The sequence below is a fragment of the Amaricoccus macauensis genome (assembly GCF_049800915.1).
Lineage (GTDB): Bacteria > Pseudomonadota > Alphaproteobacteria > Rhodobacterales > Rhodobacteraceae > Amaricoccus > Amaricoccus macauensis_A.
In genome coordinates this window covers 115344-171807 of the sequence record NZ_JBNAFY010000007.1, presented here as the reverse complement: position 1 = coordinate 171807, position 56464 = coordinate 115344, and the positions used below count along the sequence as shown (strand labels likewise).

Genomic DNA, 56464 nt, shown 5'->3' with positions numbered 1-56464 from the left:
GGGGCTAGCGCAACGACAAAGAGCGATACTCCCGTGAGTAGCATGAGAGCGGGCAGCGGTTCGGTAGCCTCAGCTGCTTGTGCGACTGTTCTAGCCCCAAAAATTAACGTGGGGATGTAGAGCGGCAGCACGAGGATGGATAGCAGAAGCCCCCCGCGCCGCAACCCCACGGTAACCGCGCCACCGATCGTTCCCAGAAAACTGAGGCCGGGGGTTCCTAACGCCAAGCTTGCGATCAGCCACGGATAGGCGACGCCCGGCAGATTGAGCGTAATCGCGAGCATCGGCGCCATAAACGTGAGAGGTAAACCGGTGGTAAGCCAGTGAGCGAGCCCTTTAAGCGCAACAAGGCTCTCAAGTGGCATTGGGGAGGTCGCGAGAATGTCGAGCGTGCCATCTTCGTAGTCTGTCTGGAACAAGCGGTCCAGTGAGAGTAGACAGGCCAGAAGTGCTGCAAGCCAGAGCGTTCCAGGTGCGATGGCCATGAGCCGCTCGGGTTCCGGGCCCGCACCGAACGGGACCAACAGAACGACAATCAAAAAGAAAGCGAGACCTTGTCCGGCCCCTCCGCTCGACCTAAGCGCAAGCCTTAGTTCCCGCCCTAGCACCGCGCTATAGGCGCTCATGGCAACAGGCCTTCCAGAAACGGGTCCGCGCTCATGGCTGACCGGGGGCGGGCTTCGGATAGCGGTGTGAGCCGGAACTCGTTCACTCGGGGAAGATCAAGTGGAATATGCGTGGCGATGATCGCCGCCCCCCCTGCTTCGCAATGGATGCGGACCGCCCGAAACAGCATTGCACTTGCCGCTGTGTCGAGCGAGACCGTCGGTTCGTCGAGAAGCCAGAGCGGACGGTTGTGGGTCAGAGCGAGACGCGCCAGTCCAAGCCTGCGTTTTTGTCCAGCGGAGCAGGCGTGGGCTGGCCGGTCGGAGATGGCACCGAGTTCGAAGGCTTCCATGGCAGTTGAAGCGTCCTCTGCTCCGAACAGAGCGGCCCAGAAATGCAGGTTTTCCACGACTGTAAGCTGCGGTTTGATGGCATCTAGATGACCGGAGTATGCGACCTGTGCGGTAAAACGGTCGAAATTCCGATCGAGATCCACGCCGCACAATGTGGCCGAGCCTGCAGAATGAGGCAGAAGGCCCGTAAGAATGCGCAAGAGCGTTGATTTGCCCGAACCGTTTGGTCCCCTAAGCGCGAGAACCTCACCCCCCCGAACGGAAAATGTCACGCCATCTAGAACGGGACGTCCGGTGCGGGTACAGGCAATGTTATTGACATCGAGGTGCATGTTTTTCGCATAGCGGAACGCCTTCCCATCGGCAACGGCCCGTTCTTCTGGAACAAATCGCGGCCAATGATGTTTGAAAGGGGTAAGTCATTCGTCGATCCGTCGACGCAGCACGAAAGCGACCCGTATACGGCCGTATTCAAACTTGGCCGGAACCTTGTGATACCGGTTAATGAGGCATAGATTTTGATCCACGACCTACGTAGCAAGGGAGCATAGAGCCACCATGACGATTCAAGTCGGTACCGATACGGCCAAGACCCGTCGTTCGTTGAGTGTTAACGGGTCGGAATACGCGTATTACTCGATTGCCGCGGCAGAAGAAGCTGACCTCGGCTCCTTCGACAAGCTCCCAGCGTCGCTCAAGGTGGTTCTCGAAAACCTACTGCGTTTCGAAGATGGGGGAAAGACTGTCTCCGTCGACGACATCAAGGCTTTTTCCGAATGGGCGGAGAAGGGGGGCAAGAACCCTCGGGAAATCGCCTACCGCCCCGCGCGCGTGCTGATGCAGGATTTTACCGGAGTTCCCGCGGTTGTCGATCTCGCAGCCATGCGCGATGGCATTGTTGAATTGGGCGGAGATGCGCAAAAAATAAATCCGCTCAACCCGGTCGATCTTGTTATCGACCACTCGGTGATGATCGACGAGTTCGGAAACCCGCGTGCCTTTCAGATGAATGTGGACCGCGAATACGAGCGGAACATAGAGCGCTACACCTTCCTCAAATGGGGACAGAAGGCGTTCAACAACTTCCGCGTTGTTCCGCCGGGCACCGGAATCTGTCACCAGGTGAACCTCGAATACCTTGCACAGACCGTGTGGTCCGACAACGACCAAGATGGCGCTGAGGTGGCTTATCCGGATACGCTCGTGGGTACGGACAGCCACACCACGATGGTCAACGGCGCCGCCGTGCTCGGTTGGGGCGTGGGGGGCATCGAGGCCGAAGCCGCGATGCTCGGACAGCCAATTTCCATGCTTATTCCCGAGGTCGTGGGCTTCGAGCTGACCGGACGAATGGTTGAGGGCACAACCGGTACTGATCTGGTTCTCAAGGTCGTAGAGATGCTCCGTGAAAAGGGCGTCGTTGGCAAGTTCGTCGAATTCTACGGTGACGGTCTCGACCACCTGCCGCTGGCCGACCGCGCGACCATCGCCAACATGGCCCCCGAATATGGCGCGACCTGCGGCTTCTTCCCGATTGACAAGGAAACGCTGCGCTACCTCGAGATGACGGGTCGCGATAAGGATCGCATCAAGCTGGTCGAGGAGTATGCCAAAGCCAATGGCATGTGGCGGGACGGGGACTATGCCCCGGTCTACACCGACACCCTTAGCCTCGACATGGGGACAATCGTACCTGCGATCTCGGGGCCGAAGCGCCCGCAGGACTATATCGCGCTCGACAGGGCTGCGGCAGCCTTTGGGGAATACATCGAGGGGCAACGCAACGGTACAGACGTCACTCCTGCGGCAGAGGTCCGCTGGGAAGGTGAGGGTGGTGCGCCGGAGCCGACTGATATTCCGGGCGACTCCGGTTATCACAAACGCGCATTCGTGCAGTTGGGTGACGAGAAGTTCCAGCTACATGACGGCTCCATCGTCATTGCTTCCATCACGTCCTGCACCAACACCTCGAACCCCTACGTCATGATCGGTGCGGGTCTTGTGGCCCGCAAGGCGCGCGAGCTGGGGCTGAACCGCAAACCCTGGGTGAAGACGTCGCTTGCGCCAGGCTCGCAAGTCGTTTCTGCTTACCTCGAGGCTGCCGAGCTTCAGGAAGATCTTGACGCGCTCGGGTTCAATCTCGTCGGGTACGGCTGTACCACATGTATCGGTAACTCCGGTCCCATCGCGCCTGAGCTTTCGAAGGCAATCAACGACAACGATCTGATTGCTACATCGGTGCTCTCGGGCAACCGCAACTTCGAAGGGCGTATTAGTCCGGATGTGCGTGCGAACTACCTCGCTTCACCGCCGCTGGTCGTGGCTTATGCCCTGGTTGGCGACATGAACATCGACATTGCCAAAAGCCCCATCGGCAAGGACAAGAATGGCAATGATGTCTACCTGAGAGACATCTGGCCATCTCAGAAGGAGATTGCCGATCTGGTCGAGAAGACCGTGACGCGCGAGTCGTTCCAGGAGAAATATGCCGACGTGTTCAAGGGCGACGACAAGTGGCGTTCGGTCGAGACCACTGACAGCCAGACCTATGACTGGCCGTCTAGCTCCACCTATGTCCAGAACCCGCCCTATTTCCGGGACATGGGAATGGAGCCGGGAACGATCTCAAACATCGAGGGGGCCCGCGAGCTTGCGATTCTCGGCGACATGGTCACGACCGACCACATTTCGCCGGCTGGATCGTTCAAGGAATCTACACCCGCTGGCAAATATCTCACCGAGCGTCAGGTGCCCGTCCGGGAGTTCAACTCCTACGGCTCGCGCCGCGGCAACCACGAGGTGATGATGCGCGGCACCTTCGCTAACATTCGCATCAAGAACGAGATGCTAGATGGAGTCGAGGGGGGCTATACCAAGGGCCCCGATGGCTCGCAGATGTCGATTTACGACGCTGCCATGGCCTGGCAGGAGAAGGGCGTACCGCTCGTCATCATCGGTGGCGAGCAGTATGGCGCGGGGTCGTCGCGGGACTGGGCGGCGAAGGGAACGGCACTTTTGGGTGTGAAGGCGGTGATCGCGGAGAGCTTCGAGCGTATCCACCGCTCCAACCTCGTCGGCATGGGCGTGATCCCGTTCGAGTTCACCGGCGAAGACAACCGCAAGTCACTCGAGCTCAAAGGCGACGAAAGCTTCTCTATCACTGGGCTTGAAGGCGATCTCAAGCCACTGTCAGAAGTGCCTTGCACGATCACCTATGCTGATGGTTCCACTAAGGAAATTCAGATCAAGTGCCGGATCGATACGGCAATCGAGAAGGAATACGTGGAGAATGGCGGGGTGCTGCACTACGTGCTTCGCGACCTCGCCAAGGCAAGCTGACGCCGCGACGCGACCTGACAAAACCACAGAAGCCCCGGCCACGCGCCGGGGCTTTTTCTTTGCCTTGAGCACAGACTGAAAGCCGTCAGGACCCGAATTCGCGAGTATGGAAACGGTATGGAATCGATATGGTTTCGGTATGGCTCACGTATGGCTAAATTTTGCCCCACCCCAGCGTAGCACACGCGGAGAGGTGGCTGCTCGCGTCAACTGCGCTGATGGCGATTACACAATCGCGGGAGCAATCCGCGCTATTCCACACGGGCCCTCCTGAGCACCAGTTAGACGTTCAACAGTATTGTATTATTGCATTCCTTCTATACGATGGCCGGGTTTGGGGCGTCTTTGCGTCCGAACCGGCGTCAATCCTCGCGAATGCTTTACTGGCGCCGCGGCGGGTGCGGGGCTACCCATTCAGGGCCTTCGCGGAATCGGAGAAACAATGCGCTTCTTTCTGCTCACTTTGGGGATGATGATATTCGTGATCCCCGGTGCGGTCCGTGCCCAACAAAATTCGGTCGTCCTGGAACTCTACACCAGCCAGGGATGTTCCTCCTGCCCGCCAGCAGATGCGCTGCTTCCGAAACTTGCCGACATGCCGGGCGTGATCGCGCTCTCGCTCCATGTGGATTATTGGGATTATCTCGGTTGGCGGGATTCCTTCGGTGACGTTCAATACACCAAGCGTCAGAAGGCCTATGCCCATGCACTGCAACATCGTCCTCTCTTCACGCCGCAGATGGTGGTTCAGGGGCAGGATATTCTTGTGGGGCACAAGGAAGGCAAGATCATGCAGGCGGTCGACCAGTTCCGGTCTCTACCGTCGCCGGTGAATCTCAAGGTTGAGCGCAAGGCGGGCGGCCTCAGCATTCAGGCAACCGGGCGCGGCATCTCCATCGACGCGCCGCTCGATGTGCAACTCGTGCGGTTCCTGGAGGCTGCCGAGGTTGCCATCGATGGCGGCGAGAATGCAGGCCGCACGATGACCTACACCAATATCGTCACGGACTGGGAGACGATTGCGCATTGGGACGGGGTCGAACCGCTTTCACTCGATGTTGCGGCGGACTCTGACGAGCCGGTGGCTGTCATTATCCAGAGAGCGGGAACCGGGCCGGTCGTCACCGCAGCCGAACTTCGCTGAACGCCTGCACCAGAATCCGGAAAATTCTAGTCAACTAACGGGGCCTCTCCCTGTCACATTCACGATGCGTTGAGTGAATGGAGTCAGATTGTTCGCAGCAATCTCGCTGTTTTTCGAGGAGGCTGCGATGTTTGACGGACTTATTCCGGACCTTCTGCAATGCATGCGTCTGGGCGTTCAAAGGGCGTGTCTCGCGATCGCCGCCGCGCTCTTGCTGGGGGCGTCTGCGGCCCAAGGGCAGGAAGCGGGCCTGTGCCCGGATATACTCGTGCTGGAGGATCTGCGCGCGGAGATCGCTGCCGCATCGAAAGCGAGAGGTCCGGGACCTGCTTCGTCCGATATCCGTCTACGCCTCTACGAAATCGGATTGGGAACTCCTCAGGTCGTTCTGTTCAGAGAGCCAGATGATCCGCTGGCGCATGTCGCGGTGGTCATGCTCGACTATGCGAGAGCGCTGGACGAGCGGGGGCAACTGGCGGCACGCACGGTTTTCTCCACCGTGCGCTCCATGACCGTATTCAACGACTTCGAAGCCCTGCGCGCGCAACTTGGGTGCCGCACACAGGCCGAAGGTTTGGGCCGGATCGAGCGGGCTCTGGACGAGACCGATCCGACCAAAGGCTCGACTTTCCTCGGGTCGCGTCGGCAGGCGGATCCGTATGGATTTGGCCATGTTACCGAGGCGCCGACGACCGTTGCGCTCCCGATCCTTCTGCTGCTGATCGTGCTCGCTGCAGCCGGGTATCAGGTCTCACGGGTCATGCAGGCGCGGCGACAGCATTACACCTGCAATGTCGTGGTTCATGTCGAGGGGGCCGCGGTGCCCGAAGACGGCACCATGCTGGACGTGAGCCGGATGGAGGCGAAGATGATCTGTCCCTATCCGCCAAAACCTGGCACGCGCATCCGGCTGCAATGGAACAGGAACTGGCACGAAGCGACGGTGACATGGTCGAACGCGCATTGCGCCGGAATGCGCTTTCACGAGCCGATCGATTCGCGGACGCTTGCCACCATACGGAAGTTGACCGATGCGCATCTGGCGGAACTGCGGGCCGAAGAGCGTGCGGCGCTTGCAGGTCCGGCCGATCCGATCACGCATCTGTCCGAAGCGGTCAATCACAGGGCGGCTTCAGCCGCGCGCCAGTGAACTTGCGACAAAGCGGCTCAAAGGCTCGCGGTGACTCAGGTAGGGTCGCCGTGCGCGCCGGCCTCGGGCAGGGATTTCGACCAGCGGCGGTGCAGCCAGTAATACTGTCCGGGATGCGCCCGTATGCGGGCCGCAAGCGCGTCATTGACCGCCTGCATCATCTCGCTTGCGGTCGTGTGCGGAATGGGTGGGTCGGTTTCGACCTGGATCGTTCTGCGATCCGCAAGGCGGTAGCCGAAGATCGGGACCAGCGGTACGCCGTATTTCAGGGCAAGCTGCGGGGCGAAAAGCGAGGTCGGGGCCGGACGACCCACGAAATCAAGCGACGTGGCTCGGTGATCGTATTGATCGACGAGAAGCGAGACGACATTGCCCTTGGCAAGATGGGAAACGAGGCCCCGCATTCCACGTGGACCCTTGGCGAACATGGGACTGCCGCCCTCTTCGAGGCCTTCGCTGTAGATCCGGTTGATGTAGGGATTCTCGGTCGGGCGGTAGACGCCGGCGCAATCGATGCCTTGCTGCCGGATCCATTTTCGCGCCGCTTCCCATTGCCCGAAATGTCCTGAGACGAGGATCGCGCCGGTGCCGTTGCGGCCCGCTTCGATGATGGCTTGCGCGCCCTCGCCGCTTGGCGGGAGAATTGTGCTGTTCTTCTGGAAATCCCTCATGTGAAGGATTTCGAGGAAAGTGCGGCCGAACGTATCGCCGGTTTCGATCGCGATCCGGCAGCGGTCCTCGGCGGAGAGATCGGGAAAGACGTAGGCCAGGTTGCGCTCTGCGCGGTCGCGCAGGCGGCCATTGCCACGCACGATGGACCGGCCTATGGCGCCCCCCGTGGCAAGACGCAGGTTGCGGGGCATCGCACCCGTGAGCGCGACGAGGGCGCGGACGGGAAGATACGCAAGCCGATCCGCGAGATCGTTCCGGTTCTTCTTTGCCATGGCCTCTGACGGCGGACTGCGAGGGGGAAATGTGCGGAAAAGTGTGCCGCCCTTGGGGGAGGCATGCCGGATCGCCCGTGGACGAGCGTTCCGGCGGTCGTGTCAGTGCTTCAGCGGGTTGATCAGCATGACCATCTGGCGCCCTTCGAGTCGTGGCATCGACTCGATCTTGCCGATCTCCTCAATATCGCCGGCAACCCGTTCGAGCAGCCTGCGGCCGAGTTCGGCATGGGCCATTTCGCGGCCCCGGAACCTGAGGGTCACCTTGACCTTGTCGCCGCCCTCGAGGAATTTCATCACCGAGCGCATCTTGACGTCGTAGTCATGCGTGTCGGTGTTGGGGCGGAACTTGATTTCCTTGACCTCGATGGTCTTCTGCTTCTTCCGCGCTTCAGATTCCTTTTTCTGCTGTTCGTATTTGAACTTGCCGAAATCCATGATCTTTGCGACCGGCGGGTTGGCGTTCGGAGAAATCTCCACAAGGTCTAGTCCGGCATCAGCAGCCAGCATCATGGCCTTGTCGGGAGAAATCACGCCAATATTCTCTCCCTCAGCTCCGATCAGTCGGACCTCTGGCGCTCGAATGCGGTCATTGACGCGGGGGCCGGTATCGCGGGTTGGCGGAGCATTATGTGGTCTGCGGGCGATGGTCGTGACATCCTTTTGATTGTTGAACCGAAGAAAAAACCGGAGCGGTGCCCCGGAGATCGTGGCAAAAGATAGTGCAATATTGCGCGAAAGTGAAGATGGCATCGCTCGAATGCGCTGCATTTGTTCTATTCGGAGCAAGTTGGCGGGTCTGGCGGAATGTCGCCTGTTTTCGATCACAGCTTTGTGGCCCCATTGAGGGCGCCGGGTCGCGACCGCATCTGGTGTGAAGGCCCGCACTGGGCTCGAGGAACAGCAAGGAGTTTGAGGAATGTCCCGGATCATTTGGGTCATCGTAGCAGTCATCGTCATCGTGCTCGGATACGTATTCCTTTCGGGTGGAGAGACGGAGGTCGAACCGGAAACCCCGGCTGTCTCCGAAGCGCCGGCGGATGACGCCGAGACCGCGGTCGAGGAGGCCGAACAGGCGCTGGAAGAGGCTGGTGATGCGGCCGAAGCCGCGGGCGAAGAGGCTTCCGAGGCGGCGTCCGAGGCTGCTGCCACCATCGAGGAGAACGCGAACGAGGCTGCAGACAATGCGTCCGAGGCGACGGACGGTGCGCTCGAAGATGCCAACACCGCGCTGGAGAACGCCGGTGACGAGGCAAACGAAGCGCTCGACGATGCTCGCGAATCCCTCAGCAATGCGCTCGATGATGCAAGCGATGCTGTAGAACCCGAGCAGCCGTCGCTGGAAAGCGAAGTCGAGAGCTTGGCCAATGAAGGCGAGAACGAGGCCGAATCGCTGACGAACAGCGGCCAGTAAGCCTAGCCGCCGATAGGCTACTGCAGGCTCAGGGCGAAACGCTCGATGCGGGCACATGCCTCGCGCAGCGTTTCGTCCGAGGCCGCGTAGCTGATGCGGAAGTTCGGCCCCGACCCGAAAGCGGCGCCGAACACCACCGCAACCCCCTCCGCATCCAGAAGATGGGACGCGAAATTCTCGTCGGTCTCGATCAGAGCGCCGTCGGGTGTGTGGCGACCGATCAGCCCGGCAATTGAGGGGTAGACGTAGAACGCGCCTTCCGGGGTCGGGCATTCGATGCCCGGTATGCCGTTGAGCGCCTCGACCACCAGGTCGCGGCGGCGCTGGAATGCTCCAAGTGCTTCGGTGATGTAGTCCTGCGGGCCGGTGAGCGCCTCGAGCGCGGCCCATTGGCTGATGGAGCAGGGATTGGTCGTCGATTGGCCCTGAAGCTTGATCATGCCGCGGATGAGCTCTTCCGGCCCCGCGCCGTAGCCGATGCGCCAGCCTGTCATGGCATAGGCTTTCGACACGCCGTTCATCGTCAGCGTGCGGCTCATCAGCCGAGGTTCGACCTGGGCCGGGGTGCAGAAGACGAACGGCGGATAGGCAATGTGCTCGTAGATGTCGTCTGCCAGCACCCAGACATTCTCATGCGCAACGAGAACATCGGTGAGCGCCTTCATTTCGTCGGGACTGTAGCCCGCGCCGCTGGGGTTCGAGGGTGAGTTGAGGATCAGCCATTTGGTGCGCGGGGTGATCGCTCCTGCAAGGGCGCCAGGGGTGATCTTGAACCCGTTTTCCATCGTTCCGGGGACGATCACCGGCGTACCGCCCGCCAGTCGCACGATATCCGGGTAACTGACCCAGTAGGGGGCAGGGATCACGACCTCGTCGCCGGGATCGATCGTGGCGAGCAACGCGTTGAACAGCACCTGCTTGCCTCCCGTGGAGACCACTACCTGATCCGGCGTGTAATCGAGACCGTTCTCGTGGGAGAACTTCTCCACGATGGCGCGGCGCAGTTCGGGAATGCCCGCCGGTGAGGTGTAGCGGGTGGCGCCGCGGTCTATGGCGGCCTTGCCCGCGTCGCGGATATTCTCTGGCGTGTCGAAGTCGGGTTCACCGGCGCTGAGGCTGATAGTGTCGCGACCCGCGGCCTTCAGTTCCAGCGCCTTTGCCGTGATCGCCACAGTGGGAGAGGGGTTGATGCGCCCGAGCGCCATGGAAAGAAGAGCCATTCTCGACCTCATGCCCGATTTCAAATTGCGTTGGCCGCGCCTTGGCGCGGAGCCGATTCCCGCTGGAACATTCTTCGTCTAGACCAAATTTCGCAGGAACGGAAAGGGCCGGACACGCTCACACGTTCACTCCGTAGAATGACGTTTCCAACCCGAGTAGAATTGCACTAGGTTTCCCCATGCGGGTGAAATGGCCCGAGAATGACAAGACGGGGGGACCGGCATGTCGACCGGGATTGCGGATGAGGCGGCCGAGGCGCTGGAAAGCGATTATTCCGACGAGACGTCCACCTTCGGCGACAGGGTGACATTGGCCCGCGAAGCGCTGGGCCTGGACCAGACGGCGCTCGCCGAGAAACTCGGTGTGAAGCTCAAGACGCTTCGGAACTGGGAAGACAACCGCGCGGAGCCGAGGGCGAACAAGCTGCAGATGCTCGCGGGCGTGCTGAATGTCTCGATGATCTGGCTTCTGAGCGGCAAGGGTCGGCTGCCTCAGGTGGTGGCGGATGCCACTCAGCAGACGATCGAGGAATGCCTGAATGAACTGCAGGACATCCAGGCCGAGCAACGCCGGATCGCAGACCGCATGTATGCGCTGGAGCGGCGCCTCCGGCTCTCGCTCGACGGCTGACCGTGCAATCTGGCACGACAAGGGCTGCGGACGGTCGTCCTTTCCCTTGCACCGGCGAGGGAATAATTTAGAATGATTCTAATTCATGGCAGGCGCGTTGGCAGCGCATACGAGGAGAGGTGAAGATGAAGGGTGACGAAAAGGTTATCGAATTTCTGAATGCGGGACTGCGCAGCGAGCTTACGGCTGTCAGCCAGTACTGGCTGCACTACCGCCTGCAGGCGGACTGGGGCCTGAAGAAACTGGCGGACAAGTCGCGCGAGGAAAGCATCGAGGAGATGCAGCACGCGGACAAGTTCATCGACCGGATCATCTTCCTCGGCGGGCATCCGAACCTTCAAAAGCTCGACCCGCTCCGGATCGGCGAGACGCCCAAGGAAACGCTCGAATGCGATCTGGCGGCGGAATACGAGGCGCGTGCGCTCTACAAGGAGGGCCGGGACCTCTGTGAGGAGGTAGGGGATTATGTCTCCAAGAACCTCTTTGAGGAACTGATGGCTGATGAAGAAGGCCATATCGACTTTCTCGAAACCCAGCTCGACCTGCTCAAGAGCATCGGAGAGCAGAACTACGCGCTGCTCAACGCCGGTTCGGCCGACGAGGCCGAATAAGACCGGATCCGGCCTGACCTCGATTCGATCGGGATGCGCGCGCAGGCTGGAAGGCCTGTGCGCGTTTTTCGTTTGGGAGCCCGCCAGCGACAGTGGGCTGGTCTCGGGTCAGGAGGCCAGTTGCTTCATCTGGTCGATCATCTTGTTGTAGTTCTTCGTCGAATCGAAGCGCTCCTGCGCGCGGGCCACTGCGGCGGCGCTCATGCGCTGTCGCAGTTCGGTCGATGTCAGAATTTCGGTAAGGGCCGAAACGAAGGCCTCGTCATCATCCACCGGAATGAGGCGGCCGGATACCCCGTCCTTCACGATGTCCGGAATCCCGCCGATGGCGCTCGCGACGCAGGGGATGCCCGCACCGGCGGCCTCGATGGCGACATAGGCCGACATGTCCGAGCGGGTCGGGTGGCACATCAGATCCATCGTCGGCAGGAGTTCCGAAATCAGCGTGTCGTTGGGCACGCGCCCGTGAAACACGATGTTGTCGCCCTTCACGTCGGCGTCGGGATCTCCGGAGATGATATGCAGCTCGCATTTGTCCGCCAGCGGACCTGTCACCCAGCGATGCAACCGGTCACCACCTTTCCGCAGGAAATCGTTGCCTACGAACACGATGCGAGCCGGACCGTCCTTTTGGTCATGCTGTGGCGGCTTGAACTTGGAAGTATCGGTCGAGGGCGGCATGATCTCGATGCGCTCCCGTTCGACACCGCAATCCGAAACGAGTGAATCCGCAGCCCAGGTGCTCCATGGGTAGAGCCGGGCCGCATTGCGGAACAGTTCCGCTTCACGGTCGAACTCAGATTGCGTCCACACGTGCTTGGGCATGGAGCGTTCCATGCCGGCGCGGGTGCAGTCGAGCGCGACCGTGAAGGGCGGCGCGTCTTTCCTGAAGGCGATGGAGCCTGCCGGGATATGCGGGCCGAAGTGAACCACATCCGGTTTGAAATCGTCGATTGCGCGACGGATGCTTCGACCGAAAAGGTTGCGATATGCGAGGATGGGGTCGATCTGGCGGTAGGCGCGCTCATAGGGGCGGATATTGAAGCGCTTCATCGGGAGCGATTTCAGCTTCGGCGTCGAGAAGGAAAGAATGCTGATCTCAGCATCGTCCCGGTTCGAAATCGCCCGCTCGACCTGGGCGCCATAGGTCTTGTGCCCCAGCATCTTGTGGAGAACGACGAGTAATCTCGGCTTGCGTGCCATAATATGAAACCTGCTTGGGAAAGCTCCCGCCCGGCGGGACGGTTCGAGTCAAATGTCCGTTCGCGTGCCTTGGGGCGACGGCAGATGCCGTCGCGGTCAGGAGGCGATGTTGGCGGCCGCATGCACGGGGGGAGCCCAGGGCTCGGCGCTTTCCAGGACGATCTTGCGGAAATATGCGATCGTCTTGTCGAGGCCGTCCTCGATCTGGATGCCGGGCTCCCATCCGAGGGTCGATTTCGCGACGCTGATGTCGGGCTTGCGCTGCTTGGGATCGTCGCCGGGCAGTTCCGCGTGAATGATCTTGGAGGAGGAGCCGGTCTTGGCAATCACGAGCTGGGCGAGCTGGAGGATGGTGAACTCGCGCGGGTTGCCGAGGTTGATCGGACCGGTGACCTCGGGGCCGCTCCGCATGAGGCGGATGAGGCCGTCCACGAGATCGTCGACGAAGCAGAAGGAGCGCGTCTGCGATCCGTTGCCGTAGACGGTGATGTCCTGTCCCTGAAGCGCCTGAACAATGAAGTTCGAGACGACGCGGCCATCGGCGGGATGCATGCGCGGCCCGTAGGTGTTGAAAATCCGGGCGACCTTGATTTCGGTGCCGTGCTGGCGGTGGTAGTCGAAGAACAGCGTTTCGGCGCAACGCTTGCCTTCGTCGTAGCAGGACCGGATCCCGATCGGGTTGACGTTGCCCCAGTAGCCTTCCGGCTGCGGGTGGATCTCCGGGTCGCCGTAGACTTCGCTCGTCGATGCCTGAAGGACCGGGCACTGGAGCCGCTTGGCGAGGCCCAGAACGTTGATCGCACCGTGCACGGACGTCTTGGTGGTCTGGACCGGATCGCGCTGGTAGTGGATCGGCGAGGCCGGGCAGGCGAGGTTGAAGATCTCGTCCACTTCCACGTAGAGCGGAAAGGTCACGTCGTGGCGGAGGAACTCGAACTTCGGATGGTTGTGGAGGTGGTAGATATTGTGCTTGTCGCCCGTGTAGAGGTTGTCCACACAAAGCACCTCGTCGCCTTCGGCAAGCAGGCGATCAACAAGATGCGATCCGACGAAACCGGCTCCCCCGGTAACCAGTACTCTTCTTGAGATAGATTTCTTCAGCACTCTACACTCTCCACGACAAATACACCCAAAGCTTAAATTGAAGACCTAGCGATCTTCTCTTGGCTTCCGCTCAAACACCACTTTTTCATCATCGCTTTTTGCTTAAACACGTCAACTCTTAGTTAACGTGTCTGACTGCGACGCGCGCGGCGCTCCCCAACTTGCGTTTCTGAAAATGTCTGTGCTTCCAACCGGAGCGGAGACTCCAATATTGGCGGTGTTTACGCAAGCCCGGAGTTGCGACGGTTGCTCCCGGTTGGCCGGAATGCGCCACTTAATGCTCGGGTGCCATCCTCGCCGAAAAGGATGTTTGGGCGGACCCCTTCAACATGAACGAAGCGGGTCTCTGGCTCTTTGCGTCGCTCAGGTTGATGATATTGCTTGGTTGTCAGGCGCCTTCGCCGCTTTCGCCCGCTTCCGGCGGGAGGGCGTAACGCTGAAACATCGGCACTTGCGCCATGATGAAGCCGAAATTGGCTATGGGCAGGATGAAGGTACGGAAATTCACCCACATATCCGTGCCGAAGCCCCGCCAGACGATCTCGTTCACCACCGCGAGAATCAAATAGAACACCACGAAGCGCCGGGTGAGTTTCATCCAGCCCTCGCGTTCCATGGGCAGAAGCTCTTCCATCAGATATTTGAGGTAGCTCTGTCCGCGGGCGAGGCCGAAGGCGAGGATGCCGGCAAAGATGGTGTAGAGGATGGTCGGCTTCATCTTGACGAAGGTATCGTCCTTCAGGATCAGCGTGAGCCCGCCGAAGATCACCACAACAATCGCCGTTATCACCGCCATCTTGGGCAGTTTTCGCGTCAGCATGTAGCTGATCCCGAGCGATGCCAGAATCGTGGGGATGAACACCTTGGTGGAGAACAGGATCTGTTCGAGTTGCCGCTCGATGGTTTCCAGCCCCTCGGGAACCGGCGCCCAGCGATAGGCGAGAAAAAACACTGCGATCGGGCCGATCTCCAGCACGATTTTCAGAATGGGATTGATCTTGCGCTCTGCCATGAGCCCGCTCTTAGATCAGAATCGGCCCGGATTGAATCACATTCTCGTCCGGTCCGCGAATGGCGGACCGGTTGGCGGTTTCACTGCCGCGCCCTCCGGATCAAGCCGTCTGGGCGTGGTGGCCGAAATAGAGGAACTCCCGGCTCATGCCGGTGAGTTCGCCGGCATTGAGGGCGAGGCTTGCGCTATCAAGCATGCGGTAGCTTGCCTGGGACTTCACCCATTCGTCGGCATCCTGGAGCGTTGACAGCGTGTAGCTGGTGGTCTCGTTCAGGTAGTGGGTCGGAATGATCACCTTGGGGTCGAGGCGCGCAACGATGTCGTTTCCCTGATCGTAGCTCAGGATGTGCTGCGAGCCGTCCACGGGCAGGGTCAGTACATCGATCCGACCGATGGCATCCCAGAATTCGGCCGGAGGATTGGGGCGGTTGTCTCCCCAGATCAAGGTTCGAATGCCCCCCGTCTCGATTACATATACAACCATGTCCATGTGGCTGACATTGTTCGGCGGGCAGGCTTCGGCTCCGAATTCGGCGATGGCGTCGGTCCAGTTATACCAGCCGGGGGCCAGACAGGCATGTTTGTCGGCAAACCCTGTGATCTTGATGTCGGCAAACTCGAAATTCCCGACCATCCGGTCGAGCACCATGGTTGATACCGGGCGATGGATCGCATCGTGGTCGAAATGCGTATGCGTGGACATGCAGATGTCCACGGGCGTTTCGGGAAATTCATTCTTGAACCAGAGGCCCCATGCGCCCGAGGGGTCGTCCCGCCATGGATCGAAGAGTACGGTGGCGCCGCCCGGCGAAGTGAACTTGATGGCGCAATGACCGTAAAAGTCGATTGCGACATCGCCCTCGACCATGGAGCCGGTCGACTTCTGAAGTTCGATCACGCCATTGTTGTTGCCCGGCTGGGTCCAGTCCGTGGATTGGGCCTGAGCTGGTGACCGGGAGAGAAGTGCGCCTGCGCCTCCGACACCGATTGCTCCCGCTGCGGTGAAGAACGACCGTCGAGACAGTCCGGGCGCCAGTTCATCCTTGCTACCCTTGAGCAGTGTCGGTTCGAGGTTCAGGTCTTCTCTCTTCATGCTTGCACATCCTCTGCTTGTACGGATACGGGCCGGGCGGGCCCGGTGCCATGACGGTAGCAACGGACGGCCAGATCTCCGGCATCGGAAAACCCTGCGGAAAACATGGGGAGCGCCCCCATGGTTTACTGCATCGACCGCAGTTTGCTGCGCAGGTTCTGTCCGCTTTTGCGCAATCCCAGTTTCTTGCGAATGTTGTTGCGATGAAACTCGATGGTGCTGGTCTCGCGCGAAAGCATGCGGGCAATATCCTTTGTCGTGTTGCCTTGCATGATCAGTTGGGCGACTTCCTGCTCCGAGGGCGTCATTGTCTCGAATGCCGTTGCGAGTTGGCCCGACAAGGTGGCGGTGATAGACAGGAGATTGTCTTCCAGCATTCCCAGATAGGTGGTCGCGGATTCGTCGCTTGAAAGTCGCGCACGCAGGGTGCCGATGGTTGGAAGGATCAGGCCCTTGATCTGGCGCAGGACTTTTGCGTCGTATTCGTCTCGGGATCGCTCGACGTTCGCGAGCAGTACGCGCAGCGCAGTGTTGACCTCTTGGAGTTCCGCTGTGCGCTCGGACACGCGTGTTTCGAGCTGGTCCAGCGTTGCCTGCAATTGCCGTTCGATCCTGGCGCGGGTGTCGATCTCCACGAGAAGCTTCAGGTCGGCCTCGATCGTGCGGGCGAAGGCTTGCACCCCTTCGCGGAACAGGAGCGCCCGTTCGTTGCGGCGGGTGTCAAGCATGCAGATTGTGCCAAAAACGGTTCCGTCTGGCCAGTGGAGGGGGTAGCCCACGTAAAAGCTCATCCCATATTCCATGTCCTCGTTGTCAGCCCAGCGCGGATCCCTGGTGGCGTCCTCTACCACCAACTCACCGTGTCTCAGCACTCCATCGCAGTAGAGTTTCTCACTGAGGGTAAACTTGCGCCCGACCTTGTAGGGGTTGTTCTCCGTCTGGCTGGTCACGAGGACGGAGTGTCGCGGCGCCTCGGTGCGCATAACGAGACTGGCTGGCACCTCCGCCAGTTTCGCAATCAGATCGACGATCTGCTGCCAGTTCTCGACAGTCTCATCCGGGATCGCCGTCATTTCTCCGATCACTCTGCTCCTATCTCTCAGGTTGGATGGGCGGATTATGAGCAAGCCCGTGAAACTGTCTATATGGGCAGCAGACGATTCCATGGTCTTGGTAAGGAATGGCTGTAAGTGAGGTCGCCGGGAACCGCGGCATTGGTGGTCGGGCGCAACGAACCCAAAACCGAATCACCATGACATCGCCCGAGTTGCCGCATCAAATCCGACCGCGACCCATTCCATTGGAGTTGTCCGCTGCGGAATGCACGGCTTCCTCTGCTCCGACGCGTCGTCTGCTCTCGGCAATGCCGATGGTGCTGATGACTGTTCGGAATGAGAAGGGCTGCTGACTGGTAACGCGACGCTGCAAGATATCGGATCTCGTAATCAAGTTGATATCGGGATAGGTGAAGAGGACAACAACCTTGGGTTGTGTTTTTTTGGTTGTCTTCTATTTCGACGTCTATAGATCAATTTTCATTCTTTGCAGTATAATTGTGAATTTATCCGCCATATTCTTGATTTTCAGATCTTGCGTGCGAAAATAGTTTATTATATCCGCATTAATCCGATAAAGTGCAATATTTACGTGTGATTTTTGCGATAATATACCAATGTATACGTAAGCGGATTTCTTCCTATGGCGGAATACTGCCGAAAGTGATCTGTTGTATTCAGATATTATTTACGTGACTGCTGCCAGTCATGCCCGCTGCTATGCGCGCAACAAGTCACGGAGCTAAGAATGGCCGCAGTTACAAAGTCGAACTTCGATATCGATCTCTTCCAGCATGTAGTCTTGCATTTTGATGGGAACGTGGAGGACTCGGACGACATTTCGGCGCTCCCCGTAGCTGCCCTGCTCGCGAAATCGGCCGGGATTGCCGACAAGACCACGATCCTTCACAGTAACAACCTCTCGCAGAAGAACGGCCCCGCTCAAAAGGCCGCGATGGATGATGCGGGTGCATTCGCGTCCAGCCTCGGCATCGATACGCAGAGCTACCAGGGCAACGTGAATGGCACCGTGAACAAGCTCGCCAGCATCCTGAATTCCGGCGAGCCGGTGGTGATATTTGAAGGTGGCCCGCTGGAGGCCACCTACAGAGCACTTGCTCAGGTCGATGAAGAGAATCTCGGCAACATCGTTCTGGTCAGCCACTCGAGCTGGAACAACGGCTGGAATGAAAGCGATTTTGACACGCAGCCGAGAAACCTGGGAAACATCAAGAATGCCTTTCCCGAAGTCCAGTTCATCCAGATAGCCGACCAGAACGGAAAGATCGGCACCCAACCCTACAACCAGCAGGGGTTTTACAACACGAACTGGAGCTGGATGGACAACTCATCCGATCCGTTTGTCCAGGACGCCCGAGATATCATGGAAGTGTCGGGAGAAACCCTGCAGGTCACGAGCAGATACCCGAACCGTGTGACCGCTTCCAAGGAAGATGATGCCTCAGATGCCGGAATGCTGTTCTGGGGCCTGACCGGCGACGAGAACGGAACGGCGCTCGATGCAAAGAGATTCATCGAGAATGGTGCATCACTCGGTGGAGGCTCCGCCAACGACTCCGATGGCTCATCTGACAATTCGACGGATGTTCCCTCCGACACCGAAACGGGCGGGGGCACGTCGGGAACTCCGGGCGATGGTGCCTATGAGATCGTGATCAACGCCGATGGCGATGTCTACAAGGGTGCGCCCACCATGGTCGTGAAACTGGACGACCAGGTCATCGCGACGCAGGCCGTCTCCAATGGCTACAAGGACTACACATTCACGGTGGATGAGGCTTCCGCCTCCGAACTCGCCGTGGCCTTCGTCAACGACCTGAACGAGGGAGGGGCAAACGACCGGGACATCAACATCAGGTCGATCGAGGTCAACGGTGAGACCGTGTCCGGTGCGTTCGTGTTTGCGACAAACGGAGAGAAGACATTCAACGTATCGGGTTCAGGCCCCGTCGCTCCGGTCGAGGACGTGATTGTGAGGTCCGATGTCATCGTCCTGAAGGCGAATGACTATGTTGTCGGAACCGGGGCATCGGAGACCTTTGGTCTTGACGCAGGCGTTCTCGAAGGGCGGCGGGCCAAGGTGGAGAATTTCGATACGGCCAAGGATGTTCTCGACATATCGAACCTACTCGATGTGACGCCTCAGAATTTCCAGGAGGTAATGGGTTCGTTCGTGAATGCGAGCTACAACCAGAACTCGAAGGATCTTCTTGTCTATGTCGATCCGGACGGCGAGGAAGGCGGCAAGGGCTTCTCCTATGCCGCAATATTGGAAGATGTTGGGACCGCATCGGCTCTGACCGAAGACACGCTTATCTTCTGATGTGCCGAACCGCCCCACGATGGCGCTTCCTACCGGGAGCGTCCGGGGGCGGTTGCGAGGCCGAAGGCCTTGAGATTGGTCGGTGTCGCTGCGCTGGCGCCGACCTCAACCGAACTCCACGATAACCGCGCCGCCAGCGATCACGGTCACGAGGGCGGCGCGCCAGGGTCCGACCTTCTCGCCCAGAAAGAGCCAGCCGATGAGCGCGGCGAAGACCACGGAGGTTTCGCGCAGCACCGCGGCTTCGCCCACGCGGTCCAGTCTGGTGGCCATCATCACCGATCCGAAACTCACATAGGCCACGAGGCCGCCGATGATGCCGCGACGAAAGAGCGGTCCGAGCGCGGGTGGATCGAGCATCCGGGCGTAGCGTCCTGCGGCCAACAGCGGGAAGATCAGCCCATCGGCTACGAAGAACCAGGCGAGGAAGGTGAACGGGTTGGGTGTGGCGCGGATGCCGTAGGCGTCATAGGTGGTGTAGGCCGAGACCAGGATGCCCGTCAGCGCCGCCCAGCCCAGCGCCCCCACCAGCCTACGTCTGCCGATGCCCGCACCCGCGATATTGAAGGCCGAAAGCGAGAAGATTCCGCCCGAGAGCAGCAGAACGCCGGCCCATTGCAGCGCGGAATAGGTCTCGTCAAACACGACACCCGCGGCCGCGACCGTGACCAGGGGCCCCATGCCGCGCACGATCGGATAGACCACGGTGAAATCGCCGCGCTCGTAGGCGCGGGCCTGAGCGTATTTGTAGGCGAGGTGGATCGCCATGGCACCCGCGAGGATCAGCCACATGCGCCCCTCGGGCCAAGGCACCAGGAACAGCGCCACGGGGAGCGCCATCACTGCATAGGAAAAATCTATGGCTCCGCGCGAGAGCCAGGGATCGTGCCAACCCTTCTGCAACGCGCCGAAAATGGCATGGGTGACGGCCGCGAGAAGCGCGAGCGCCATGGCGAGATGGCGCGCGGCTTCCGTGCCTTCGATGCCCGCGATCCAGGCTTCCAAGCGATCAGAGCCCGGTCAGCGCGCGGGCGAACTCGTCGGGATCGAAGGGGGCGAGATCGTCGATGCTCTCGCCGACGCCGATCGCATGGATCGGCAGGCCGAACCGGTCCGCAAGGGCGACGAGCACGCCGCCCTTGGCGGTGCCATCGAGCTTGGTCATCACGAGGCCCGAGACATCGGCGATCTTGCGGAAGATCTCGACCTGCGCCAGCGCGTTCTGGCCTGTGGTGGCATCGAGCACCAGAAGCGTATTGTGCGGCGCCTCGGGGTCCTTCTTGCGGATAACGCGGACGATCTTGGCAAGCTCCTGCATCAGGTCCTCGCGGTTCTGGAGCCGACCCGCCGTGTCGATGAGCAGCAGGTCCGCGCCGTCCTTCTCGGCCCGGGTCATGGCATCGAAGGCGAGGCTTGCCGGGTCCGACCCTTGCGGGGCGGTCAGCACGGGAACACTGGCACGCTCGCCCCAGATCTGGAGTTGTTCGACCGCGGCGGCCCGGAAAGTGTCACCGGCGGCAATCACCACCGATTTCCCGGCATCCTTGAACTGGCTGGCGAGCTTGCCGATGGTCGTGGTCTTGCCCGAGCCGTTGACGCCCACAACCAGCACCACCTGTGGGCGCTTGGGGTAGATCGGCATGGGCTTGGCCACGGGCTCCAGAACCGCGGAGATCTCCTTTGCCAGCGCTTCCTTGATCTCGCGCGCACCGACCCGGCGGCCGAAGCGCCCTTCCGCAATGTTCGAAGTAAGCTTGAGCGAGGTTTCGACGCCCATATCGGCGGTGATCAGCAGATCCTCGAGGCTTTCGAGCATCTCGTCATCGAGCACGCGGCCTTTTTCGGCGCGGCCGAAGAGACGGCCGGCAATGCCACGGCGCTGTTCGAGTTCCGGCTCGGGCGCGGGTTGGGCCCTGGGTTCCGGTTCGGGCACGGCCCGAGGCTCTGGTGCGGGTTCCGGCTCGGGCTCGGGTTCCGGGGCCGGTCGTGCCTCGCGGGTTTCGGGGGCGGGCAGTTTGGCGGGAGCTGCTTCAGCCGGTTCGGTGGGGGCGCTGTCCGCGCCCTCGTCGATGATCGCATCGACGCCCTCCTCGATCTTCGAGGAAGATTTGAACAGCCGATCCTTGAGCTTGCGAAAGAATGCCATGGAAACACCCGGTAAGACCCCTTCAACCTCCTATCGTGCACGCGGGAGGGATGCAAATGGGGCGCGGCCGGGTGTGCGGGCCAAAGGCGCCTGCACTCGATCATGGGCCGGGCGAAATGTCAGGCGGCGGTGCGTTGCCGGATCTCGTTTTTCAGCGCGACCTCGTGGAGAGCGGCAAAGAGCACATCTCCCGTGAGCCTCGCCGGATCACTCAGGAGGCCGCCACCGGCGGCGGGGCCGAAACAGGTTTCCGCGACGGTGTCGGCGCTCACGAGACCCATGGACCATTTGCCGAAGGCGCGCTCGTCCACTGCTTCACAGCTCAGCACGCGAACGTTGAAATGGCGGGCATCGAGCTGGATCCGTTCGAAGGTTTCCTCGACCTGGGATTGCGGGCCTTCCAGAACCTGTCCGAAGAAGCCGCAGTTGAAGATCAGGGCGCCAGTGATGCCGGTCGCTGCGTTGTTCTTCTGCGAGACCGCGAGAATCCGGTTGATTTCGGATGCGTCCTCGACGGTGCTGCCGAGTTGGTTCTCGCTGAGATAGGTGATGCGGAGCAAGGTCTCTCTCATTGGCGCTGCTCCTTCTGCGGCTCTTCGGCACCATCCGCGATACGATCGAGAAACGGTTTGCCCGCGAGAAATGCGGACACCTGATCCTGCGGCAACGGTCGGCCGATCAGGAAGCCCTGAATGAGTCCGCACCCTGTTTCGGTGACATTGCGATACTGGTGAGCCGTCTCCACGCCCTCCGCGAGCACCTTCATGCCGAAGGTTCGCCCCAGATCGGCCACGGCCTTCACGATGCCGATGCCCGATGTGCCGCCATCCGAAGCGCGAACGAAGGACTGATCGATTTTCACCTTCTGAAACGGGTAGTTATGCAGGTAGCTTAGCGAGGAATAGCCCGTGCCGAAGTCATCGAGCGAGAGGATCACGCCCAGTTCGCGGAGCCGGTGCATCTGTTCGGCCACTTCGGTTTCCTGGCCGAGCATGACGGTCTCGGTCACTTCGAGCTCCAGCCGGTGCGGGGCAAGGCCCGACAGCTCCAGCGCGGTTTCGACGCTTTCCACGAAGCCCTTGGCCAGGAACTGGATCGGTGACACGTTGACCGCGATTGTCACGTGATCGGGCCATTCGGTCGCGGCTTGGCAGGCGCTGTCGAGCACCCAGGTGCCGAGGTCCACGATGAGACCACTTTCCTCGCAGATCGGCAGGAAGGCCGCAGGCGAAAGCAGGCCGCGCTCGGGGTGGTTCCAGCGCACCAGCGCTTCGAAACCGATGATGCCATTCGCGAAGGCATCGAATTGCGGCTGGTAGTGAAGCTCGAACTCCTGCCTCAGAATCCCGGCGCGCAGCTCGGTCTCGATGATCCGGCGTAACTCGAGCGCGTCGGACATCTCCTTGACAAACCACTGGAATTGGCCGCGGCCCTTGCGCTTGCTTTGGTAGAGCGCGATGTCGGCGCGGCGGAAGGCGTCCGAGATCGTCGGGTCGTCGGGGAGGACGAGGGCAAGGCCGACGCTTGCCCCGATGTTGATCTGGTGCCCGTCGATGATGAAGGGGCGGCTCAGAAGGTCGACGATCCGGGCCGCGATGTCATCTGCGGCCCTCGCGACCGAAGGCGCGTGCAGGAGGATCGCGAACTCGTCGCCACCCATGCGGCAGATGCTGTCATCCGAGCGCACGGCGTGGCGCAGGCGGCCCGCCACCTTGCGCAGAAGCTTGTCGCCGACCGGGTGGCCCAGCGTGTCGTTGACGCGCTTGAAGCGGTCGAGATCGAGACAGATCAGGGCGCCCGGTTCGCTGCTGCGCGCGAGCGCCTCGAAGGCGCTGTCGAGGGCGAGGCGGTTGCCCAGCCCGGTGAGGCTGTCGCGCCGGGCGACGGTGTCGGAGCAGGTATCCGGGGGGTCGATCAGGCCGATCCAGCCGCCGGTGCTCAGGTGGACCCAGCGGGGGATGAGGGTTGCATCGAGCCTTGTTTCATTGGGCCCGGAGATCTGCGGAAAGGCCTCGGCGATGGGCTGGCCCGCCGGTTCGATGCGACCGAGACCGGCGAAGGCGACGAGAGCGTCATTGGCGAAGAGCACGACCTGGTTTTCGTCGAGATGCACAAGGGGCACGACGGATGCGGCCAGCATGTCGATCAGTGCCGCGGCGTCCTCGCCGATGCCCGCTTCGGATCGGGCAACTGGTCTTGCTTGCAAATTCATGAAACTGCCCCCGCTCGTTTCGTGACCTTGAGGCTAGGTGTTCATGCCTTTCGAAAGGTTACTCTCCGTCGAAAATCTGGCGGGGATTTGACTCGAATGCAGCGGGTTAACGAGGGGTAAACCAGCCGTGCCGGTGGGGCGGGGCCCCGTGGCGGCGGTCCTTGAAACATGGGGGCAAAAGCGATTCGGCGTCGTTCGGAAGCGATGCATATTCCATGCAGATTTCATGCATATTTCGTAGTGACGATTTACGGCATTCGTGATCGGAGGGTTAAGCCGGGGCAAAATCCGGGGCTCTGGCAAAACCGGACAGGTTAGTTGGATGCCGTACCTGTTGCGTGGAATGGGCTAGCTGCGCGCAGGAGACGGCTGCCGGGGTTCAGAATTGGGGGAGGGGCGGTTTGCCGCCTGCGGGGCGCCAGCCCTGATCGCACCCGACCCGCCCCCATGGGCGGGTGCGATGCACCCACCCCGGGCCGGGCGCGATCCTGTGGCATGGTGAGACTGGCGGGAGTATCGCGGCGGCCGCGCGGTGATGTTTAAGTTTGCGGAGGTCTCAACGGGGCGTCAGCCTCGGATCTCACGACTTACCTCACCGCTTCGATCGGGCCTTCGGCGCGACCATGGATGAACTGGTCGAGGTAGGGATCGTGGGCGGCCTCGACATCCTCGACCGGTCCGGCCCAGCGCACCACGCCGCCGTGGAGCATGGCGACGTGATCGGCCACGGTACGCACGGTGGTCATGTCATGGGTGATGGTGATCGCGGTGGCGCCCATCTCCTCCACCAGTTCGCGGATGAGATCGTTGATGACACCGGCCATGATGGGGTCGAGCCCGGCGGTGGGTTCGTCGAAGAAGATCACCTCCGGGTCGAGCGCGATGGCGCGGGCGAGCCCCACCCGCTTCTGCATGCCGCCAGAAAGCTCCGCCGGGTAGAGATCGGCCACATCCGGTGTGAGGCCCACGCGGCGCAGCTTCTCGATGGCAAGCTCGCGGGCCTCCTTGCGCGAGAGCGGTACACGGGCCTGGCGCCGCCGGAAGGCGACATTCTGCCAGACGGTCAGGCTGTCGAAGAGCGCGCCGCCCTGGAAGAGCATTCCGAAATGGCGCAGCCATTCGCGGCGGTCGACCTTCGCAAGCGGCACGCCGTCGATTAGCACCTCGCCCCTGTCGTGGCGTTCGATGCCGAGGATGCATTTGAGCGTCACCGACTTGCCGGTGCCCGAGCCGCCGATGATCACCAGGCTTTCGCCGCGCATCACCTTGAGGTTGACGCCTGCGAGCACGGTCTTGTCGTCGAACCGCTTCCAGACGTCCCTGAGTTCGATCCTCGGCGGCGCAGCGGGGGGAGCCGAGCCCGGCATCAGAAGAAGGCCTCCGTCAGCAGGTAGTTCGAGGCGAGGATCAGGATCGAGGCCGAGACCACGGCATTGGTGGTGGCGCGGCCCACGCCCTGGGCTCCGCGGCCCGAATGGTAGCCATGGTAGCAGCCCATGAGGGCAAGCAGGAAGCCGAAGACGGCGGCCTTCACCAGGCCCGAGACGATGTCCACGGGCTGAAGGAAATCGAGCGTGTTGCGGATGTAGACGCCGGCATTGAAATCGAGCCGCTCGATGCCGACGAGGAAGCCACCCATGATGCCGATGATGTCGCCCACCGCCACCAGCACCGGCATGGAGACCACGGCGGCCAGCACGCGGGGCAGCACGAGGTATTTCATCGGGTTGGTCGAGAGCGTGGTGAGCGCGTCGATCTGTTCGGTGACGCGCATGGTGCCGATCTCGGCGGCGATCGAGGAGGAAACCCGGCCCGCGACCATCAGCCCCCCGAGCACGGGGCCGAGCTCGCGGGTGATGCCGATGGCGACGATCGAGGGCACGACGGTTTCGGCGTTGAAGCGCGCCCCGCCCGCGTAGATCTGGAGCGCCAGCGCGCCGCCGGTGAAGAGCGCGGTCAGCCCGACCACGGGCAGGGAGAAATAGCCGATGCGCAGCAGTTGCTGGCCGAATTCGCCCGGATACCAGGGCGGGCGGACCAGATGCGAGAGCGTGACGGCGGCAAAGATCACCAGGCGACCCGTGGCACGGCATAGCCCGAGCGTGGAGCGACCGATGGAGGCGAGAAAGAGCGTCAGGACGCGCAGGGCTGCGGGCATTCGGTTCTACTTGCCCGCCGGTGTGGCAGGCTCGATGTAGCGGTAGTCGTACCGCTGGCCGAGCGAGGTCAGGAATTCGTAGCCGATGGTGCCTGCGGCCTGGGCCAGATCGTCGATCCCCTGGTGGGCGTTGAGGATTTCCAGATGCGAGGGCACATCCGCAAGGCCCGTCACGTCGACGGTGATGAGGTCCATCGACACGCGGCCCACGAGCGAGCAGGCTTTCGAGCCGGCATAGAGGTGGACATTGCCGTTGCCGGTGCGGCGGATCAGCCCGTCGGCATAACCGGCGGAGACGGTGGCGATGCGGGCGGGTTTGAGCGCCTCCCAGCGCGCGCCGTATCCGACGACCTCGCCGGGCTCCACGTCGCGGACCTGGATCACGGGGAGCGCCAGTTTCACCACCGGGCCCGCATCGAGGAAGGGCAGGCCGCCGAAGAGACCGATGCCGGGGCGCACCAGGTCGAAGTGGTAGTCCGGCCCCAGAAGGATGCCCCCCGTGGCGGCGAGCGAACGCTTCGTGCCGGAAAGCGCGGTGCAGGTGGCGCCGAAGACGCGCAACTGTTCGGTGTTGAGCGGATGAGCGGGGAGGTCGGCGCAGGCGAGGTGGCTGATGACCAGCTTGGGCCGCAGTTCGATCAGGGTGGAGGAGAGGTCGATGAAGTCCTTCGGTTCGATCCCGAGCCGGTTCATGCCGCTGTCGATCTGGACCGCGCAGGGCAGGCCCTTGAGCTTGGCGGTGAACTCCTCGACCTGCTCGCGGCTGTTGAGGCAGGGGATCAGCTTGTGATCCTCCAGGATCGCCGCATCGCCGGGCATGAGGCCCGAGAGGATGTAGATCTCCGGGTCCGGGCCAAGCACTCCACGCAGTTCCGCGCCCTCTTCGGCGAGGGCCACGAAGAAGGTGTGCACGCCGGCCTGGGCAAGCGCCGGGGCGACTTTCGCAATGCCGAGCCCGTAGGCATTCGCCTTCAAGACGGCGGCGGTTTCGACCGTGCTGCCGGAGCGGATGTCGAGCGCCCGCCAGTTGGCCACGATGGCCCCGAGATCGATTGTGAGCCGCGCCTTCGCCATGCGTTTCCCTCCGGCAGACTGCGGGCGTATCGGGCAACGTCCGCGCTGTGGGGTCAATAGCGAAACGCGCGCATGGCGTGCAATATCTCCTCATGCGTTGCGTCGGGATGTTTTCGGCAGCACTTTCGCGCGAGCGGCTTTTCTCCCGTTGGCAAAAGTGTATGGTCCGCGCCGGTCGGACGCTACCGGATGCAGGAGGTGCCAGGCATGGAAGAGACCGAGCTCAAGCAGGAAGAGGCCAGCACCAGCGATGATCCGGTGACACATGAACTGGTCGAGGCGGTTCTCGCCGCCGTCGAGGCCGAGGACCAGGCCCGGCTGATCGAACTGCTGGACCCGCTGCACGAAGCGGATGTGGCCGACCTTCTGGAGCAGATCGACCGGAACGAGCGCCGCGCCCTCATCACGCTCTGGGGGCATGAGCTCGACGGCGCGATTCTCTCGGAACTCGAAGAGGGCGTGCGCGACGAGATCGTCTCGGAACTGCCAGACGAGGTCATCGTCGCGGCGGTCCAGGAACTCGAGACCGACGATATCGTCTATATCGCCGAGGACATGGAGGCGCCGCAGAAGGAGCGCATCCTCAAGCTTCTCGACGATGCCGACCGGGTGGCCGTCGAGCAGATCCTGAGCCACGACGAGTATACCGCCGGTCGCCTGATGCAGCGCGAGGTGGTCGCGGCCCCGCAGCACTGGACGGTGGGCGATGCCATCGACTTCATGCGCGCCGAGGAGTGGCTGCCCGAGAGTTTCTACGATCTCATCATCGTCAATGCCCAGATGATGCCCATCGGGACGGTCTCGCTGGGCAAGCTGATGGCTTCGGCCCGCGCGACCGCGCTGCGCGACATCATGAACGACGATTTCCGGGTGTTCCGGGTCGATCAGCCGCAGGAGGATGTGGCCTACGACTTCAACAAGTATCACCTGATCTCGGCGCCGGTGGTGGAAGAGGGCGGCCGGGTGGTCGGCGTGATCACCATAGACGATGCGATGGAGGTTCTCGAGGACGAGACCGAGGAGGACATGCGGCTGCTCGCGGGTGTGGGCGACGAGGAGCTGTCCGACGGGGTGATGCAGATTGCCAAGGCCCGCTTCATCTGGCTTTCGGTCAACCTGCTCACGGCCATTCTCGCCTCCGCCGTCATCTCGCTCTACACCGACACGATCGAGGCGGTGGTGGCGCTGGCGGTTCTGATGCCCATCGTCGCCTCCATGGGTGGAAACGCGGGCACCCAGACGCTGACTGTGGCGGTGCGGGCGCTGGCGACCCGCAGTCTGACCACGAAGAACATCGGCCGGTTCGTGGGGCGCGAGGGCATCGTGGGGCTCATCAACGGGCTCGCGTTCGCGGTCATGATCGGCGTGCTGAGCTGGCTCTATTTCTCCGATCCGTTGCTGGGCGTGGTCATCTCGGTCGCGATGATCGGCAACATGGTCGTGGCGGGGCTCGCGGGTGTGATCGTGCCGATTGCGCTGGAAAAGGTCGGGGCGGACCCGGCGCTGGCCTCGGGCACGTTCGTCACCACGATCACGGATGTCTTCGGCTTCTTCGCCTTCCTCGGGCTGGCGGCGGCCTTCCTGATCTGAGCCTGGGGCGTGCCCCGACACCCGTGATGCCGGGGCCGATGGGCGTCGGGGTTAAAGGGCGCGTCGGAAAACTGCGCAGGTTTTTAGTCAATATGACGCCAAATCCCGCCGACAATATTAAGGCATGAGATACCATCGCTAACACTCGGGTAAGCATTACTCCTGCAAATACACAGACTTAGTATGTTGCCTTTTCCGGACGGTGCGGCGCTCGCGTGATCGAGCGGGTATCGAAGGGAAAAGCCTAGTGAAGTGCTGGAGTTAGAGTATGAATTGGTTCGCCGAGGTCTTGGACGAGCTGATCACGCAGAATGATCGGATCGGTACTGATACCATCGCGGAACTGCGCCGGGCCCGTGACCGCCTCTCGAAGGAGGGGTGCATCATGCCGAGGCACGAGGCGACGGATCGTCTGCAATCGAGGCTTTCCGATGCGGAGACGCTCGATCAGGTTGCCGCAATCTTCGGAGACATTCCCCACGAATTCGGGTTCGAACATGCGACGCTGATCATCCTGAACGAGGGCGGGCGCTATCTTTCCCGCCGGGTGCTTTCGACGCTGCCCGATGAATGGTGGAAGGATTATCACGGGCTTCGGCTCTTCGACAACGATCCGCTGATCGGCGGTATCGTCGCGCGGGAATGCGAGCTTTATCTCGACGAACTCCTGCCGGTCGATGAGGACGCCCCGCGTCCCTATTCCAAGGCCGCGCTGGCGCGCGGGATCGGCATCGACGGGGTGATCTACAAGATCGCCTATCCCAGCGGGCTGGTGGCCGCGGTCATCCTGAACACGAGCAAGGGGCCGGACTATGCGCGCCGGCGCTATGCCAAGTATCGGGAGGATCTGCAGGCCCTGGCATTCGCGACCTGCGACGCGCTGGTCTACTTCTCGCGCATCGGGTCGTCCGTCGCGGCGCACCTCGAGGGCGAGGAGATCCACTTCCTGCGTCTGGTCGCGATCAGCGAGGACCCCACCAGCGCGTTGAAGATGGAATGTCGCTTCGGATCCGCGCAGACGCTCCAGAGCCAGATCATCCGCAAGCTCGGCGTGAAGTCGATCTTTCAGGCGGTGCTGATCGCGGCGCGGCGGGGTCTGCTGGACGCGGCGATCTTCCATCCCGGCGAGATCGTCGGCACCCGCCCGCAAATCGCGGGCTGGGACATGCTCTCGAGCTTCAACGACTCCGTGGATGCGACCATGATGGAGGCGGGCGACTGCCCGGTGGTCAACGGCCACGAGCCGCTCGACGATACCGGGTCCTGATCCTCGTCTCTAGTGGTGCTCGATGTCGCCGCCCTGCTGGTAGGGGCGGACGAGGTTCGAGAAGCGGGTGAACTGGCCCTCGAAAGCCAGTTCCACCGTGCCGATGGGGCCGTGACGCTGCTTGCCGACGATGACCTCGGCCTTGCCGTGGAGCGCGCTCATCTCGCCCTTCCACTTCACCATGGCGTCGAGGTCGTGGTCGCCGGGCTTCTCGCGCTCCTTGTAGTATTCCTCGCGGAACACGAACATCACCACGTCGGCGTCCTGCTCGATGGAGCCGGATTCGCGCAGGTCCGAGAGCTGGGGCCGCTTGTCGTCGCGGCTTTCCACCTGGCGCGAGAGCTGTGAGAGCGCGACCACGGGGACGTTCAACTCCTTGGCGATGGCCTTCAATCCTTGAGTGATCTCGGAGACCTCCTGCACGCGTCCGTCCGAGCGGGAACTGGCAGGCTTGGCGAGCTGGAGGTAGTCGATGAAGAGCACGTCGAGCCCGTGCTGGCGCTTGAGGCGCCGGGCGCGGGCGGCGATGGTCGAAATCGGAAGCGCGGGGGTGTCGTCGATGAAGAGCGGGGCGTTCTCGAGCTGTTTCGCGGCCTCGAGGAAGCGGCGCATCTCCTCCTCGGTCATGTTGCCCTCGCGGATGTTGTGCGAGGGGACGCGGGCGGCCTCGGAAAGCACACGCGCGGCGAGCTGTTCGGCCGACATTTCCAGCGAGTAGAAGCCGACCACGCCGCCTTCGACCGCGCCCTCGGAGCCATCCGGGCGGATGCCCTTCTTGTAGGCCTTGGCGATGTTGAAGGCGATGTTGGTCGACAGCGCGGTCTTACCCATGGAGGGGCGGCCGGCGAGGATCAGAAGGTCGGAGGGGTGGAGCCCGCCGAGGCGGCGGTCGAGATCGTCGAGCCCGGTGGAGAGCCCTGCGAGGCCGCCCTCGCGCTCGTAGGCCGCATTGGCCACACGGACCGCATCCACGACGGCGCGGCGGAAGGTCTGGAAGCCCTTGTCCACCTTGCCCTGTTCGCCGAGCTGGTAGAGCGCCTGTTCGGCCTCGGTGATCTGGTCGCGCGCCTCGCTCTCGAGATCGGCCCGGCCGGCCTTCTCGGCGATGTTCTGGCCCAGGAGAATCAGTTCGCGGCGAATCGCCAGATCATAGATGAGCTGCGCGTAATCCTTGGCGGCGAAGAGCGAGATCGCGGCCCCCGCGAGGCGGACGAGATAGGCCGGGCCGCCGATGGCCTGAAGCCCCTCGTCTTCCTCGAAAAAGGCCTTCAGCGTGACGGGGGTCGCCAGGGCGTTCTTCTTGATCCGGGCGGCTGCGACCTCGAAGATCCGCGCATGGACCGGATCGAAGAAATGCTCCGGCTGCACGATGGAGGCGACCCGGTCATAGACATCGTTGTTGACCAGCAGAGCCCCCAGAAGCGCCTGTTCCGCCTCGATGTTGCTGGGAAGTCCGCCGGTTGTGCCTTCAAGCGCGCCCGTATTTCCATCTGCCATCTGAAAATCTCCTTCGGACCCCGACCTTACCCCATTGGCGCGGGCAATTCGCCTGTGGATAATGGGGATACCGGTGATAAGGCCATGGAATTGGACATCGCAGTTCCGGACAAGAGCCTCAACCGAAAAGGGAGGATAAGATGGACGGCACGAGCAAAGACAATCCGACCCCGGTTGGAACCTTCGACAGCGCGGAGATGGGGGCGCTGGCGCATCTCTACCGCGGGGAGGTCTATCGCAGCACGCTCTGGCGCACGCGGCTCGACCAGACGACCAACTGGGCGGTGGTGACCACCGGGCTTGCGCTTTCGCTGACGTTCTCCGGACCGGATGCCTCGCCGCTGCCCCTGATCCTGGTGGGGCTGCTGGTGATCGTTTTCCTGCTCTTCGAGGCGCGGCGCTATCGCTACTTCAATGTCTGGCGGGCGCGCTGCCGGCTCATGGAAACCGACATGTACGGGCCCATGCTGCGTGGCGAGGGCGTGGCGATGGACGGCAAGTGGAACAGCCTTCTGGCCAACGACTATGCCAGCCCGCGGTTTCACATCAGCTATATCCGAGCGGTGGGCCGGCGGTTGCGCAAGAACTATGCCTATATCCTGGCGGTGCAGGCGGTGGCCTATTACGGCAAGCTGGCGATCCACCCCACGGCGGTCAGCGGCTGGGGCGAGTTCCTGGGGCGTGCCGCCATCGGGCCGATCCCGGGCATTCTGGTGGTGCTGGCGGGCGTGGTCTTTCACGGCACCTGGATCTTCATCGCGCTTTACACGCTCTCCATCGAGCGGCGAACGCGCAAGGGGCGCAAGCTCATCGCCATTGCCTGAGGGGGCCGGACTTCAGGCTTCCGCGACGCTTGCCGTCACCTGGCTCTCGTCGAGTTCGCGCACGCGGGCGGCCTTGACGAGAGCGGCGAAGAGCGCGCGCTGCCGGCGGGCGTAGAAGAGGTGCTCGGGGTGCCACTGGACGCCGATGGCGAAGGGGTCGCGCACCCGCTCGATGGCCTGGACCATGCCGCCGAGGTCGCGCGCGGAGACCCGCAGGCCCTCGCCCAGGTCGTGCACCGCCTGGGTGTGGAGCGAGTTCACCCGCATGGGTTCCGCGCCGACGATGGAGGTGAGGTTGCTGGTGGGCGTGGGAACGACGGTCTTCTTCGGCAGGATCGTCTTGACCTTGCGGCTGTCGATGAACTCGGAATAGGCGTCCTGGTAGAGCGTGCCGCCAAGCGCCACGTTGATCATCTGCGAGCCGCGGCAGATCCCCAGCACGGGCTTGTCCTGCGCCATGGCGTCGAGCACGAGATCATGCTCGAGCTTGTCGCGGGCGGGGTCGAGGCGGGCGCTGGCGACCACCTCGCCCTTGTAGAGATCGGGCGAGATGTCGTCGCCGCCGCCGATGATGATGCCATCAACGCTGGAGACATCGGCCTCGCGGCCCGCCACCCAGCGCACGGCCCGTCCGCCCGCGAGCCAGACATTGAAGGCGACGAGCGGAAAGATCCGCCAGCCGGAGCGTTTCGATGTGGTCACGCCGATCACGGGTCGCTTCACTGGAAGGCCTCCTCGCCGAAGGTTTTGCGCAGGCGGGTATCGACCTCGTCGACCCAGTCTCTCGGGGTCGTGGTGAGCTGCGCTCTGTAGTCGCGCCATCCCGCCGCCAGGGATTCGAGCAGGTCGGGCCGCGCGGCGACCTGCTCCACGAGGCACCAGGAGTTCCATTCGTGGGCGAGCGACCAGTTCGGATCCCCGACGCGGCTGTCGGGCAGGCGGTAGTGGAAGGTGGGGCGGGCGTTGACCGAGGAGGCCGCGTCGCTGCCGAGCGCGGCGACGACCGCGTCCTCGTTCATCTCGCGCAGGAGCGGCAGAAGATCGAGCGCCCGGTTTCGGGAGGGCGTCAAGCGCAGGTAGGTCTGCAGCAGCGCGGACAGATCCCAGTTTGCGCCCTCGCTGGCCGCCGCATCGAGAAACGCGCGCGGATACCTGTCGACGAAGGGCAGGATGCGGCGCGAGAAGTCGATCGGGTCGGTGCTGCGTAGCCAGTCCTCCAAAAGCGCAAAGGCGCGTACGATGGGCACGATGGCCTCGGAGCTCATGGCGGCGACCGCGACGTTGAAGTGGACGCCGTAGCCGTTGAGCGGGTGATCCTCGGTGCCCTTGCCGCCGGCCTCGCGCAGGGCGTCCACCAGCCGGTCGAGTTCCGGCAGATCGGAATGCGGGATCGGGTCCGTGACGATCTCGACCGGGATGACGCTGCGCCCCATTTCCACGGCCTTCTGCACCGCGGGGTTCTCATGCGCCTTGAAGGCGGTGTCGAGATAGATGTCGAGATCGCCGATGGCGGTTCCCACGACCTCGACCACATTGCCGGGTTTGGGCTCGATCGTTCCGCCCAGGCAGTCGACGGCGATTTCGGCCACGCGCTGCTCGTTCAGGCCGCCGAGTTCGATCTCGACACCGACCCGGCGCGGCTTGCCGTCGTCATCATCGGGTTTCGGTAGTTCGAAATGCATGCCTGCCCTCGGATTGGCGTTGTCTCTGACCTAGGCCTGGCATGGTCTGTTTCAACGGCGGGCCTGTCCAGAGGGAGTTGGTGATGGCAGGTCGGCGTAACCGAAAGTGTCGTTCTGGCGCTTTTGTGCGCCGTCGCGCCATGGGTGCCGGGAAGCATCGGCACGGAACAAGCCGAAGGCGCCGTGCCTGCGGCGGCCCGCCCGGTCCGCCGCCGGCCCGGCCTCGACAACCGCGGCGATGTCCCGCCTCGCGGGTCAACACGCCATGAGGTCCCCCCAAACGGAAACGACCCCCGGCGCGGGGGCCGGAGGTCGTTCGATGCCGGGATTGGACGGGATCAGACGAGGTTGTCGTCGTCTTCTTCCGCTTCCGGATCGGCCGGACGCGGATCGTCGAGATCGTCGCTGGCTGCGCCACCGATGTCGTCGAAGAGTTCCTGGATGTCGAACTCGGCTTCGGCATCTGCCTCGGCCTGGAGATCCTGGATGCTCTTGCCCGATGCCTGAAGCTCGGCTTCCTCGTTGGAGCGGGCGACGTTCACCTTGATCGTGGCTTCCACCTCGGGGTGGAGCTGAACGGTGATGTCGTGGATGCCCAGTTCCTTGATCGGCTGGTTCAGGATGACCTGGCGACGATCGAGGGAGAAGCCGCCCTCGGTGGCTGCGTCGGCCACGTCACGGGTGGTGACGGAGCCGTAGAGTGCGCCGCCGTCGGAAGCGGAGCGAATCACCACGAAGGCTTCGCCATCGAGACGTGCTGCCACGCCTTCGGCTTCCTTCTTGGCCTCGAGGTTGCGGGCCTCGAGCTGGGCGCGCTCGGTTTCGAACCGGGCGAGGTTGGCCGGCGTGGAGCGCAGCGCCTTGCCCTGGGGCAGCAGGAAGTTGCGGGCGTAGCCGTCGCGGACGCGGACGACATCGCCCATCTGGCCGAGCTTGGCGACCCGTTCGAGAAGAACGATTTCCATGGGGTCCTCCTTACTTCACGGCGTAGGGCAGAAGGGCGAGGAAGCGGGCGCGCTTGATGGCGCGGGCCAGTTCACGCTGCTTCTTGGACGACACCGCGGTGATGCGGCTCGGCACGATCTTGCCGCGCTCGGAGATGTAACGCTGAAGGAGCTTGGTGTCCTTGTAGTCGATCTTCGGAGCATTCGCGCCCGAGAACGGGCAGGACTTGCGGCGACGGAAAAACGGTCTGTTTGCCATGAGTTAGCCTACCTTTCAGATCAATCGCGGCGCGGACGGCGGGGTCCGCGGTCATCGCGGCCACCACGGGACTGCATCACGGCCGAGGGGCCTTCCTCGTGCTCGTCGACCTTGATGGTCAGCACGCGCATCACGTCGTCGTGGAGGCGCATCAGTCGCTCCATTTCCTCGACGGCCGGTGCCGGTGCGTCGGAGCGCACGAAGGCGTAGTGGCCCTTGCGGTTCTTGTTGATCTTGTAGGCCATCGTCTTGAGGCCCCAGTATTCGGTCCCGACAACGGAGCCGCCGTTGTCCTTGAGGACCTCGCCGAAATGCTCGATGAGCCCTTCGGCCTGCGCGTTGGAAATGTCCTGACGCGCGATGAAGACATGCTCGTAGAGAGCCATGTGCCACCTATTTCTCGGCGGGCTTCAAAACGGGACCGAAACACCCCTTCCTGGTCCCGTACGAGAGGCCGCGCGTGTCATGATACGGAAAGGGTGCGCGTCCATTGCAGAAAACGGGCGGGATTGCAAGGTCGGCGTTCCGAACTCCCCGGTGCCCCGACATCGCATCGGCGGCGAGGGGCCGTTCCCGATAGGCTGGCTTCTACTTGGGCGTGTCTCCGAAGAGATGCGCCATTCATGCCGCTTTTGTGATAAAATGGTGAGTCCGGTTGCAGAAAACCTGCGCCGTGATCTCTTGAGTGGAGAAAAGCATGAAGCCTGTTCTTTTTGCGTATTTCAACCTCACGTTGCTACTGGGCGCTGCCGCAAGTAACGCCGAGACTCTGCTCGAACGCGGGGCCTATCTGGTTCAGGGGCCGATGGCCTGCGGGAACTGCCACACGCCCAAGGGGCCGGACGGCCCGATGATGGATCGTGAGATGGGCGGCGGGTTCGTCATCGAGGATCCGGCCTTCACCGTGCATGTGCCGAATATCACGCCCGGAAGCCGGGTGGGTGAATGGAGCGACGCGGACCTGGCCCGCGCGATCCGGGAGGGCGTTCGCCCCGATGGCTCGATCATCCGCCCGCCGATGGCGATCCCGCTCTACCGCCACATTTCCGATGACGACATTGCCGCCGTGGTGGCCTATCTGCGCAGCCTGCCGCCCATCGAGAACGAGGTGCCGGAGTCGAGCTACAACATCCCGCTCCCGCCCACCTACGGGCCACCGGTCGGACCGGTTGCCAGCCCGGCGCGCGGGGTCACGGCGGAGTATGGAGAGTATCTCGTGACCATCGCCCATTGCATGGAATGCCACACGCCGATCGGGCCGCAGGGGCATCTCTACGAGACGGATCTGGGGCGGGGTGGCCGCGAATTCCACGGCCCCTTCGGCACATCCGTTTCGCCGAACCTGACCAGTCATGCCGATGGTCTGGCGGAGTATAGCGATGAGGAAGTGGGCCGGATGATCACCGAGGGCATCCATGCGGACGGCAGCCAGATGCTTCCGCCGATGCCCTATGGATGGTTTGCCAGGATGACACCGGACGATCTCTCGGCGATCATTCTCTATCTACGGACCGTGCCGCCGCTGCCTGATGCGGGCTGAGCGGCGAGAAAGGCGTGCAGCGGGCGGAAGCTGCCCGCTGCGGCCGCTCTTGCCTACTCCGCGGCCATGCTGCTGCGGGTCTCGCCGCTTGAAGCTGCGTGTTCCTGTGCATCGATCACCGCCAGCGCGGTCAGGTTCAGCAGGCCGCGCACCGTCACCGACTGCGAGGCGATATAGGCCGGTTTGGCGGCCCCCATCATGATCGGGCCGACCGAGATCGCATTGCTCAGGGTCTTGAGGAGGGTGAGCGAGATGTGCGCGGCGTCGGCATTTGGCATGATGAAGAGGTTCGCCGCACCCTTCAGGGCGCTTTGGGGCAGGGCGCGGGCGCGGAGCGATTCCACCAGCGCGGTGTCGGCGTGCATCTCGCCGTCGAAGGCGAAATCGGGTGCGCGTTCCCGCAGGATCTCCACCGCCCGGCGCATCTTGCGCGAAGACGCGCTCGGCCGGTCACCGAAATTGGCGTGACTCACGAGGGCCGCGCGCGGCTCCACCCCCATCCGGCGCACGGCTTCGGCCGCTCGGATCGTCAGGTCCGCCACTTCCTCGGCGCTCGGATCGATCGAGACATAGGCATCGGCGATGAAGAAGGTGCCCGAGGGCATGACGAGGGCGTTCATGGTCGAAAGCCCGGTGGCGCCGGGTTCGAGCCCGATGATGCCCTTGAGCCGGGTCAGGTGATGGGCGAAGCGCCCGCCGGTGCCGCAGATCGCGGCATCGACCTCGCCGCGGGCCAGCATGAGGAAGGCGAAGACGGACGGGTCGTTCGCCACCCCCCGGAACGCTTCCTTGGGCGAGATCCCGTCACGACCCACGAGGCGGTGAAGGTCATCGGCGTAGCTCTGCTGGTCGACCTTGGCCGGATCGACGATCTCGACATGTTCCAGCATCGAGACATTGAGCGCGAGGCGGGTGATCTCCCGGCGGATGGTCTCGGCGTTGCCGATCAGCACGGGCTTCGCGATTCCGTCGCGGGCGGCGCGCATGGCCGTGTGCAACACGCGGGAACTGTCACCCTCGGCGAAGGCCACCCGGCGCGGGTCCTTCTGCGCATGTTCGAATACCGGCTTCATCAGCATGCCGGAGCGGTAGACGAAGCTCTGGAGCTTCTCGCGGTAGGCGTCCATGTCCTCGATGGGCCGGGTCGCCACACCGGTGTCCATGGCGGCCTGAGCGACGAGCGGCGTGATCTCGAGCATCAGGCGCTGATCGAAGGGTCTGGGGATGATGTAGTCCGGGCCGAACTGGAGATCCTGGCCATAGGCGGAATGCAGTTCGCTGGAGGCCTCGGCGCGGGCGATCCGGGCGATGCCCTCGGCGCAGGCGCGTTTCATCGCGGCGTTGATCTCGGTCGCGCCCACATCCAGCGCGCCGCGGAAGATGAAGGGAAAGCAGAGGACGTTGTTGACCTGGTTGGGGTAGTCCGAGCGGCCGGTGGCGACGATGGCGTCCGAGCGGACCTCGGCGACCTGCTCGGGCCGGATCTCGGGCTCGGGATTGGCCAGCGCGAGGATGAGCGGTTTCGGCCCCATGCTCGCGACCATCTCGGGTTTCACGGCCTTGGCGACGGAAACGCCGAGGAAGATGTCCGCGTCCTTCATGGCATCCGCGAGGCTGCGGGCCTCGGTTTCGCGCACCCAGGCGGATTTGTACTTGTCGAGGCTCTCGGCGCGGCCCGAGTGGATCACGCCCTTGGAATCGCAGACGAGGATGTTCTCCTTCTTCGCGCCGAAGCTGATCAGGAGGTCGAGGCAGGCGAGCGCCGCGGCCCCCGCGCCGTTGCAGACGATCCGGACTTCCTCGAGCGATTTCTCCACGAGGTCGAGCCCGTTGAGGATGCCGGCGGCGGCGACGATGGCGGTGCCGTGCTGGTCATCGTGGAAGACCGGGATGCCCATCTCGCGCTTGAGCCGCGTCTCGATCTCGAAACAGGCGGGTGCTGCGATGTCCTCGAGGTTGATGCCACCGAAGCTGGGCTCGAGCCGACGCACCGTCTCGCAGAAGGCATCGACATCGGTTTCGTCCACTTCGAGGTCGACCACGTCGATGCCGGAGAATTTCTTGAAGAGGGCAGCCTTGCCTTCCATCACCGGCTTGGAGGCGAGCGCGCCGATATTGCCCAGGCCCAGAACGGCGGTGCCGTTGGAGATCACCGCCACCAGGTTGCCGCGGCCGGTATAGAGCGAGGCGAGGCTCGGGTCCTCCGCGATTTCCTCGCAAGGGATCGCGACGCCGGGGCTGTAGGCCAGTGCGAGATCGCGCTGGGTCGCCATCGGCTTGGTCGGCAGGATCTGGAGTTTTCCGCGCGGTTCGGCGGAATGGTATGCGAGCGCATCGGCCCGAAAATCGTCCGGCATTGTCTTCCTCCCCTGTGAAGCGAAAACGGGTCGGACCGAGATGGCCCGAACCCCGAGTTTCACTCCAACTTCCTGATCTGGCCAAGGCCCTCCTTGGGCCGGTTGCTCCGGCCTTGGGGGTTCTGGTCCAGTTTGCGGGCGCGTGGTTGTTTTTGGTCACGCCCGCACGTTGGTCGCCTATCTTATGACCAGTTCCGGTCCCATGAAAAGCGTGGGAAGGAATGTCGATACTGTCGGAACATAGGTCACGATGATCAGGAAGATCACCAGGATCCCGAGCCAGGGCAGGGCGGCCCGCACCACGTTCATCATCGGCATGGAGGCCACCGAGGAGGTCACGAAGAGGTTGAGGCCCACGGGCGGCGTGATCATGCCAATCTCCATGTTCACCACCATGATGACGCCGAGGTGGATCGGGTCGATCCCGAGTTCCATCGCGATGGGGAACACGAGCGGTGCCACGATCACGATCAGGCCCGAGGGTTCCATGAACTGCCCGCCGATGAGCAGGATCACGTTCACCGCCACCAGGAAGAGGACGGGGCCGAAGCCGGCTTCAAGAAGCGCGTTGGTGATGGCCTGCGGGATCTGCTCGTCGGTCAGCACGTGTTTCAGGATCAGCGCGTTGGCGATGATGAACATCAGCATCACCGTGACCTTGCCGCTTTCGAACAGCACGTGTTTCGCGTCCTTGTGGACCCAGGCGGTCAGGAGGGCCCAGGGTTTCCTGAGCAGCGAGACCTTCTGGCCGTCCGCGCCGTTGAGCGGGCCCATGTCGCGGTAGACGAAATTGGCGATGATGAAGGCATAGACCGCGGCCACGGCGGCGGCTTCGGTCGGCGTGAAGATCCCGCCGTAGATCCCGCCGAGGATGATGACGATCAGGAACAGGCCCCAGGCGGCATCGCGCCCGGCGGCGATCACCTCGCCCCATCCGGCCCAGGGCTGCTGCGGCAGGCCTTTCCACTTGGCGGCGACATAGATGCCGATCATGAGCATGAGCCCCGCCATCAGGCCCGGAATGACCCCGGCAAGGAACATGCGGCCCACGGAGACATCGACGGAGGCGGCGTAGACCACCATGACAATGGAGGGCGGGATGAGGATGCCGAGCGTGCCTGCGTTACAGATCACGCCGGCGGCGAAGTCCTTTGTGTAGCCCACCTGCCGCATGCCGGCGATGCAGATCGTGCCGATGGCGACCACGGTTGCGGGCGAGGACCCGGAGAGGGCCGCGAACATCATGCAGGCAAAGACCGCCGCCATGGCGAGGCCGCCCGGCAGGTGGCCGACGCAGGCGATGGCGAAGCGGATGATGCGCTGGGCGACGCCGCCCGTGGACATGAAGCTCGAGGCCAGCACGAAGAACGGGATGGCGAGGAGCGTGTAGTGGCCCGCGAAGGCGTTGAAGAGCTGCTGGGCGATGGACGCGAGCGAGGTGTCCGAGAAGGCCAGCATGAAGATGACGGAGGAGAGGCCCAGCGACACGGCGATTGGCACGCCGAGCAGCATGAGGCCGACGACAAGCGCGAAGAGAAGGATGATATCCATGTCTTACTGGTCCTTCTCGTTCGACCGGGCGGCTTCCTCGACCATTTCCTCGGCCTCGTGGCTGGCGATGAGCAGCGTGTCGTGGCCTTTCCAGATCTGGAAGGCGACCTGAAGGAAGCGGAAGGTGAGAAGCGTCATGCTGAGCGGCAGCACGAAATAGGGGATGAAGCGCGGCAGCTTCTCGTAGAGTTCGCCCTCGTTGAGGATCGGCTCGATGAAGCGGAGCCAGTCCGGCATGGCGATGTCGTTGACCTCGTACCAGGCGCGCTCGCCTGCGAAGGGCAGCCAGTATTGCCAGGATCCGATCATGAGGAGCAGGGCGAACAGGATGCAGCATCCCGAGGCGATGAGTGTCACCACCCTGCGCGGCCCCGGCGAAAGGGCACGCACCAGCACGTCCACGCCGAGGTGGCCGCCGGTCTTGACGAGGTAGGATGTGCCCAGAAGCACCAGCCAGGCGAAGAGGAAGACCGTGGCTTCCAGCGCCCAGAGGATGTTCGAATTGAAGACGTAACGCGCGACGACGTTTGCGAAGGTAATGAGGGTCATCATTCCGAGAAAGAACGCGATGAGCGTCTCCTCGATCGAATTGACGACTCTGCCCCAAGCCGTTTCTGGCACGGCGGACATGACGTTCTCTCCCGATGATTACTGGCCCGCTTGCCCGCGGGAAGGGTCGGTCCGCGAGGCAGGCTCGCGGACCGGGACGCCGATCAGTTCAGTTCGATCAGTTGACGGCGGTTTCGTTGTAGCTGGTCGCCGCTTCGATGGTCTCTTCACCGATCTGGTCGGAGAACTGGTCCCAGACGGGTTTCATCGCCTCGACCCACATCTCGCGCTGCTCGGGGCTGAGTTCGCGCACTTCGGAGCCGGCTTCGATGATCGCCTGCTTTGAGCCTTCTTCGACTTCGACGATGGCCGCGTTCCGTTCGGTGGTCACTTCGGTCATGATGGTGGCGAGCTGGTCGCGCAGGCCTTCGTCGAGGCCGTCCCACCATTCGGTCGAGACCACGACCATGTAGTCGAGCACGCCGTGGTTCGATTCCGTGATGCCGTCCTGCACCTCGAAGAACTTCTGGCCGTAGATGTTCGACCAGGTGTTTTCCTGCCCGTCGACAACGCCGGTCTGGAGCGCGCCGTAGACTTCCGAGAAGGCCATCTTCTGCGGGTTGGCGCCGATGGCTTCGAACTGGGCCTGGAGCACGTCGGAGGGCTGGATGCGGAACTTGAGGCCTTCGGCGTCGCTGGGCTCGAGAAGCGGCGTGTTGGCCGAGAGCTGCTTCATGCCCGAGTGCCAGAAGGCGAGGCCCTGGAGGCCCTTGCGCTGCATGGAATCGAGCAGGGCCTGGCCGTCCTCGGAGTTCTGGAAGCGGTCGACGGCGTGGATGTCGTCGAAGATGAAGGGCAGGTCGAAGATGCGGAGCTTCTTGGTGAAGGTCTCGAACTTCGACAGCGAGGGTGCCGCCATCTGCACGTCGCCCTGCAGCATGGCCTCGAGGACCTTGTCGTCATCGTAGAGGGTCGAGTTCGGGAAGACCTCGACACAGGCCTGGCCGTTCAGCTCCTCGTTCACGCGCTCGGCGAAGAGGCTCGCGGCGATCCCCTTGGGGTGCTTGTCGGAGTTGGTGACATGGCTGAACTTGATCAGCTGCTCGCCGTCGTCGCAGGCGGCAAGTGCCGGTGCGGTCGCAAGGGCTGCCAGGCTGGCGGCAAGGGCGAGTGTTGTGCTGAAGCGCATATGGTTTCCTCCCGTTATTGCGCAAGGCTCGGGCGCACGCCCTGTATCGGGCCGGGGCTCGAGCTTGTGCATTCAGGAAGCCACGGGCGCGGCAGCATTGCAATCATTGCAACGCGGCTATTCGGTGAGGTGGCACCTCTCGCTGCCGTGATGTTTCCGTTACCACCCATCGCGGGTGGGCACGGTATGCGGGAAAGGGGACATCGCGGGGGGATGTATCGGAAAGCGCGTGTGCCAGCCGCTCGATTGCAACCCGGAATTCGCGTGCTGCCGGGGAGGGGGGGCTCGAATCACCCCGCCCATGGTCGGTTGTGTTGATCATCGCCGAGCGGTGGTTGGGTCTCAAGTCGGGCCGGCGGCGGGCCGGGGGTTGGCGCAACAACGCTTGTTCGGCGCGGTTCATGGCGACGACACTGCCTAGCCCGGGGGTATGCCCCTGCATGAACGATGCGCCTGCCCGTCGTGCCAGAGGCACGCCGCCTTTGTTTGGCGCGCCTCTGGCGCGACCGGACGGGCCGCCGCAGGCACGGCGCCTTCGGCTTGTTCCGTGCCATTGGTTCACAGCACGTCCGGCAGCAGGCGGCTCGAAGCCCCCCGCGGCTCAGAACTTCCAGTAGATCCCCGCCATGGTCGCGCTCGCATCCTGATAGGAGGTCTCGCTGTCATCCGAGAAGCTGTAATTGTCGTAGGCCAGATATGCTTCCATGTTCAGCTCATCGAAATACTGCACGAACTGGAGACCCCATTTGCGCGCATCGGCACCGGATGAGGCGGTGTCGTCGCCCCAGTAGTGATCGACCGAAAGCGCGGTGGTTCCGACGGAGAAGAATTCCCTCTGCCAGCCGAGGTTGGCGTAGTAGAAATTGCCACCCGCGGGAAGCTCGCCGCCCGCGACCGTGCCGCTGATCCCGACAGGCATGTAGAGGGTCGAGGCCGAAGCACTCCAGGATTCCTCGGTGTCGCCGTCGGTTTCGGTCCAGCCGTAGCCTCCCGAGGCCTTGACGCGGAAATCGCCGTAGGTGTCCTCGTGGAAGATGCCGACATCGGTGTAGTTGCTGTCGTTGTCCGCGTTGAGCACATCGACGCCATAGGCGATGCGGAAGCTGACGCCCTTGTCCGGGGCCGAACCCAGGAAGCGCGGTGTGTCGTAGCGCACGCGCAGCCGTCTCGTGCCGTCCCATTTCGCGAAGGCGTCCGAGATCTGCACATCCGACAGCGCGCCGCCGCTCTCGCGCAGGAAGTAGCCGCCCGCGGTGTCGGGGGTGGCGCGGCTGCTGGCCTTGGTGGTGCCCGAAAGGTTCGAGGACGAGGCGCTTTCGCTGGCCATGTTGCCCTGCCCGAGCCAGATCGTCCCCCAGGTGTGGCCGTAGTTCACCTCGACCTTGCGGATCCTGGTCTTGTCCCATTCCCAGTCCGGTTCGAAATCCTGGCTGAAGCGGCTGGAGCTGGGTGCCCCGAGTGCGGTCTCGAAGTTGAAGCGCAACGCGCCGCCATTGGCATAGGACTGGTCCACGAACATGCCCACGCGGGTGTTCGAGTGGGAGTTGTCGGTGAGGTTGCCGTAGGTTTCCTCCCCGTCGTCGAAACTCACATAGGCCGGGTCCACCTGACCGTAGAGGAGCACCGACCCGCCGGTGTCGTTCGAATAGGACAGCGGGTTGGCCGCGGCGGGCAGTGGCGCACCGAGGGCCGCGGTTCCGGCGAGTGCCAGCCATGCTGGTGATCTGCGTAGCATTCTATCCCTCCCGTTCGTTTTCTCCGCGGGATCTTTGCGCCCGCTGGTGTTTTCGCAGAGGTCCCGGCTACGCGGCCGGGGCCAATGCCGTCTGTGTTTCGGCCTTTCGTCCTTCCATCAGCATGAGCAGTGATCCGGCGAGGAAGCCGGCGGCACCGATCAGGCACCAGGCGACCGATGCGGTGCCATTGATCTCCTCCACGGTTGTTTCCGGAATGAAGGCGTAGACCGCCGAGATCATGAAGGCGATGCAGCCCATGAGGTTGGCGGAGACCACCCACCAGGAGAGGTCGCCCGGTTTCCAGGCCAAGAAGCGGTGGCAGGCCTCGATGAAGGCAAGGTAGCCCGAGGCGAGGAAGAGGACCGAGCCCAGAACGTCGGGCACCCAGACCGAAAGCTCCTGCCAGAACCAGCCGCTCACCGAGGCAAGGGCCGCGAAGGTGCTGAGGTTGAAGAGGAGCGTGCCGATGAACTGCAGGAAACAGCTCAGCCAGCCGATCTCGCGCGGTTGCCAGCCGATCAGAACCCGTTCGCCCGGTGGGTGGTTTTCATCCGGAAGCGGACCGGCATTCGCGGCCTGGAAGAGCTGGAGATAAGCCGCCACAGTGAAGAAGATCGAGCCGATGAAGTAGACCGCGTTCGCCTGACCCGCATCCAGTCCCGGCACGAGGCTCGGGGCCAGTGACAGGACAGAGCCGAGAACGAAGAGGAGCGAGCCGAAGGCAAAGCCCCAGCCGATCCAGACATTCAGAACCTCGGGCTTCCACGTGCCGTCCCGGAGCGGCCTGTAGGCCCGCCGGAGCCCGCGCCTGTGATCGCGCGAGCGCCAGATCCGTGCCGCCCCGCCATGCAGGTAGTGGCGGCGGGTCACGAAGGGGCCGGGACCGGCGGCCCCGGTCAGTTCGGGTGCAGCGCCGGCCATGATCAGTGGTGGAAGCCGGAGGCGGTGCCTGCATCGAGCAGAGCGCCGCCGGGACGGTTCTCCAGGTGTTCGATGGCGCTGCGGATGTCGCGCATCAGCAGTTTCGCCAGATCGCGGCTTACACCGTTGCGCACGAGGATCCGCTGGATCGCCACGCTCTCGCACTCGGGTGGCAGTGTGTAGGCGGGCACCTGCCAGCCGTGGACCCGCAGCCGGTCGGCAAGGTCGAAGAGGCTGTAGCCCGGATCGACGCCCGGCTTCAGCTTCCAGCAAAGCGCGGGAATGCCCGAGGCCATGTCGCCGTCGAACACCACCTCGAAGGGGCCAAGTGTCGCGATCTCGCCCGCGAGTTCCTTGGCGGTGTCGTAGCAGGCGGTGTGGATCTTGCGGTAGCCTTCGCGGCCCAGGCGCAGGAAGTTGTAATACTGGCAGGCGATCTGCCCGCCGGGGCGCGAGAAGTTGAGCGCGATGTCGCGCATGTTGCCGCCGAGGTAGTTCACCCAGAACACGAGGTCATCGGGTAGATCCTCGGGGCTGCGCCAGATGATCCAGCCCACGCCCAAGGGCGCCAGGCCGAACTTGTGGCCCGAGGCGTTGATCGACTTCACCCGCGGCAGGCGGAAATCCCAGGGCAGGTCCGGCGCGCAGAAGGGGGCGAGGAAGCCGCCCGAGGCGCCGTCCACGTGGATCGGGATATTAAGGCCGGTTTCCGCCTCGAAGCCGTCGAGCGCGTCGGACACCGCCTGCACCGGCTCGAACTGCCCGGTGAAGGTGACGCCGAGTGTGGGCACGACGCCGATGGTGTTCTCGTCGCAGCGCTTGAGCACTTCCTCCGGCGTCATCAGCAGGCGGCCCTCCTCCATCGGGATTTCTCGGTGCTCGATGTCCCAGTAGCGGGTGAACTTGTGCCAGCAGACCTGCACCGGGCCGGTGATGAGGTTGGGCTTGTCGATCGGCTTGCCCTCGGCCTTGCGCCGCGCTTCCCAGCGCCGCTTCATCGCCAGCCCGCCCAGCATCGCGGCTTCGCTCGACCCGGTGGTGGAGCAACCCGTTCCCTCGCTGCCGGGCGCGTTCCAGAGGTCCGAGAGCATGTTGACGCAGCGCTGCTCGATCTCTGCGGTCTGGGGGTATTCGTCCTTGTCCACCATGTTCTTGTCGATGCAATCGTCCATCAACTGGTGGATCTCCGGCTCCTCCCAGGTCTGGCAGAAGGTCGCGAGGTTCTGGCGTGCATTGCCGTCGAGCATCAGTTCGTCGCGGATCTCGGCATAGATGTGGCGCGGGTCGCGCTCGGCGCTCGGGAAGGACCGTTCATCGAGCGGTCTGGCCAGGTCCGGGGCGCCGTAGATCTCGTCTTCCCTGGGGTCAGCGGCAAGTGTTGCGCTGTCGGAGCTCATGGAATTCCCTCGCTTTCAAGTAATCGAATGTTATTGTGTCAAAAGGTGCCATAAGGCGGCAAAAGGGGGGTGCGGAACTGGGCGTGCAACTTATGCGATGATCTTGTTTTAGGCCCGTCCGGCGCCCCGCGTCTATCTCTTGTTTGTGAATATTCCGGTGCGCGTCTACCAGCCGCCGAAGCGCTCCCAGATCTCCGCCGGGCCGCCATTCGCCGGGAGGACGTGATAGCGCCCATGCTGGGCGGCGGTAGCGCAGGCGTGGTTCGGCAGGATGCGCAGTTGCGTTCCCACGGGCAGGTCGGGCAGCGCGCCTGTGGCGCCGGGGCGTCGGGTGATGACGCCGTGTTCCTGGTTGGCGCTGCTGACGATGAGATCGGGCAGGACCCGGCCCTCGGCATCGCAGACAAGCCCGTAGCCCTGGTCGACCGCCTGCGCGGCGGTGCCGCGATCCCGCGACATCGCCATCCAGCCCGCGTCGATCAGCACCCAGCCCTTGGATGGCTGGTGCCCGATCACCGTCGCGAGCACCGAGAGCGCGATATCGTCCACGGTGCAGACGTCGATCCCGGCCATCACCAGGTCGAAGAACATGTAGACGCCCGCGCGCAACTCGGTGACGCCGGTGAGATCGCGGGCCGCATGGGCCGTGGGCGAGGAGCCGACGCTCACCACCGGGCAGTCGAGCCCAGCTGCGCGCAGGGCTTCCGCCGCGCCGACCGTCGCCGCGCGTTCCTTCTCGGCAAACTCCGCATGGGCGTCCCTGCCGCGCACGGTGTAGCTTTCGCCCGCATGGGTCATCACGCCCCGGAGTGCCGAGGCCGCGCCGAGTATGCGGCCCACTTCAAGCAGCGCGGGATCGTCGGGGCCGAGCCCGCCCCGGTGGCCGTCGCTGTCGATCTCGATCAGGGCCGGAACGCCTGCCTCCGCCACGGCCCGCGCCTGGGTGGCCGAGTCGAGGATCACGGTGAGGTCGCAGCCTGCGGCGCGCAGGGCCTGCACCTTGCCGAGTTTCTGTGGCGCAATGCCCACCGCGTAGAGGATGTCGCGGTAGCCTGCGGCGTGGAAGGCCTCGGCCTCGGCGAGGGTGGAGACGGTGATCGGCCCCGGCGTCCCCTCCCAGAGGCGGCTTGCGGCCACGACGGATTTCACCGTCTTGACGTGCGGGCGCAGGGTGACGCCGAGGTCTTCGGCGCGCTTGGCCAGGCGGTGGATGTTGCGCAGCATCCGCGCCTCGTCGAGGACGAGGGCGGGTGTGATGATGTCGTCGGGGAGGGGTGTGCCGGTGGGCATGGGACGGGCCTTTCTGGGAAATTCACCCCGGCCTAGCACCGGCGGGGGAGAGGTGAAAAGCGCATGATGTCCGGGGGCGGTCACTCCGGGCTCTGGATCTCCAGCGTGATGCCCGCATACCAGTCGGCAACTTCACGGATCTCCTCGTCGGACATGTCCGCGGCAATGGCCGACATGATCTCGTGTTCGCGCCGCCCGTTGCGGAAGGCCTTGAGCTGGGTGTCGATGTAGATGTTGACCTCGCCCGCGAGATTGGGTGCATCGAGGGCGACCGAGATCCCGTCCGCCCCGTGGCAGGAGACGCAGGCATCGGGCGCGTCGCCCGCATCCACCCCCTCGGGCAGCGTCGCCATCGCCTCATGGGAGGCATACCAGGCCGAGACATCCGAGATCTGCTGCGCGGAGAGCCCGGCGGTGACCACCGACATCATCTCGTGTTCGCGCGCGCCGGTCTTGAAGGCCATGAGCTGGGCTTCGAGATACTCTTCGGGTTCGCCGCCGATATGGGGTGCGATGGGCACCTGCGCGTAGCCATCGAGCCCGTGGCAGGTGCGGCACATGTTCGCGACCTTGCGGCCCGCTTCGGGGTCGTCCGCCGCGACGGGATGCGCCCCGGCGAGCGCGAGCCCGCCGAGACACAGGAGTGCAGCAACCCTCATTCGGCAGCGGGTGCGGGGTTGTAGGCGATGCGCCAGATCGCGCCGGCGAAATCGTCGGAGACCAGCATCGAGCCGTCCTTGAGGAAGGCGATGTCCATGGGACGCCCGCGATACTCGCCTGTGCTCTCGTCGAGCCAGCCATCGGCGAAGACCCGCGTTTCGGCGGCATTGCCCTCCTCGTCGAGCGAGGTGAACATCACCCGTGCGCCGACCGGTTCGGTGCGGTTCCACGAGCCATGCTGCGCCGAGAAGATGCCGCCATGATACTCGTCGGGGAAGGAGGAGCCGGTATAGAAGCTCATGCCGAGATCGGCGGCATGGGCCTGCATCTCGACCTGCGGTTCGACGAACTCGACACCTTCGGGGCGCGGCACGTCCTTGTAGTCCGGAATCTCGACGCGGGCATTGGTCCAGGGGAAGCCGAAGTGCTGGCCCGCTTCGGTCTGGCGGTTCAACTCGCCCGGCGGGATGTCGTCGCCCATGCCGTCGACCTGGTTGTCGGTAAACCACAGATCGCCATTGGCCGGGTTGAAGTCATGGCCGACCGAGTTGCGGATGCCGCGGGTGTAGACCTCCCGCTCAGTGCCGTCGGTGTTGATCCGGATGATGCCGCCGATGCCGATCTCGTCATACATCTCGTGCTTGTCGACCGGTTGCACGTTGTGGGGCTGGCCGAGCGAGATGTAGAGCTTGCCGTCTGGTCCGACGCGACAGACCCGTGCGGTGTGGTTGAAGCTTTCCTCTTCCGGCGGGACCAGCTCACCTGCGGGCACCACCACGCCCACTGCCGGATCGGGGCCTTCGAAGAAGAATTCGGCGGCCGGGAAGCTCAGCACCCGGTTGCGCTCGGCGATGTAGAGGAACCCGTCCGGGGAGAAGCAGGGGCCGTTCGGAATGTCGAAAGTGATCGAGGGGGCGAAGTCCATCACCTCGTCGGCCACCCGGTTGCGATCACGGTCGATCACCGACCAGACCTTGTCCTTGCGGGTGCCCACGAAGGTCACGGTGCCCTGCGGCGCCACCGCCATCGAGCGTGCGTCCGGCACCACGGCGTAGAGGCTGATCTCGAAGCCTTCGGGCACGTTGATATGCTCGAGGATGGCTTCGAGCGCGTCGGCCCGTTCGCCGCTCTGCTCCACATGGGTGAACGTCGCGTCCGTGCGCTGCATGTTGGAGAGCTTGCCCATGTTGTCCTGGGCCATGGCCGGCACGGCCAGTGCAGTTCCAAGCAAAAGGCTCGGAAGAAGTCCTCTGAATGTCATCTATACCTCCCGTGGATGCTCTCCATATGTATTTTATTGATGTATTCCCGGAGAGCCGGGGAGAGGATGGGAAAGAACCTACCAGCCTGTCAACAACCGCAGGTCGCAGGGCGCCTCGACCAAAAGTCGTATTTACTTTGAGCGCAAACCGTGCATCGGCAGCGCGCCCTAGGTCTCTTCGTCCTGCACGTAGTCCTCGCGGCGGAGGCGGTGTTTCTGCATCTTCTCGTAGAGGGTCTTGCGGGAGATCCCGAGCGCCTCGTAGGTGGCCTTGAGGTTGCCCGCATGGGCGGCGAGGGCGGCCATTTGGCAATATTTCCTTCGATCCCGCAGGCAACTGCTGCTACACCTTGAGAGGATCGCAGTAAGGGATATTGGCCATGCTCCGAAGGTGTTCTTTCTAGTTCCACCCCTTGCTATCATCAAAACCTACGCGGGGTTTGGCAAAACGGTAACCCTGCCACATGAACTTAATTGCGCCGAAGAAACCAAATTTGGGCAGGGCTTCGCGCAGTAGTTGATCGGGCGTTGTAATATTAACTGAAGTCTTAATTTTCGCGGATCCTACGACCTTTCGAAGCTTATAGTCCATCGTCAGAAAGTAATTCATGTTCGCACACTCGGCGCACCAAATATGGTATGCATCTCTTGCTTGGTTAAGGTTCAACAGCTTGTCTTTGCCCTGAAATGCACCAGTCATCTTAGTGAGTTCAACGTAGCGCGGATCCCGAATGCTAGAAAAGAATTCGACCGCGTATTCTCTATGCGTCTTCGGTCCTCCGGCGAACATGCGAGGTGGCAGCGCAATTGGGTCGTCTATCTCGTGAATTGGACAACCGAAGAAACGACCGGATTTGCTTTCCATTCCCGGCAATCCCCATGTTTCAAGGTTAACCTCTCGGTGAATGTGGAAGCGAAGTTGCCCAGAAATGCCGGCATAGGCCAGCATACCCAGAAGAACTGCATCGCGCTTTTGAGTATCGTTCTTTATTTTGTTCAAGGCATTGATAGTAAACTTGTCATGCGCCACAATTTCTCGCTCCATACCAGCCCAGTTAATTGTATCTTTCCTCGCTCTATAGACGTGTTTCTTAACAGCGGAAAATTTTAGTATATTGGCGTCTATGCAGACATCTGCAACTGATACAATGTTAGACAATCAAACACCTTTTGCGACGGAGCATAATTTGTGGACTGGACTACTTCCGAAGGGGGCGTTGTGTAATGCATTGGAGTAGATGATCGCGCGAGCAACATATTAGACCATAGACGCGTACATAGCATAGATCTCCATGGCTGGGAGAACGCATATCTGATCGACCGTTTCAGGGGTAGAAGGCCAATAGATTTCTGCTTGTCCTGCCGATCTCAATCTAACGCTGGGAGAACGAAGGAGGGGTTGGACCCTCACACGTCCTCGTCCTGCACGTAGTCCTCGCGGCGAAGGCGGTGTTTCTGCATCTTCTCGTAGAGGGTCTTGCGGGAGATCCCGAGTGCCTCGTAGGTGGCCTTGAGGTTGCCCGCATGGGCGGCGAGGGCGGCCGAGATGATCCCCTTCTCGAAGCGCTCGACCTGGTCGGGCAGGCTCTCGGTGGCATCGCGCGCGGGGCCGTCGCTGTCGATGCCGAGCAGGAAGCGCTCGGCTGCGTTCTTCAGTTCGCGCAGGTTGCCGGGCCAGTCGGTCTGGGCCACGTCCATCAGACGCTCGGGCGGCACCACCACCTGGTCGCGGCCGAGCCTTCGCGCCGCTTCGCCGACGAAATGTTGGTAGAGGCGCGGCACATCCTCCACCCGGTCGCGCAGCGGGATCAGTCGCACGGTCACGGGATTGAGCCGATAGAGCAGGTCGTCGCGGAAGCGCCCCTCGCGGACTAGGCCCGCAAGATCCTCGCGGGTGGAGGCGATGAAGCGCACGTCGAGCTCCACGCGATCCGAACTGCCCAGCGGCTGGATCGCACGGTCTTCGAGAAGCCGGAGGAGCTTGACCTGGAGGGAGGGCGGCAGCGAGCCGATCTCGTCGAGAAACACCGTTCCGCCGCGCCCGTGCTCCAGCCGTCCGATGCGGGTCTTCATGGCGCCGGGGAAAGCGCCCGCAACGTGGCCGAAAAGCTCCTCCTCGATCATCTCCGCCGGAAGGGCGGCGAGGTGGATGGTCACGAAGGGGCCCTGGGCGCGGGCCGAGCGCTCGTGGATGGCGCGCGCGACGCGTTCCTTGCCGGTGCCGGTTTCGCCCACGAGCAGCACGTCGAGCCCGGTTTCCGCGACCGCGAGCACCCGGCGGCGGAAGGCCACCATCGCCTCGGACCAACCGAGGATCATTGCTTCGAGCGGATCGGCCCCGCTCCACTCCCCGCGCAATTCGCGGTTCTCGAGCGTCAGGCGGCGCTTGTCCGCCGCCCGCTGGATCGACTGGAAGAGCCTGTCGTTGGGAAAGGGCTTCTCGATGAAGTCGTAGGCCCCCTGGCGCAGGGCCTGCACCGCAAGCGGCACGTCGCCATGGCCGGTGATGAGGATGACGGGCTGGTCGGGGTCGATCTCGACGGCGGCCGCCAGCACCTCGAGCCCGTTCATCTTCGGCATCCGGATGTCGGAGACGAGCACGCCGGGAAAGCGGCGACTGAGGGTGTCGAGCGCGCGCTGGGGCTGGGCGAAGGTCTCGACCTCGAAGCCCGCAAGCTCGAGCGACTGGCCGAGCGCCTCGCGGATGTCGGCATCGTCATCGAGGAGCAGGACGCGCGGGCCGGTCACTCCGCCGCCTCCCGCTCGCCCGCATCCGCCGCACGCAGGCGGATCACGAAACGCGCACCACCGTCGTCGCGGTTCATGGCCCGGATCGTGCCGCCGAAGTCGCGGATGATGTTGAAGCTGATCGAGAGCCCCAGCCCGAGGCCGCTGCCCACTTCCTTGGTGGTGAAGAACGGTTCGAACACATTGGGCAAAACCTCTTCGGGGATGCCGGGGCCGTCGTCCTCCACGGTGATCTCGATCCAGTCTCCAATGCGCGCCAGCCGGAAGGTGATCTCAGGCGCGGCGGGGGATGCGGCGTCGATGGCGTTGCCGATGAGGTTCATGAAGACGTGCTGAAGCCGGACCTGCCCGCCCATCACGGTGATCGAGGTGTCGCCCTCGATGCGCACATTGGCGTCTGCGCGTCGGATCCGGCCTTCGAGGAGCGCCAGTGTCTCGGCGAAGACCGTCTCGAGTTCCACGGGTTCCAGTCCCTCCTGGGAGCGGCGCGCGAAGCGTTCGAGGTGTTTGGAGAGCTGGCCCATGCGGTCGGTGAGGCGCAGCACCCGGCGCAGGTTTTCCTGAGCGCGATCACCGCGCTGGGCCTCGACGAAGGCGATGGCGTTCTCGGAGTAGGAGCGGATGGCGGTGAGCGGCTGGTTGAATTCGTGGCTGAGGGCGGCCGACATCTGGCCCAGCGCCGCGAGTTTGCCGGCCTGAACGAGTTCGGCCTGTGTCTGGCGCAGGTCGGCCTCCGCGGCCTTGCGCTCGGCCACTTCGGTGCGGAGCCGGGTCACGGCGGCGGCGAGATCCGCGGTGCGCTCCTCGACCTTCCTGGAGAGCAACCGCTCGGCCCTGTCGCGTTCGCGCAGGCGTTCGAGGAGACGCGCGCGGCGCTGGACGTAGATCGCCGCGATGGCCGCCAGCGCCACCAGGATCGCGAGCGTCGTGAGCGCCGAGAACCAGAGTTTGGCGCGCACGGGAGCCGTGTCGAGCAGGAGGTGCAGGGTCCAGCCTTCGGTCGCCATGTCCTGCGTGAGATGCAGGAACTCGACCTCCGGTGCGCCGCCGCGATCGGCCGTCGCTAGAACCGCAGCACTTCCGGGCGGCCAGCTTCCGCGCGTGGCGGCCCGCAGCGGCGCGGGGCCGATCACCTCCATGTCGAACTGGCGCTCGGCCGAGATGCGCCGGGCCTCGTCGGGGGCGAGATCGCCGAGCGACGTCAGCCGGAAGGCGGGGTTTCCCGCGAGGATCACGACGCCCGCGCTGTCGCTCACGAAGATCTCCGCGCGGCTCAGGCGCAGATCCTGCTCGAGCCCGGTCACGTCCGTCTTGGTCACGATCGCGCCGATGATCGAAAGGTCCGGCGCGCGGACGGGAGCGGCGAAATACTGCCCGCGCTGGCCCGATGTGGTGCCAAGTCCGAAGAAGCGGCCGAGTTGTCCCTGCATCGCCTCGCGGAAATAGGGGCGGAAGGCGAAATTGCTGCCGACGAAGCTGTCCGGGTCGGCCCAGTTCGAGGATGCGATTGTGGTGCCTTCCCGGTCGAGCACATAGGTCACCGCCGAGCCGGAGGTCGCGTTCCACATCTCGAGGTCGCTGTTGAGCTTGGCGAGCATGGTCTCGTTGGCGGGGAACTGGAGCGCGGCCAGCACCACGGGGCTGCGCGCATAGATCGGTGGCAACATCCGGGAGCGCGCGAGCCAGCCGCGTGTCATTTCCGAGTAGAGCGCAAGGCCCGCCTCGCCGCGCTCCACGAGGTCGTTCTGGAACCGGCGTTCGAGCGCGTTCGATCCCGCCCAGATGCCGCCCGTCAGCACAAGCCCAGCGGCGGCGAGCGCGATCCAGCGCAGCGGGTGGGCCAGGGGGGCGGCGGGCGGTTTCATCGGGTCTCCAAGCCATTGCCTGTGCCGAAGACGGGGTCGGCTGCGTCAGAGTATGCGGGCGGGGGGCATTCCGGCAAGCCGGGCTGCTTGCCACAGGCACGGCGCCTTCGGCTTGTTCCGTGCCATTGTTTTGCAGCACCGATGAAGCCTTGGACTCGAAGCGGACAAATGCTGCTGCGTCAGGCGGGGGTGTTTCCTGCCGAAAGGGGGCGTGCGACACCGGTGATGTCGTAGCCGTATCGTGCCGGCATGAAGGGGGCCGCGAACCAGTCGAGCGCGCGCAGGGGCGGGGAGCGGACCGTCATGGCTTCGGAGAAGAGGCTCTGGGCGGCCATGGCCTCCACGGCGAATCCGCCGTCGCGCAGTTCATCGGCAAGGCTGTCGGGGTCGTAAAGCCGGAAGGACATCTCGTCCGACCCCTGGGCCGTGACGCGGGTATAGCGGATCTCCTCCGCGCCGGGGCCGGCCGCACGCTGTTCCGCCACGAAATACCGTCTCCGGTTCGGCACCGATATCAGAAGTCGGCCGGTTTCGGGTGCGAGAAGGCCCGAAAGTGCGCGCAGCATGTCGCATCGGGCGGCACGGCTCTGGATATGGCAGAGAACGCCGGAGAGACAGAGGATGAGATCCGCAGGGCCGCTCGCGGCCACATGACGCTCCAGGTCTCGAAATTCCGGGCCCAGGAGCGAGACAGGTGCTGCGCCCTTCAGTTCGGCCATGTCGGTGGCAAGACGGTCGAGCGCCGCGTCGGAGAGATCGTAGCCCGCCGCGATTTCGGCCTTCCCGCGCAGGGTCGAGAGGTGGGTTCCGGTGCCGCAGCCGAAGTCGATCAGGTGACCGCCTTGAGGCAGCAGCCTGCGCGCCAGCCGAACCGCGCGCAGGTTGGCCTCGGGCGCGCTGCGCGGGAAGATGCGAACCTCGAGGGGCGGACGGTCTGCACTCAGGGCCGCGGGTTGACCGGGGAGAGTGCGGGCGGCGGTCATGAGGGCGGCGCTCGTTTCCGCGAGTCCGATGGCCTGCCGGGAATGAGGATCGTCATGGCGCATGAGGCTAGGTGAACGGACCCTTGCGGTCGGCCAGGACTGCCTTCCGTCCACCGCTTTCAAGGGTAGGGCAGAGGGAAGAACGGTGCAAGGCGCATGGCGTCATCGCGGGCTTCCGGCTGATGAATAGATTTAGGGCGGGCAGGCTGGCGCAGGTTACGGGGCGAGGGGTTGAATAAGCATTAACCATGATCGTGGCGGCGCAAGTGCCATGCAAAATTGGATTTCTGAAGCTGGAGTAAGCATACTTGAACTTCTATAAGTGATATGTGAAACATCAGTCTTGATGGAATTTGGTCAGGGGAGCGGGTCATGATCACCTCTGCGCAGATGCGTGCGGCCCGGGCCATGCTCGGGATCGATCAGAAGACCCTGGCCGAGCGCGCCGGGGTCAGCGTGCCGACGATCCAGCGCATGGAAGCGAGCCAGGGGAACGTGCGTGGTGTGGTCGAGAGCCTCACCCGTGTCGTCGAGGCGCTCGACGGCATGGGAATCGAGCTGATCGGGGACAACGCGCAGAGCCTGGCGGGCGGGCGCGGGGTGCGTCTGCGCGAGCCGACGCCGCCGTCCGGGGACTGACGGCAGACCGGAGATTTCCGCAGGGTCGAGGGGACCGAGTGATGAGCACAGTGACCGATCCGGACATGGAAACGCGGCCAGGTTTCGCGGAAATGTTCACGCCCAAGCTCGTGACGGTGCTGCGCGAGGGATATGGCAACCGGGCGTTCCGCTCCGATCTCGTGGCAGGTCTGACCGTGGCGATCGTGGCCCTGCCGCTCTCCATGGCGATCGCCATTGCCTCGGGCGCATCGCCCGCGCAGGGGCTCTACACCGCCATTTTCGGCGGTGTCATGGTTTCGGCGCTGGGCGGTAGCCGGTTCCAGATCGGCGGGCCGGCGGGCGCGTTCATCGGTCTCGTGGCGCTCACGGTGGCCGAGCATGGGATTGCGGGGCTGGCGCTTGCGACGCTCCTGTCGGGGCTGGTCCTGATGGCGGCGGGGTTTCTCCGGCTCGGCACCTATATCAAGTTCATTCCCTATCCGGTCACGGTGGGGTTCACGGCCGGGATCGCCGTCATCATCGCCGCGAGCCAGATCGCGCCGCTTCTGGGACTGGCCCCTGCGGTTCCCGAGCCCGGTCCGCTCGCGGAGAAGCTGCCTGTCCTGTGGGATGCGCGCGCAAGCCTGTCATTTCCCGCACTGGTCCTTTCACTCGGCACCATCGGCCTGCTTGCGGGGCTGAAACGCGCAAGGCCGCATTGGCCCGGCATGCTTATCGCGGTGGTCCTCGCAGGGGCGGCGACGGGGCTCTTCGCGCTGCCGGTCGAGACCATCGGCACGAAGTTCGGCGGCATTCCTTCCGGCCTGCCGGTTCCGGAGTTGCCGCGATTCGGCCCGGAACTCGTCGTGGCGGTCCTGCCGAATGCCCTGGCCTTCGCGCTGCTCGGTGCCATCGAGTCGCTCCTTTCGGCGGTGGTGGCG

Annotated in this window: 51 protein-coding genes (2 of these 51 only partly in view); 13 read left to right on the top strand and 38 right to left on the bottom strand. The window is 63.3% G+C overall.

Going from position 1 to position 56464, the window contains the following annotated elements:
• Window positions 1–626, bottom strand: the 5' portion of a protein-coding gene (ccmB, locus tag ACP15W_RS17415; protein WP_424934208.1) for a heme exporter protein CcmB. Its footprint begins 40 nt before the window's first position; only the first 626 of its 666 coding nucleotides appear in the window; it begins with the start codon at window positions 624–626; the stop codon falls past the left edge of the window.
• The gene (gene ccmA, locus ACP15W_RS17410; RefSeq protein WP_424934207.1) at window positions 623–1291 is read right to left on the bottom strand and encodes a heme ABC exporter ATP-binding protein CcmA; all 669 of its coding nucleotides are present in this window, start codon (window positions 1289–1291) and stop codon (window positions 623–625) included. The genes ccmB and ccmA overlap by 4 nt, the downstream gene beginning before the upstream one ends.
• 226 nt (window positions 1292–1517) lie before the next feature.
• Here ccmA and acnA point away from each other — a divergent pair, with 226 nt between their 5' ends.
• The 3 genes from acnA (at window position 1518) to ACP15W_RS17395 (ending at window position 6592) form a co-directional block, all read left to right on the top strand.
• Window positions 1518–4298: an aconitate hydratase AcnA gene (gene acnA, locus ACP15W_RS17405; protein WP_424934206.1), complete on the top strand. Its 2781-nt coding sequence runs from the start codon at window positions 1518–1520 to the stop codon at window positions 4296–4298.
• Between the two features lie 442 nt (window positions 4299–4740).
• Window positions 4741–5442: a DUF1223 domain-containing protein gene (locus ACP15W_RS17400; protein ID WP_424934205.1), complete on the top strand. Its 702-nt coding sequence runs from the start codon at window positions 4741–4743 to the stop codon at window positions 5440–5442.
• A 127-nt stretch (window positions 5443–5569) separates the two neighbouring features.
• On the top strand, window positions 5570–6592 hold the full coding sequence (locus tag ACP15W_RS17395) for a hypothetical protein (RefSeq protein ID WP_424934204.1): 1023 nt from the start codon (window positions 5570–5572) through the stop codon (window positions 6590–6592).
• A gap of 35 nt (window positions 6593–6627) precedes the next feature.
• On the opposite strand, the gene ACP15W_RS17390 is transcribed toward ACP15W_RS17395, so the two are convergent.
• Entirely contained in the window at window positions 6628–7536 is a 909-nt protein-coding gene (locus ACP15W_RS17390) for a lysophospholipid acyltransferase family protein (protein WP_424934203.1), read from the bottom strand.
• Window positions 7537–7638: 102 nt separating this feature from the next.
• Complete coding sequence (infC, locus tag ACP15W_RS17385) at window positions 7639–8184, bottom strand: translation initiation factor IF-3 (protein WP_424934291.1); 546 nt, start codon at window positions 8182–8184, stop codon at window positions 7639–7641.
• Between the two features lie 271 nt (window positions 8185–8455).
• On the opposite strand from infC, the gene ACP15W_RS17380 reads away from it, so the two are divergent.
• Complete coding sequence (locus ACP15W_RS17380) at window positions 8456–8950, top strand: hypothetical protein (protein WP_424934202.1); 495 nt, start codon at window positions 8456–8458, stop codon at window positions 8948–8950.
• A 17-nt stretch (window positions 8951–8967) separates the two neighbouring features.
• On the opposite strand, the gene ACP15W_RS17375 is transcribed toward ACP15W_RS17380, so the two are convergent.
• Entirely contained in the window at window positions 8968–10170 is a 1203-nt protein-coding gene (locus tag ACP15W_RS17375) for a pyridoxal phosphate-dependent aminotransferase (RefSeq protein WP_424934201.1), read from the bottom strand.
• 223 nt (window positions 10171–10393) lie between these two features.
• On the opposite strand from ACP15W_RS17375, the gene ACP15W_RS17370 reads away from it, so the two are divergent.
• Together ACP15W_RS17370 and bfr are read left to right on the top strand one after the other, a co-directional pair.
• Window positions 10394–10801 carry a helix-turn-helix domain-containing protein gene (locus ACP15W_RS17370; protein ID WP_424934200.1) on the top strand — a complete coding sequence of 136 codons (408 nt, stop codon included), beginning with the start codon at window positions 10394–10396 and terminating at the stop codon, window positions 10799–10801.
• Window positions 10802–10926: 125 nt separating this feature from the next.
• A complete protein-coding gene (gene bfr / locus ACP15W_RS17365) occupies window positions 10927–11412 on the top strand; it encodes a bacterioferritin (RefSeq protein WP_424934199.1) in 486 nt (161 codons plus the stop codon).
• Between the two features lie 108 nt (window positions 11413–11520).
• Here bfr and ACP15W_RS17360 read toward each other — a convergent pair whose 3' ends face one another.
• The 5 genes from ACP15W_RS17360 to ACP15W_RS17340 form a co-directional block, all read right to left on the bottom strand.
• Window positions 11521–12615, bottom strand: coding sequence for a glycosyltransferase family 4 protein (locus ACP15W_RS17360; RefSeq protein ID WP_424934198.1), 1095 nt, complete (start codon window positions 12613–12615; stop codon window positions 11521–11523).
• A 96-nt stretch (window positions 12616–12711) separates the two neighbouring features.
• Complete coding sequence (locus ACP15W_RS17355; protein WP_424934197.1) at window positions 12712–13719, bottom strand: UDP-glucuronic acid decarboxylase family protein; 1008 nt, start codon at window positions 13717–13719, stop codon at window positions 12712–12714.
• A gap of 388 nt (window positions 13720–14107) precedes the next feature.
• Entirely contained in the window at window positions 14108–14731 is a 624-nt protein-coding gene (locus tag ACP15W_RS17350; protein ID WP_424934196.1) for a septation protein A, read from the bottom strand.
• A 100-nt stretch (window positions 14732–14831) separates the two neighbouring features.
• Window positions 14832–15824, bottom strand: a complete 993-nt coding sequence (locus ACP15W_RS17345) for an MBL fold metallo-hydrolase (protein WP_424934195.1) — start codon at window positions 15822–15824, stop codon at window positions 14832–14834.
• Window positions 15825–15949: 125 nt separating this feature from the next.
• Window positions 15950–16909, bottom strand: a complete 960-nt coding sequence (locus ACP15W_RS17340; RefSeq protein ID WP_424934194.1) for a LuxR C-terminal-related transcriptional regulator — start codon at window positions 16907–16909, stop codon at window positions 15950–15952.
• A gap of 718 nt (window positions 16910–17627) precedes the next feature.
• Here ACP15W_RS17340 and ACP15W_RS17335 point away from each other — a divergent pair.
• Entirely contained in the window at window positions 17628–19223 is a 1596-nt protein-coding gene (locus ACP15W_RS17335; protein WP_424934193.1) for a carbohydrate-binding domain-containing protein, read from the top strand.
• Window positions 19224–19328: 105 nt separating this feature from the next.
• On the opposite strand, the gene ACP15W_RS17330 is transcribed toward ACP15W_RS17335, so the two are convergent.
• The 7 genes from ACP15W_RS17330 to alr all read right to left on the bottom strand — a co-directional run bounded on the left by ACP15W_RS17330 (window position 19329) and on the right by alr (window position 26813).
• Window positions 19329–20228, bottom strand: a complete 900-nt coding sequence (locus ACP15W_RS17330) for an EamA family transporter (protein ID WP_424934192.1) — start codon at window positions 20226–20228, stop codon at window positions 19329–19331.
• Window positions 20229–20232: 4 nt separating this feature from the next.
• Window positions 20233–21369: a signal recognition particle-docking protein FtsY gene (gene ftsY / locus ACP15W_RS17325; protein ID WP_424934191.1), complete on the bottom strand. Its 1137-nt coding sequence runs from the start codon at window positions 21367–21369 to the stop codon at window positions 20233–20235.
• Between the two features lie 119 nt (window positions 21370–21488).
• Window positions 21489–21941, bottom strand: coding sequence for a BLUF domain-containing protein (locus tag ACP15W_RS17320; protein ID WP_424934190.1), 453 nt, complete (start codon window positions 21939–21941; stop codon window positions 21489–21491).
• Window positions 21938–23581 carry a putative bifunctional diguanylate cyclase/phosphodiesterase gene (locus ACP15W_RS17315; protein ID WP_424934189.1) on the bottom strand — a complete coding sequence of 548 codons (1644 nt, stop codon included), beginning with the start codon at window positions 23579–23581 and terminating at the stop codon, window positions 21938–21940. Before ACP15W_RS17315 ends, ACP15W_RS17320 begins: the two co-directional genes overlap by 4 nt.
• A 587-nt stretch (window positions 23582–24168) precedes the next feature.
• The gene (locus ACP15W_RS17310) at window positions 24169–24948 is read right to left on the bottom strand and encodes an ABC transporter ATP-binding protein (protein ID WP_424934188.1); all 780 of its coding nucleotides are present in this window, start codon (window positions 24946–24948) and stop codon (window positions 24169–24171) included.
• Window positions 24948–25739: an MlaE family ABC transporter permease gene (locus tag ACP15W_RS17305; protein WP_424934187.1), complete on the bottom strand. Its 792-nt coding sequence runs from the start codon at window positions 25737–25739 to the stop codon at window positions 24948–24950. Before ACP15W_RS17305 ends, ACP15W_RS17310 begins: the two co-directional genes overlap by 1 nt.
• A gap of 6 nt (window positions 25740–25745) precedes the next feature.
• Entirely contained in the window at window positions 25746–26813 is a 1068-nt protein-coding gene (gene alr / locus ACP15W_RS17300; RefSeq protein WP_424934186.1) for an alanine racemase, read from the bottom strand.
• A gap of 207 nt (window positions 26814–27020) precedes the next feature.
• On the opposite strand from alr, the gene mgtE reads away from it, so the two are divergent.
• Together mgtE and ACP15W_RS17290 are read left to right on the top strand one after the other, a co-directional pair.
• Window positions 27021–28403, top strand: coding sequence for a magnesium transporter (mgtE, locus tag ACP15W_RS17295; RefSeq protein WP_424934185.1), 1383 nt, complete (start codon window positions 27021–27023; stop codon window positions 28401–28403).
• 268 nt (window positions 28404–28671) lie between these two features.
• On the top strand, window positions 28672–29670 hold the full coding sequence (locus tag ACP15W_RS17290; protein WP_424934184.1) for an autoinducer binding domain-containing protein: 999 nt from the start codon (window positions 28672–28674) through the stop codon (window positions 29668–29670).
• Between the two features lie 9 nt (window positions 29671–29679).
• On the opposite strand, the gene ACP15W_RS17285 is transcribed toward ACP15W_RS17290, so the two are convergent.
• Window positions 29680–31167 (bottom strand): replicative DNA helicase, encoded by a 1488-nt coding sequence (locus ACP15W_RS17285; RefSeq protein WP_424934183.1) that lies wholly within the window; start codon window positions 31165–31167, stop codon window positions 29680–29682.
• Between the two features lie 140 nt (window positions 31168–31307).
• On the opposite strand from ACP15W_RS17285, the gene ACP15W_RS17280 reads away from it, so the two are divergent.
• Window positions 31308–31991, top strand: coding sequence for a DUF2270 domain-containing protein (locus ACP15W_RS17280; protein WP_424934182.1), 684 nt, complete (start codon window positions 31308–31310; stop codon window positions 31989–31991).
• A 12-nt stretch (window positions 31992–32003) separates the two neighbouring features.
• Here ACP15W_RS17280 and ACP15W_RS17275 read toward each other — a convergent pair whose 3' ends face one another.
• From ACP15W_RS17275 to rpsF, 5 genes are all read right to left on the bottom strand, one after another.
• Window positions 32004–32714, bottom strand: a complete 711-nt coding sequence (locus ACP15W_RS17275; RefSeq protein ID WP_424934181.1) for a gamma-glutamyl-gamma-aminobutyrate hydrolase family protein — start codon at window positions 32712–32714, stop codon at window positions 32004–32006.
• Window positions 32711–33673 carry an amidoligase family protein gene (locus tag ACP15W_RS17270; protein WP_424934180.1) on the bottom strand — a complete coding sequence of 321 codons (963 nt, stop codon included), beginning with the start codon at window positions 33671–33673 and terminating at the stop codon, window positions 32711–32713. Before ACP15W_RS17270 ends, ACP15W_RS17275 begins: the two co-directional genes overlap by 4 nt.
• A 338-nt stretch (window positions 33674–34011) precedes the next feature.
• Window positions 34012–34638 carry a 50S ribosomal protein L9 gene (rplI, locus tag ACP15W_RS17265; protein ID WP_424934179.1) on the bottom strand — a complete coding sequence of 209 codons (627 nt, stop codon included), beginning with the start codon at window positions 34636–34638 and terminating at the stop codon, window positions 34012–34014.
• Between the two features lie 10 nt (window positions 34639–34648).
• Window positions 34649–34876 (bottom strand): 30S ribosomal protein S18, encoded by a 228-nt coding sequence (gene rpsR, locus ACP15W_RS17260; RefSeq protein ID WP_424934178.1) that lies wholly within the window; start codon window positions 34874–34876, stop codon window positions 34649–34651.
• Window positions 34877–34896: 20 nt separating this feature from the next.
• The gene (gene rpsF, locus ACP15W_RS17255; protein ID WP_424934177.1) at window positions 34897–35262 is read right to left on the bottom strand and encodes a 30S ribosomal protein S6; all 366 of its coding nucleotides are present in this window, start codon (window positions 35260–35262) and stop codon (window positions 34897–34899) included.
• A 311-nt stretch (window positions 35263–35573) separates the two neighbouring features.
• Between rpsF and ACP15W_RS17250 the strand changes: the two genes are divergently transcribed.
• Window positions 35574–36416, top strand: a complete 843-nt coding sequence (locus tag ACP15W_RS17250) for a c-type cytochrome (RefSeq protein ID WP_424934176.1) — start codon at window positions 35574–35576, stop codon at window positions 36414–36416.
• A 53-nt stretch (window positions 36417–36469) separates the two neighbouring features.
• Here ACP15W_RS17250 and ACP15W_RS17245 read toward each other — a convergent pair whose 3' ends face one another.
• The 15 genes from ACP15W_RS17245 to ACP15W_RS17175 all read right to left on the bottom strand — a co-directional run bounded on the left by ACP15W_RS17245 (window position 36470) and on the right by ACP15W_RS17175 (window position 54923).
• On the bottom strand, window positions 36470–38773 hold the full coding sequence (locus ACP15W_RS17245) for an NADP-dependent malic enzyme (protein ID WP_424934175.1): 2304 nt from the start codon (window positions 38771–38773) through the stop codon (window positions 36470–36472).
• A gap of 177 nt (window positions 38774–38950) precedes the next feature.
• The gene (locus tag ACP15W_RS17240; RefSeq protein ID WP_424934174.1) at window positions 38951–40324 is read right to left on the bottom strand and encodes a TRAP transporter large permease; all 1374 of its coding nucleotides are present in this window, start codon (window positions 40322–40324) and stop codon (window positions 38951–38953) included.
• 3 nt (window positions 40325–40327) lie between these two features.
• The gene (locus tag ACP15W_RS17235; RefSeq protein WP_424934173.1) at window positions 40328–40954 is read right to left on the bottom strand and encodes a TRAP transporter small permease; all 627 of its coding nucleotides are present in this window, start codon (window positions 40952–40954) and stop codon (window positions 40328–40330) included.
• Between the two features lie 97 nt (window positions 40955–41051).
• Entirely contained in the window at window positions 41052–42062 is a 1011-nt protein-coding gene (locus ACP15W_RS17230; RefSeq protein WP_424934172.1) for a TRAP transporter substrate-binding protein, read from the bottom strand.
• 601 nt (window positions 42063–42663) lie between these two features.
• Window positions 42664–43797: a porin gene (locus ACP15W_RS17225; protein WP_424934171.1), complete on the bottom strand. Its 1134-nt coding sequence runs from the start codon at window positions 43795–43797 to the stop codon at window positions 42664–42666.
• A 67-nt stretch (window positions 43798–43864) separates the two neighbouring features.
• Complete coding sequence (locus tag ACP15W_RS17220; protein WP_424934170.1) at window positions 43865–44719, bottom strand: hypothetical protein; 855 nt, start codon at window positions 44717–44719, stop codon at window positions 43865–43867.
• A gap of 2 nt (window positions 44720–44721) precedes the next feature.
• Complete coding sequence (locus tag ACP15W_RS17215; RefSeq protein ID WP_424934169.1) at window positions 44722–46116, bottom strand: glutamate decarboxylase; 1395 nt, start codon at window positions 46114–46116, stop codon at window positions 44722–44724.
• Between the two features lie 165 nt (window positions 46117–46281).
• On the bottom strand, window positions 46282–47406 hold the full coding sequence (locus ACP15W_RS17210; RefSeq protein ID WP_424934168.1) for a DSD1 family PLP-dependent enzyme: 1125 nt from the start codon (window positions 47404–47406) through the stop codon (window positions 46282–46284).
• A gap of 80 nt (window positions 47407–47486) precedes the next feature.
• Entirely contained in the window at window positions 47487–48065 is a 579-nt protein-coding gene (locus ACP15W_RS17205; RefSeq protein ID WP_424934167.1) for a c-type cytochrome, read from the bottom strand.
• Window positions 48062–49327 carry a PQQ-dependent sugar dehydrogenase gene (locus ACP15W_RS17200; RefSeq protein ID WP_424934166.1) on the bottom strand — a complete coding sequence of 422 codons (1266 nt, stop codon included), beginning with the start codon at window positions 49325–49327 and terminating at the stop codon, window positions 48062–48064. Before ACP15W_RS17200 ends, ACP15W_RS17205 begins: the two co-directional genes overlap by 4 nt.
• A gap of 168 nt (window positions 49328–49495) precedes the next feature.
• On the bottom strand, window positions 49496–49633 hold the full coding sequence (locus tag ACP15W_RS17195) for a helix-turn-helix domain-containing protein (protein WP_424934165.1): 138 nt from the start codon (window positions 49631–49633) through the stop codon (window positions 49496–49498).
• 94 nt (window positions 49634–49727) lie between these two features.
• The gene (locus ACP15W_RS17190; protein WP_424934164.1) at window positions 49728–50486 is read right to left on the bottom strand and encodes a hypothetical protein; all 759 of its coding nucleotides are present in this window, start codon (window positions 50484–50486) and stop codon (window positions 49728–49730) included.
• Between the two features lie 248 nt (window positions 50487–50734).
• Window positions 50735–52075, bottom strand: a complete 1341-nt coding sequence (locus ACP15W_RS17185) for a sigma-54-dependent transcriptional regulator (RefSeq protein WP_424934163.1) — start codon at window positions 52073–52075, stop codon at window positions 50735–50737.
• Window positions 52072–53940, bottom strand: coding sequence for an ATP-binding protein (locus tag ACP15W_RS17180; RefSeq protein WP_424934162.1), 1869 nt, complete (start codon window positions 53938–53940; stop codon window positions 52072–52074). Before ACP15W_RS17180 ends, ACP15W_RS17185 begins: the two co-directional genes overlap by 4 nt.
• Before the next feature lie 179 nt (window positions 53941–54119).
• Window positions 54120–54923, bottom strand: coding sequence for a class I SAM-dependent methyltransferase (locus ACP15W_RS17175; protein ID WP_424934161.1), 804 nt, complete (start codon window positions 54921–54923; stop codon window positions 54120–54122).
• Between the two features lie 372 nt (window positions 54924–55295).
• On the opposite strand from ACP15W_RS17175, the gene ACP15W_RS17170 reads away from it, so the two are divergent.
• Complete coding sequence (locus ACP15W_RS17170) at window positions 55296–55562, top strand: helix-turn-helix domain-containing protein (protein ID WP_424934160.1); 267 nt, start codon at window positions 55296–55298, stop codon at window positions 55560–55562.
• A gap of 41 nt (window positions 55563–55603) precedes the next feature.
• Window positions 55604–56464 carry the 5' portion of a SulP family inorganic anion transporter gene (locus ACP15W_RS17165; protein WP_424934159.1) on the top strand. It continues 849 nt past the right edge of the window, so only the first 861 of its 1710 coding nucleotides appear in the window; its start codon is at window positions 55604–55606; its stop codon lies beyond the right edge, outside the window.

Excerpts from the sequence above, each read along its gene's own strand:
- ccmA (WP_424934207.1), bottom strand. The coding sequence starts at position 1,291 with ATGCACCTCGATGTCAATAACATTGCCTGTACCCGCACCGGACGTCCC.
- acnA (WP_424934206.1), top strand. The coding sequence starts at position 1,518 with ATGACGATTCAAGTCGGTACCGATACGGCCAAGACCCGTCGTTCGTTG.
- ACP15W_RS17400 (WP_424934205.1), top strand. The coding sequence starts at position 4,741 with ATGCGCTTCTTTCTGCTCACTTTGGGGATGATGATATTCGTGATCCCC.
- ACP15W_RS17395 (WP_424934204.1), top strand. The coding sequence starts at position 5,570 with ATGTTTGACGGACTTATTCCGGACCTTCTGCAATGCATGCGTCTGGGC.
- ACP15W_RS17390 (WP_424934203.1), bottom strand. The coding sequence starts at position 7,536 with ATGGCAAAGAAGAACCGGAACGATCTCGCGGATCGGCTTGCGTATCTT.
- ACP15W_RS17380 (WP_424934202.1), top strand. The coding sequence starts at position 8,456 with ATGTCCCGGATCATTTGGGTCATCGTAGCAGTCATCGTCATCGTGCTC.
- ACP15W_RS17375 (WP_424934201.1), bottom strand. The coding sequence starts at position 10,170 with ATGGCTCTTCTTTCCATGGCGCTCGGGCGCATCAACCCCTCTCCCACT.
- ACP15W_RS17370 (WP_424934200.1), top strand. The coding sequence starts at position 10,394 with ATGTCGACCGGGATTGCGGATGAGGCGGCCGAGGCGCTGGAAAGCGAT.
- bfr (WP_424934199.1), top strand. The coding sequence starts at position 10,927 with ATGAAGGGTGACGAAAAGGTTATCGAATTTCTGAATGCGGGACTGCGC.
- ACP15W_RS17360 (WP_424934198.1), bottom strand. The coding sequence starts at position 12,615 with ATGGCACGCAAGCCGAGATTACTCGTCGTTCTCCACAAGATGCTGGGG.
- ACP15W_RS17350 (WP_424934196.1), bottom strand. The coding sequence starts at position 14,731 with ATGGCAGAGCGCAAGATCAATCCCATTCTGAAAATCGTGCTGGAGATC.
- ACP15W_RS17345 (WP_424934195.1), bottom strand. The coding sequence starts at position 15,824 with ATGAAGAGAGAAGACCTGAACCTCGAACCGACACTGCTCAAGGGTAGC.
- ACP15W_RS17335 (WP_424934193.1), top strand. The coding sequence starts at position 17,628 with ATGGCCGCAGTTACAAAGTCGAACTTCGATATCGATCTCTTCCAGCAT.
- ftsY (WP_424934191.1), bottom strand. The coding sequence starts at position 21,369 with ATGGCATTCTTTCGCAAGCTCAAGGATCGGCTGTTCAAATCTTCCTCG.
- ACP15W_RS17320 (WP_424934190.1), bottom strand. The coding sequence starts at position 21,941 with ATGAGAGAGACCTTGCTCCGCATCACCTATCTCAGCGAGAACCAACTC.
- ACP15W_RS17315 (WP_424934189.1), bottom strand. The coding sequence starts at position 23,581 with ATGAATTTGCAAGCAAGACCAGTTGCCCGATCCGAAGCGGGCATCGGC.
- ACP15W_RS17310 (WP_424934188.1), bottom strand. The coding sequence starts at position 24,948 with ATGCCGGGCTCGGCTCCCCCCGCTGCGCCGCCGAGGATCGAACTCAGG.
- ACP15W_RS17305 (WP_424934187.1), bottom strand. The coding sequence starts at position 25,739 with ATGCCCGCAGCCCTGCGCGTCCTGACGCTCTTTCTCGCCTCCATCGGT.
- alr (WP_424934186.1), bottom strand. The coding sequence starts at position 26,813 with ATGGCGAAGGCGCGGCTCACAATCGATCTCGGGGCCATCGTGGCCAAC.
- mgtE (WP_424934185.1), top strand. The coding sequence starts at position 27,021 with ATGGAAGAGACCGAGCTCAAGCAGGAAGAGGCCAGCACCAGCGATGAT.
- ACP15W_RS17290 (WP_424934184.1), top strand. The coding sequence starts at position 28,672 with ATGAATTGGTTCGCCGAGGTCTTGGACGAGCTGATCACGCAGAATGAT.
- ACP15W_RS17285 (WP_424934183.1), bottom strand. The coding sequence starts at position 31,167 with ATGGCAGATGGAAATACGGGCGCGCTTGAAGGCACAACCGGCGGACTT.
- ACP15W_RS17280 (WP_424934182.1), top strand. The coding sequence starts at position 31,308 with ATGGACGGCACGAGCAAAGACAATCCGACCCCGGTTGGAACCTTCGAC.
- ACP15W_RS17270 (WP_424934180.1), bottom strand. The coding sequence starts at position 33,673 with ATGCATTTCGAACTACCGAAACCCGATGATGACGACGGCAAGCCGCGC.
- rplI (WP_424934179.1), bottom strand. The coding sequence starts at position 34,638 with ATGGAAATCGTTCTTCTCGAACGGGTCGCCAAGCTCGGCCAGATGGGC.
- rpsR (WP_424934178.1), bottom strand. The coding sequence starts at position 34,876 with ATGGCAAACAGACCGTTTTTCCGTCGCCGCAAGTCCTGCCCGTTCTCG.
- rpsF (WP_424934177.1), bottom strand. The coding sequence starts at position 35,262 with ATGGCTCTCTACGAGCATGTCTTCATCGCGCGTCAGGACATTTCCAAC.
- ACP15W_RS17250 (WP_424934176.1), top strand. The coding sequence starts at position 35,574 with ATGAAGCCTGTTCTTTTTGCGTATTTCAACCTCACGTTGCTACTGGGC.
- ACP15W_RS17245 (WP_424934175.1), bottom strand. The coding sequence starts at position 38,773 with ATGCCGGACGATTTTCGGGCCGATGCGCTCGCATACCATTCCGCCGAA.
- ACP15W_RS17240 (WP_424934174.1), bottom strand. The coding sequence starts at position 40,324 with ATGGATATCATCCTTCTCTTCGCGCTTGTCGTCGGCCTCATGCTGCTC.
- ACP15W_RS17235 (WP_424934173.1), bottom strand. The coding sequence starts at position 40,954 with ATGTCCGCCGTGCCAGAAACGGCTTGGGGCAGAGTCGTCAATTCGATC.
- ACP15W_RS17230 (WP_424934172.1), bottom strand. The coding sequence starts at position 42,062 with ATGCGCTTCAGCACAACACTCGCCCTTGCCGCCAGCCTGGCAGCCCTT.
- ACP15W_RS17225 (WP_424934171.1), bottom strand. The coding sequence starts at position 43,797 with ATGCTACGCAGATCACCAGCATGGCTGGCACTCGCCGGAACCGCGGCC.
- ACP15W_RS17220 (WP_424934170.1), bottom strand. The coding sequence starts at position 44,719 with ATGGCCGGCGCTGCACCCGAACTGACCGGGGCCGCCGGTCCCGGCCCC.
- ACP15W_RS17215 (WP_424934169.1), bottom strand. The coding sequence starts at position 46,116 with ATGAGCTCCGACAGCGCAACACTTGCCGCTGACCCCAGGGAAGACGAG.
- ACP15W_RS17210 (WP_424934168.1), bottom strand. The coding sequence starts at position 47,406 with ATGCCCACCGGCACACCCCTCCCCGACGACATCATCACACCCGCCCTC.
- ACP15W_RS17205 (WP_424934167.1), bottom strand. The coding sequence starts at position 48,065 with ATGAGGGTTGCTGCACTCCTGTGTCTCGGCGGGCTCGCGCTCGCCGGG.
- ACP15W_RS17200 (WP_424934166.1), bottom strand. The coding sequence starts at position 49,327 with ATGACATTCAGAGGACTTCTTCCGAGCCTTTTGCTTGGAACTGCACTG.
- ACP15W_RS17195 (WP_424934165.1), bottom strand. The coding sequence starts at position 49,633 with ATGGCCGCCCTCGCCGCCCATGCGGGCAACCTCAAGGCCACCTACGAG.
- ACP15W_RS17180 (WP_424934162.1), bottom strand. The coding sequence starts at position 53,940 with ATGAAACCGCCCGCCGCCCCCCTGGCCCACCCGCTGCGCTGGATCGCG.
- ACP15W_RS17175 (WP_424934161.1), bottom strand. The coding sequence starts at position 54,923 with ATGACCGCCGCCCGCACTCTCCCCGGTCAACCCGCGGCCCTGAGTGCA.
- ACP15W_RS17170 (WP_424934160.1), top strand. The coding sequence starts at position 55,296 with ATGATCACCTCTGCGCAGATGCGTGCGGCCCGGGCCATGCTCGGGATC.